This window comes from Megasphaera sueciensis (assembly GCF_050219315.1).
Lineage (GTDB): Bacteria > Bacillota > Negativicutes > Veillonellales > Megasphaeraceae > Megasphaera_A > Megasphaera_A sueciensis.
The window spans coordinates 1-57671 of record NZ_CP116939.1 but is presented as its reverse complement, the minus strand read 5'-3'; the positions used below and the strand labels follow the sequence as shown (position 1 = coordinate 57671).

Annotated in this window: 51 protein-coding genes and 1 tRNA gene (1 of these 52 running past the window's edge); 1 reads left to right on the top strand and 51 read right to left on the bottom strand. The window is 40.3% G+C overall.

Annotated features, from left to right (window positions below):
* The 44 genes from recQ to NXG62_RS00045 form a co-directional block, all read right to left on the bottom strand.
* On the bottom strand, nucleotides 1-1774 hold the 5' portion of the coding sequence (gene recQ, locus NXG62_RS00260) for a DNA helicase RecQ (protein ID WP_427113068.1). It extends 56 nt beyond the left edge of the window; the window shows 1774 of its 1830 coding nt (coding positions 1-1774); it begins with the start codon at nucleotides 1772-1774; its stop codon lies beyond the left edge, outside the window.
* Nucleotides 1775-1842: 68 nt separating this feature from the next.
* Nucleotides 1843-3027, bottom strand: coding sequence for a PLP-dependent aminotransferase family protein (locus NXG62_RS00255; protein ID WP_427113067.1), 1185 nt, complete (start codon nucleotides 3025-3027; stop codon nucleotides 1843-1845).
* Nucleotides 3028-3100: 73 nt separating this feature from the next.
* Nucleotides 3101-4045, bottom strand: a complete 945-nt coding sequence (locus NXG62_RS00250) for a bifunctional riboflavin kinase/FAD synthetase (RefSeq protein ID WP_427113066.1) — start codon at nucleotides 4043-4045, stop codon at nucleotides 3101-3103.
* Nucleotides 4046-4056: 11 nt separating this feature from the next.
* Nucleotides 4057-4941 carry a tRNA pseudouridine(55) synthase TruB gene (gene truB, locus NXG62_RS00245; protein ID WP_427113065.1) on the bottom strand — a complete coding sequence of 295 codons (885 nt, stop codon included), beginning with the start codon at nucleotides 4939-4941 and terminating at the stop codon, nucleotides 4057-4059.
* A complete protein-coding gene (locus tag NXG62_RS00240) occupies nucleotides 4938-5882 on the bottom strand; it encodes a DHH family phosphoesterase (protein WP_427113064.1) in 945 nt (314 codons plus the stop codon). Before NXG62_RS00240 ends, truB begins: the two co-directional genes overlap by 4 nt.
* Nucleotides 5883-5890: 8 nt before the next feature.
* Nucleotides 5891-6238 (bottom strand): 30S ribosome-binding factor RbfA, encoded by a 348-nt coding sequence (rbfA, locus tag NXG62_RS00235; protein WP_427113063.1) that lies wholly within the window; start codon nucleotides 6236-6238, stop codon nucleotides 5891-5893.
* A 17-nt stretch (nucleotides 6239-6255) separates the two neighbouring features.
* Nucleotides 6256-8892: a translation initiation factor IF-2 gene (gene infB / locus NXG62_RS00230; protein ID WP_427113062.1), complete on the bottom strand. Its 2637-nt coding sequence runs from the start codon at nucleotides 8890-8892 to the stop codon at nucleotides 6256-6258.
* A 17-nt stretch (nucleotides 8893-8909) separates the two neighbouring features.
* Nucleotides 8910-9224, bottom strand: a complete 315-nt coding sequence (locus NXG62_RS00225) for a L7Ae/L30e/S12e/Gadd45 family ribosomal protein (RefSeq protein ID WP_427113061.1) — start codon at nucleotides 9222-9224, stop codon at nucleotides 8910-8912.
* On the bottom strand, nucleotides 9221-9481 hold the full coding sequence (rnpM, locus tag NXG62_RS00220; RefSeq protein ID WP_427113060.1) for an RNase P modulator RnpM: 261 nt from the start codon (nucleotides 9479-9481) through the stop codon (nucleotides 9221-9223). Before rnpM ends, NXG62_RS00225 begins: the two co-directional genes overlap by 4 nt.
* A gap of 10 nt (nucleotides 9482-9491) precedes the next feature.
* Nucleotides 9492-10637, bottom strand: coding sequence for a transcription termination factor NusA (gene nusA, locus NXG62_RS00215; RefSeq protein WP_427113059.1), 1146 nt, complete (start codon nucleotides 10635-10637; stop codon nucleotides 9492-9494).
* A 15-nt stretch (nucleotides 10638-10652) separates the two neighbouring features.
* Nucleotides 10653-11114: a ribosome maturation factor RimP gene (gene rimP, locus NXG62_RS00210; protein WP_427113058.1), complete on the bottom strand. Its 462-nt coding sequence runs from the start codon at nucleotides 11112-11114 to the stop codon at nucleotides 10653-10655.
* Between the two features lie 139 nt (nucleotides 11115-11253).
* On the bottom strand, nucleotides 11254-11853 hold the full coding sequence (locus NXG62_RS00205; protein WP_427113057.1) for a hypothetical protein: 600 nt from the start codon (nucleotides 11851-11853) through the stop codon (nucleotides 11254-11256).
* An 88-nt stretch (nucleotides 11854-11941) separates the two neighbouring features.
* Nucleotides 11942-12027 (bottom strand) — tRNA-Leu (locus tag NXG62_RS00200).
* Between the two features lie 8 nt (nucleotides 12028-12035).
* Nucleotides 12036-12614 carry a lytic transglycosylase domain-containing protein gene (locus tag NXG62_RS00195; protein WP_427113056.1) on the bottom strand — a complete coding sequence of 193 codons (579 nt, stop codon included), beginning with the start codon at nucleotides 12612-12614 and terminating at the stop codon, nucleotides 12036-12038.
* Nucleotides 12592-13230, bottom strand: a complete 639-nt coding sequence (gene coaE / locus NXG62_RS00190) for a dephospho-CoA kinase (RefSeq protein ID WP_427113055.1) — start codon at nucleotides 13228-13230, stop codon at nucleotides 12592-12594. The genes NXG62_RS00195 and coaE overlap by 23 nt, the downstream gene beginning before the upstream one ends.
* Nucleotides 13231-13238: 8 nt before the next feature.
* On the bottom strand, nucleotides 13239-14063 hold the full coding sequence (gene mutM / locus NXG62_RS00185) for a DNA-formamidopyrimidine glycosylase (RefSeq protein ID WP_427113054.1): 825 nt from the start codon (nucleotides 14061-14063) through the stop codon (nucleotides 13239-13241).
* A gap of 9 nt (nucleotides 14064-14072) precedes the next feature.
* Nucleotides 14073-16706 carry a DNA polymerase I gene (gene polA / locus NXG62_RS00180; RefSeq protein WP_427113053.1) on the bottom strand — a complete coding sequence of 878 codons (2634 nt, stop codon included), beginning with the start codon at nucleotides 16704-16706 and terminating at the stop codon, nucleotides 14073-14075.
* A gap of 36 nt (nucleotides 16707-16742) precedes the next feature.
* Entirely contained in the window at nucleotides 16743-17165 is a 423-nt protein-coding gene (locus tag NXG62_RS00175) for a hypothetical protein (protein ID WP_427113052.1), read from the bottom strand.
* Between the two features lie 155 nt (nucleotides 17166-17320).
* Nucleotides 17321-18337 carry an inorganic phosphate transporter gene (locus NXG62_RS00170; RefSeq protein WP_427113051.1) on the bottom strand — a complete coding sequence of 339 codons (1017 nt, stop codon included), beginning with the start codon at nucleotides 18335-18337 and terminating at the stop codon, nucleotides 17321-17323.
* Nucleotides 18338-18626: 289 nt separating this feature from the next.
* Nucleotides 18627-18833: a hypothetical protein gene (locus NXG62_RS00165; protein ID WP_427113050.1), complete on the bottom strand. Its 207-nt coding sequence runs from the start codon at nucleotides 18831-18833 to the stop codon at nucleotides 18627-18629.
* Between the two features lie 140 nt (nucleotides 18834-18973).
* A complete protein-coding gene (gene smpB / locus NXG62_RS00160) occupies nucleotides 18974-19441 on the bottom strand; it encodes an SsrA-binding protein SmpB (RefSeq protein WP_091647250.1) in 468 nt (155 codons plus the stop codon).
* Between the two features lie 15 nt (nucleotides 19442-19456).
* Nucleotides 19457-21766: a ribonuclease R gene (rnr, locus tag NXG62_RS00155; protein WP_427113049.1), complete on the bottom strand. Its 2310-nt coding sequence runs from the start codon at nucleotides 21764-21766 to the stop codon at nucleotides 19457-19459.
* Between the two features lie 91 nt (nucleotides 21767-21857).
* The gene (secG, locus tag NXG62_RS00150; protein ID WP_427113048.1) at nucleotides 21858-22094 is read right to left on the bottom strand and encodes a preprotein translocase subunit SecG; all 237 of its coding nucleotides are present in this window, start codon (nucleotides 22092-22094) and stop codon (nucleotides 21858-21860) included.
* A gap of 47 nt (nucleotides 22095-22141) precedes the next feature.
* Nucleotides 22142-22837, bottom strand: coding sequence for an RNA polymerase sporulation sigma factor SigH (gene sigH, locus NXG62_RS00145; protein ID WP_427113047.1), 696 nt, complete (start codon nucleotides 22835-22837; stop codon nucleotides 22142-22144).
* 39 nt (nucleotides 22838-22876) lie between these two features.
* Nucleotides 22877-23395, bottom strand: a complete 519-nt coding sequence (locus tag NXG62_RS00140) for an NYN domain-containing protein (protein WP_427113046.1) — start codon at nucleotides 23393-23395, stop codon at nucleotides 22877-22879.
* Entirely contained in the window at nucleotides 23395-24126 is a 732-nt protein-coding gene (rlmB, locus tag NXG62_RS00135; RefSeq protein ID WP_427114293.1) for a 23S rRNA (guanosine(2251)-2'-O)-methyltransferase RlmB, read from the bottom strand. Before rlmB ends, NXG62_RS00140 begins: the two co-directional genes overlap by 1 nt.
* An 18-nt stretch (nucleotides 24127-24144) precedes the next feature.
* Nucleotides 24145-24630 (bottom strand): Mini-ribonuclease 3, encoded by a 486-nt coding sequence (locus tag NXG62_RS00130; RefSeq protein WP_427114292.1) that lies wholly within the window; start codon nucleotides 24628-24630, stop codon nucleotides 24145-24147.
* Nucleotides 24627-26072 (bottom strand): cysteine--tRNA ligase, encoded by a 1446-nt coding sequence (gene cysS, locus NXG62_RS00125; protein ID WP_427113045.1) that lies wholly within the window; start codon nucleotides 26070-26072, stop codon nucleotides 24627-24629. The genes NXG62_RS00130 and cysS overlap by 4 nt, the downstream gene beginning before the upstream one ends.
* Before the next feature lie 318 nt (nucleotides 26073-26390).
* Nucleotides 26391-27332, bottom strand: a complete 942-nt coding sequence (locus NXG62_RS00120; RefSeq protein WP_427113044.1) for an AEC family transporter — start codon at nucleotides 27330-27332, stop codon at nucleotides 26391-26393.
* 41 nt (nucleotides 27333-27373) lie between these two features.
* On the bottom strand, nucleotides 27374-27625 hold the full coding sequence (locus tag NXG62_RS00115) for a hypothetical protein (RefSeq protein ID WP_427113043.1): 252 nt from the start codon (nucleotides 27623-27625) through the stop codon (nucleotides 27374-27376).
* Nucleotides 27626-27741: 116 nt separating this feature from the next.
* Nucleotides 27742-29226, bottom strand: a complete 1485-nt coding sequence (locus NXG62_RS00110; protein ID WP_427113042.1) for a hypothetical protein — start codon at nucleotides 29224-29226, stop codon at nucleotides 27742-27744.
* A gap of 185 nt (nucleotides 29227-29411) precedes the next feature.
* Nucleotides 29412-30809: a GntP family permease gene (locus NXG62_RS00105; protein ID WP_427113041.1), complete on the bottom strand. Its 1398-nt coding sequence runs from the start codon at nucleotides 30807-30809 to the stop codon at nucleotides 29412-29414.
* Nucleotides 30810-30906: 97 nt separating this feature from the next.
* The gene (locus tag NXG62_RS00100; RefSeq protein WP_427113040.1) at nucleotides 30907-31689 is read right to left on the bottom strand and encodes an enoyl-CoA hydratase-related protein; all 783 of its coding nucleotides are present in this window, start codon (nucleotides 31687-31689) and stop codon (nucleotides 30907-30909) included.
* 20 nt (nucleotides 31690-31709) lie between these two features.
* Nucleotides 31710-32948, bottom strand: coding sequence for a CaiB/BaiF CoA transferase family protein (locus NXG62_RS00095; RefSeq protein WP_427113039.1), 1239 nt, complete (start codon nucleotides 32946-32948; stop codon nucleotides 31710-31712).
* Nucleotides 32949-32983: 35 nt separating this feature from the next.
* Complete coding sequence (locus tag NXG62_RS00090) at nucleotides 32984-34117, bottom strand: acyl-CoA dehydrogenase family protein (protein WP_427113038.1); 1134 nt, start codon at nucleotides 34115-34117, stop codon at nucleotides 32984-32986.
* A 606-nt stretch (nucleotides 34118-34723) separates the two neighbouring features.
* A complete protein-coding gene (gltX, locus tag NXG62_RS00085; RefSeq protein ID WP_427113037.1) occupies nucleotides 34724-36178 on the bottom strand; it encodes a glutamate--tRNA ligase in 1455 nt (484 codons plus the stop codon).
* Between the two features lie 16 nt (nucleotides 36179-36194).
* Nucleotides 36195-37373, bottom strand: a complete 1179-nt coding sequence (gene ispD / locus NXG62_RS00080; RefSeq protein ID WP_427113036.1) for a 2-C-methyl-D-erythritol 4-phosphate cytidylyltransferase — start codon at nucleotides 37371-37373, stop codon at nucleotides 36195-36197.
* Between the two features lie 8 nt (nucleotides 37374-37381).
* Nucleotides 37382-38503, bottom strand: a complete 1122-nt coding sequence (locus NXG62_RS00075) for a PIN/TRAM domain-containing protein (RefSeq protein WP_427114291.1) — start codon at nucleotides 38501-38503, stop codon at nucleotides 37382-37384.
* A gap of 310 nt (nucleotides 38504-38813) precedes the next feature.
* Nucleotides 38814-39014, bottom strand: a complete 201-nt coding sequence (locus NXG62_RS00070) for a hypothetical protein (RefSeq protein ID WP_427113035.1) — start codon at nucleotides 39012-39014, stop codon at nucleotides 38814-38816.
* Nucleotides 39015-39117: 103 nt separating this feature from the next.
* Nucleotides 39118-40500 (bottom strand): DNA repair protein RadA, encoded by a 1383-nt coding sequence (gene radA, locus NXG62_RS00065; RefSeq protein ID WP_427113034.1) that lies wholly within the window; start codon nucleotides 40498-40500, stop codon nucleotides 39118-39120.
* Between the two features lie 12 nt (nucleotides 40501-40512).
* Complete coding sequence (locus NXG62_RS00060; protein ID WP_427113033.1) at nucleotides 40513-42948, bottom strand: ATP-dependent Clp protease ATP-binding subunit; 2436 nt, start codon at nucleotides 42946-42948, stop codon at nucleotides 40513-40515.
* A gap of 33 nt (nucleotides 42949-42981) precedes the next feature.
* A complete protein-coding gene (locus NXG62_RS00055) occupies nucleotides 42982-44046 on the bottom strand; it encodes an ATP--guanido phosphotransferase (protein ID WP_427113032.1) in 1065 nt (354 codons plus the stop codon).
* A 2-nt stretch (nucleotides 44047-44048) separates the two neighbouring features.
* On the bottom strand, nucleotides 44049-44570 hold the full coding sequence (locus tag NXG62_RS00050; RefSeq protein ID WP_427113031.1) for a UvrB/UvrC motif-containing protein: 522 nt from the start codon (nucleotides 44568-44570) through the stop codon (nucleotides 44049-44051).
* 24 nt (nucleotides 44571-44594) lie between these two features.
* Nucleotides 44595-45047, bottom strand: coding sequence for a CtsR family transcriptional regulator (locus tag NXG62_RS00045; protein WP_427113030.1), 453 nt, complete (start codon nucleotides 45045-45047; stop codon nucleotides 44595-44597).
* 163 nt (nucleotides 45048-45210) lie between these two features.
* Here NXG62_RS00045 and NXG62_RS00040 point away from each other — a divergent pair, with 163 nt between their 5' ends.
* Nucleotides 45211-46206: a DUF535 family protein gene (locus NXG62_RS00040; RefSeq protein ID WP_427113029.1), complete on the top strand. Its 996-nt coding sequence runs from the start codon at nucleotides 45211-45213 to the stop codon at nucleotides 46204-46206.
* 264 nt (nucleotides 46207-46470) lie between these two features.
* Here the strand turns inward: NXG62_RS00040 and NXG62_RS00035 are convergent, their stop codons facing one another.
* From NXG62_RS00035 to htpG, 7 genes are all read right to left on the bottom strand, one after another.
* Entirely contained in the window at nucleotides 46471-47505 is a 1035-nt protein-coding gene (locus tag NXG62_RS00035; protein ID WP_427113028.1) for an alpha-hydroxy-acid oxidizing protein, read from the bottom strand.
* A gap of 123 nt (nucleotides 47506-47628) precedes the next feature.
* Entirely contained in the window at nucleotides 47629-47790 is a 162-nt protein-coding gene (locus NXG62_RS00030; RefSeq protein WP_322351535.1) for a rubredoxin, read from the bottom strand.
* 52 nt (nucleotides 47791-47842) lie between these two features.
* Nucleotides 47843-48223 (bottom strand): PadR family transcriptional regulator, encoded by a 381-nt coding sequence (locus tag NXG62_RS00025; protein WP_176762812.1) that lies wholly within the window; start codon nucleotides 48221-48223, stop codon nucleotides 47843-47845.
* Between the two features lie 269 nt (nucleotides 48224-48492).
* Nucleotides 48493-50319: an excinuclease ABC subunit UvrC gene (gene uvrC, locus NXG62_RS00020; RefSeq protein ID WP_427113027.1), complete on the bottom strand. Its 1827-nt coding sequence runs from the start codon at nucleotides 50317-50319 to the stop codon at nucleotides 48493-48495.
* Between the two features lie 2 nt (nucleotides 50320-50321).
* The gene (gene uvrA, locus NXG62_RS00015) at nucleotides 50322-53171 is read right to left on the bottom strand and encodes an excinuclease ABC subunit UvrA (RefSeq protein ID WP_427113026.1); all 2850 of its coding nucleotides are present in this window, start codon (nucleotides 53169-53171) and stop codon (nucleotides 50322-50324) included.
* Nucleotides 53172-53181: 10 nt separating this feature from the next.
* Nucleotides 53182-55353, bottom strand: a complete 2172-nt coding sequence (uvrB, locus tag NXG62_RS00010) for an excinuclease ABC subunit UvrB (protein ID WP_427113025.1) — start codon at nucleotides 55351-55353, stop codon at nucleotides 53182-53184.
* Nucleotides 55354-55595: 242 nt separating this feature from the next.
* Nucleotides 55596-57551 carry a molecular chaperone HtpG gene (gene htpG, locus NXG62_RS00005; RefSeq protein ID WP_427113024.1) on the bottom strand — a complete coding sequence of 652 codons (1956 nt, stop codon included), beginning with the start codon at nucleotides 57549-57551 and terminating at the stop codon, nucleotides 55596-55598.
* Nucleotides 57552-57671 lie beyond the last annotated feature (120 nt).

The following is a 57671-nucleotide window of genomic DNA, read 5'->3' as shown; positions in this document are numbered from 1 at the left end:
TATGCAATTTAAAAGTTCCCACTCCTTTTATGCGTTCCATTTCTTGCAGCGTAGCGGGCAAGGTGCGCGCCATTTCCCATAACGTAGCATCTGTAAAAATAACAAAAGGTGGAATATGTTCCTCTTTTGCAAGATTATATCGCAAATTGCGAAGTTGTTCAAATACAGGCCGCAATTTTTTTTCATCTATCAGTATGCTTTCTTCGCCATGTTCATCCTTCTTTTTAGTTTCTAATGTCTCCGCTGAAGAAGGAACCGCGACTTTCTGCAGTACTTTAGCTGTACCAGCCAACACATTTTGTCCGGCAGCAGTAAGAGAAATAATAGGATATTGTCCTTCAGTCTGTTCTAAATACCGATCTTCAATACATTGTCGCACAAAATCACGTATTTCATTAAGAGAAAATCGGCTTAACATCCCATATGATACGGTATGATCAAATCCATACCGTTTGACTTTTGCATTGGCACTCCCTTTCAAAATATCGCATATCATGGTCATTCCAAATCGTCCTTTAAGTTCATCCACACATATGAATACACTTTTCGCCGGGAGTGTCCTATCTTCCTCTACTACTTTTCTATCGCAATTTCCGCAATGACCACATTTCTCCCATTGAGAATGTTCACCAAAATATTCCAAAATATATCGACGCAGACAAGTATGACATTCGCAGTAATCAATCATGCACCGCAACATATGTTCTTCCTTCAGTTTTTGCTGCATATCATGACAGGACATTTTTATCAAATACCGTTGTACCATAATATCCTGCCGGCTAAACAATAAAATACATTCTCCGGGAGCACCGTCCCGACCGGCTCTTCCAGCTTCTTGATAATAACTTTCTAAATTTTTAGGCATCTGATAGTGAATGACAAAGCGGACGTTGCTCTTATCAATTCCCATTCCAAATGCATTCGTTGCTACCATCACTCGTATTTCATCATAAGTAAATCTTTCCTGCATAGTACGCCGTGTTTCATCGCTCATTCCGGCATGATAACGGCCTACCTTGATGTGATGCTTATGAAGATCTGTATATAAACGATCCACTTCTTTACGTGTTGCCGCATAAATAATGCCGCTATCGCTTTCATGCTTAGTCAAATAGTCTAAAACAAAAAATGTTTTATCAACATCTTTCACAACATTGAAATATAAATTGGGCCGATCAAAGCCACCAATAAATATTTTTTCTTCCTGCAGCCCCAGCAAACTCATCATATCTGTTTTTACTTTCTCCGTCGCCGTTGCCGTGAAAGCTCCGACAACCGGTCGAGGCTGCAATGATTCCAGCCAATCTTTAATATGGCAATAACTCGTACGAAAATCATGTCCCCATTGGGAAACACAGTGAGCCTCATCAATAACAACCAATGATATGTTCATAGCTCTCATAAACGACATAAAAAATTCATTTTCCAATCGTTCTGGAGACACATATACCAATTTTATTTTACCACTGCGAATCAATGAAAATTTTTCTTTCATTTCCGGAAAAGTACATTGGCTGTTAATATAGGCCGCCGGTATTTGTTGATTAACTAAAGAATCTACCTGGTCCTTCATAAGTGAAATAAGCGGAGAAATAACTATCGTTATTCCGTCTAATAGGAGTCCCGGTATTTGAAAACAAATTGATTTTCCTGCTCCTGTCGGCATAATCGCCAAACAATCACGGCCAGAAAGCAGTGCATTGATAATCTCTTCTTGCCCCGGTCGAAAGGTTGTGTAACCAAAATATTTTTTTAATATATTAATAGGCTGCAAGAATGTTCCTCCCTTTCACAAAGAAAGGACATGCCTATAAGCATGTCCTTTTTCCACCATCAACGTAATTATTTCAATTCTGCCTTTAACACTTCTCCTAACCGTCGGATACCTTCGACAATACGATCTTCCGGCATATTGGAATAGTTCAAACGGAAATGGTTCGCATTGCCGCCGTTAGGATAAAAAATACCGCCAGGTACATACGCAACTTGCTTTGCAATTACCTTAGGCATCATTTCTTTAGCATCCATATATGCTGGCAAAGTTACCCACGTGAATAAACCACCTTCAGGATAGGTAAAAGTGATTCCTTTGGGGAAGTATTTTTGCATGGATTCATACATCAAAGTACGGCGTTTTGCATAAAGGGCCTTAATTTCCGTCACATGTGCATCTAAATCAAACATTTTAATAAAATAGGCAGCCTGACGCTGACCAAACGTGGAAGTTCCTAGATCAACAGCTTGCTTAAACTTAACAAATTTATCAATGATTTCCGGGTTTGCAACAGTCCAGCCTAATCGCAGACCTGGCATAAAAATTTTGGAGAATGAACCGAGAAATACAACTTTTCCTTGTGTATCCATTGATTTCAGCGACGGTAATTTTTCTCCGTCATACCGCAGTTCACCATAAGGATCATCTTCTACAACAACTACATCATATTTATTGATGATGTCCATAAAAGCCTTTCTGCGTTCCATCGGCCAAGTAATACCCGTTGGATTTTGAAAATCAGGAATAACATAAATCATTTTTACCTTGGCGTCAGATGCAAGAATTTTTTCCAATTCTTCTGGAATTATCCCTTTGTCATCAGTAGGTACTTCTGTGTATTTCGGACAAACCGGATCAAATGCCATGATAGCCCCCATATAAGAGGGACTTTCCATTAGAACAGTATCATCCTTATTGACCAAAATCTGAGATAAGATAAACAATCCCTGCTGAGAACCTGTCGTTACAACAATATCTTCAGCTTTGCAGTCTACGAAAAAGGCTTGTTTCATTCTTTTAGCGATTTCTTCGCGTAAGGGAACATAACCTTCGGTAGTGCCGTACTGTACGGCCTGACGGCCCTCTTTTTCCAGTATTGCTACATCGACCTTTTTCATTTCTTCAATAGGAAACAATTCCGGGGCAGGAAGCCCGCCAGCAAAAGAAATTACTTCCGGCTGTTCCGTTAATTTTAATAAGGCTGCGATGTCTGACGACTGTAGCGTCTGCGCAAAATCTGAAAATTTTACCATTCTTACCACTCCTTCTAAGCACTACGTGCAGATAAGTAAATCCTTCCCAGTGGAACAATTATAACACACATAATCAGGCTTTGCAATTTCCCATTCTTGAAAAGTAAGATAGCGTCTGTCTTCTATCTGATTCCATTTGATGAATCAAATCTTCTGCATTGATAAATTTTACTTCTTTTCGAAGCCGCTTATAAAAACGAACACGTACTTTCTCTCCATATAATTGCCCCTGCCAATCCAAAATATGCGTTTCGATCCGTCTATATTGATTAGTAAAAGTCGGATTAGCTCCAATATTCGTCATAGCTGGCAGCCAACACTCCCCAGCCTTCATCTCTGTGACATATACTCCATCCGGTGGTATAGCCATTTGTAAAGGGATTAACATATTAGCCGTAGGGAATCCAATAGTAGTTCCTCTCTTATCGCCTTCCACAACCATACCTTCTAATTCATATGCTCTTCCCAGCAGTGCCGCCGCCATTTCCATATGGCCCAGCTGAACAGCTTTCCGTATAACGGTACTGCTGACGGGAGCTGTCCGCCCGGGTGTTTCCAACAGAGGAAGTACGTAAACGGGTATATTCTGCTGCATTAAAGCCGCCTTAAGAGTTGCCGTATTTCCAGCAGCTTTCGCACCATATGTAAAGTTATCTCCTACTACAACGCCACGTGGCTTTAAGTATTTTAACAATCGGTTAGTAAAATCAATATGTGTTTCACTAATCAATGCACGATTCATTGGCAATAGTATCAACGCATCTATACCTAAATCTGAAATATAGCGGATTTTTTGGTCTACCGTCGCCAGGCGTACAGGTTCTCGCTGCGGACAAAGCACAGAAAACGGGTGGGCTGAAAAAGTAACAACAACAGCCGTTCCCCCTATACTCTTCGCCTTCTTTATGGCTTCCTGCATAACTTTTTGATGTCCCAAATGTATCCCGTCAAACGTACCTAACGCAATAACAGCATTGGGACAACCTGCGACTTCTTCAAATGAATGAAACACTTGCATGTACAGTTACCTCACAATACTCCCGTAAACATTTTATGGGGTCGTATAATATGATGCTCTTTATTAAAACAGCCAATGCCCACTAATATCTCCCCAGGACCATATATGCGCAAAGGCACACCCTCTTCAAAATTTCGTCCGGCAAAAGACACTGCCCGCCCTTGCAGAAGAAATTGACATTCTTCCAATGGTAAATTAATCCGTGTCATCTGTTGTATTCCCATATCACTAGGTAATATATACCGTACAGGATCCTTTTCCAAAGTTTCCAATGTTACCGCATCATCAATATCAAACAGTCCCGCTTTAATCCTGACTAAATAGGACATGACGGCACACGTTCCCAGCGATTCACCTATATCACGAACCAAGGAACGCATGTATGTACCTTTAGAACAAGTAACAGATATAAGTCCCCGGCCACGATGATATTGCAACAGACGAATCTCAAAAATAGTGACCCGTCTGTTTGGCAATGTAAACTGCTGATGCTGCCGGGCCAGTTTATACGCTTTAACACCATTAATATTGACCGCAGAATACTGCGACGGCCTTTGTTCCATATCCCCGACAAACCGTTCCTGCAACCAGGTATTTAACATAGCCGCATCCATATCTGGAATTATCCCTTGGGCAACAACAGTTCCTGTAATATCTTCCGTATCTGTTGCTAAGCCAAATAGAAACTCCGCATGATATGTTTTGATCTCGTTGCCACCATATTCGATAAGCCGCGTCGCCTGTCCTAAATACACAGGCAAAACGCCTGCTGCCAACGGATCGAGAGTCCCCGCATGTCCAACTTTTTTCATAGAATAGATACGGCGGATTTGGCCAATAATATCATGGCTGGACATTCCTGTAGGTTTTAATACATTTAAAATTCCATTTTTCATAGAGCCTTCAAGAGTTCCTTCACAAGATGCTTTTTCGCATCCAATAAATTCATATTAATCGTGCAGCCGGCAGCCCGTATATGCCCACCACCGCCAAATACCGCTGCAATGGAATTTACATCCACACTTTTCGAACGTAAACTGACCCGAGACTCTTTATCTTTGATATATTTAATCGTAAAGGCTACTTCTGTTCCCTTAACTGAGCGGGCATAATCAATATATCCACCCGTATGTTCACCTGTAAACTTTAACAATTCTGTATCGAAAGTAATCCCGGAAATACGATTATTCGCAAATAATTCAATATGTTTCAATACTTCAGAAATAGCACGCAATTTAACCAATGAGCGTTCTTCTAAATGTTCTGAAATATGATTAGGCTTTGCCCCGGCATCCAAAAGATCCGCTGCCATCCGGAGTGTATGTCCTGTTGTATTGCTGAATTTAAAGAAACCACAATCTGTAGCAATCGCTAAATATAAAGCATTTGCCATAGAATCCGTAATCAAAACATCCCAGCGCTGAAATAAATCTGTTAATATTTCTCCTGTTGCAGCAAAATCAGCCCGAATATATTCATAATCAGCAAAATGCTCATTGGAAATATGATGATCGATATTCAATACATTTCCCTTGATACATTGCGCAGCAGAACCAATCCTTTCCACTGCGGTAGCATCAAGAATAACGGTCAACCATGAATCATCGGTTACAACAGTTTCCGGTTTAACGATTTGATCCACACCTTGCAAAAAGAGAAACTTATCTTCTATAGTATCATCAATAGCAATAATGACTTTTTTCCCCAAAAGTGCCAGCCATTCACGCAAAGCAACTAATGATCCAATCGCATCTCCATCTGGATTGACATGTGCCGTTAGCATAACATTATCATAGTGCTCCAGAAGAGATTTAATTCCTTCAGATGAGATTTCCATATAGTCCGTCAATCCTTCTTTTCTATATCTTTCAAAATTTTATCGATTTTTATGCCATAATCCAAAGATTGATCTTCTTTAAATTGAATTTCTGGCGAATAACGGATTTTTAACCGCTTTCCTACTTCGGAACGAATATATCCATTCGCACTTTTTAAAGCCGTTAACGTATCTTTTTTCTGCTTTTCATCACCAAACAAACTTACATAAACCGTAGCTTCCCGTAAATCCCCCGTAATTTTGGCATCTGTAACAGTAACGAACCCTATCCGCGGATCCTTTAATTCCTTAAGGAGTATATTAGAGACTTCTTGCTTGATAAACTCTTGGATTTTTCGTACTCGCATTTCTCCCATAATTGCTTTTCCTCACTTTATTCCGTCTCAACTTCAACCATAATATACGCTTCCATTTCATCGCCTTCTTTAACATCGCGATACCCTTCGAGCGTTATACCACATTCATAGCCTTCCTGAACTTCTTTAACATCGTCCTTGAAACGGCGAAGAGAATCTACCTCCCCTTCATGAACCACGATTCCATTGCGAATCAAACGTATTTTTGCACTGCTGGACATTTTACCTTCCGTTACGTAAGAACCAGCAACAATGACCTTCGGTGTGGTAATAACTTTTCTTACTTGAGCACGTCCCAGCACCTTTTCTTCCATTTTCTTTTCGAGCATCCCTTTCATAGCCGCTTCTACATCATTAATGGCATCATAAATAACCCGATAGGTACGCAAATCTACATGCTCATGTTCAGCCATCTTACGCGCCGCCGCATCCGGTCGAACATTAAACCCTATAATGAGAGCATTGGAAGCCGAAGCCAGCATAACATCCGATTCAGTAATAGCTCCTACACCGGCATGGACAATCGTAATCCGTACTTCTTCACTCTTAATGCCTTCTAATGATTGGCTTAGAGCTTCCACCGATCCTTGCACGTCCCCTTTAACAATAAGGGAAAGTTCTTTTAATTCTCCCTGCTGTATCTGATTAAATAAATCATCCAGCGTAACCTTCTGATGCTGATGCAGTTCAGATGTACGTTTCTTTTCCATACGTTTTTCCGCTACAGAGCGTGCCGTTTTTTCATCGACTACGTTTAAGATATCCCCTGCTTCAGGAACATCATTGAGGCCGAGAATCTCAACAGGTATAGATGGTTCCGCCTTCTTCATGCGTTCTCCCCGTTCATTGGTCATGGCGCGGACATTCCCGTAACACGTACCAACGATAACCGTATCCCCCACATGAAGTGTTCCCTTTTGAATGAGGACTGACGCCATAGAACCGCGGCCTTTATCAAGTTTAGCTTCAATAACAACACCTTGTGCTGGTCGATTGGGATTTGCTTTTAAATCCAATACTTCAGCAAGAACAAGAATATTTTCCAGCAGTTCATCCAAACCTATTTTTTTATGTGCAGAAACGGGTACCATGATAGTATCCCCGCCCCACTCTTCTCCAACTAGACCATATTCCGTTAATTGCTGCATAACCTGCGAAGGATTGGCCCCTTCCTTATCAATTTTATTGATAGCTACAATAACAGGGACACCCGCCGACTTAGCATGATTAATAGATTCAATCGTCTGCGGCATAACGCCATCATCCGCTGCAACAACAAGAACAGCAATGTCTGTAACCTGCGCCCCACGAGCACGCATAGCGGTAAACGCTTCATGCCCCGGCGTATCCATAAATACAATTTTTTTGCCATTATAACGAACCTGATATGCGCCGATATGCTGTGTAATGCCCCCGGCTTCATGGCTGGTTACATTGGTTTGGCGGATGGCATCGAGAAGACTGGTCTTACCATGATCGACATGCCCCATAATAGTAACAACAGGAGGACGAAGCTTCAATGACTCGGGCGGATCAATAATTTCCTCGATTTCCGTAGGATCTTCAGGCGGTGCCGCTTTCGTTACGGAAACATTAAATTCATCAGCAATAAGGCTTGCCGTGTCATAATCAATTTCTTGATTGATTGTTGCCATAATGCCGCCTAACAAAAGTTTTTTAATAACCTCACCGACTTCACGATCCAGCTTTTCCGCAAAATCTTTAACAGTAATGCTGTCACCTATTTCAAGAGTGGTGGGATATTTCTTTTTTTTCATTGTTTCTGCGTTCATAGTAAACCCTTCGCGCTGGCCATGCTGTATGCTTCTATGGCCTTTATTCTTATTTTTGTTTTTATTTAAAACGTTGGATAACAATGTATGGGGTCTATTGATGTTTTTGGAGTTTGATGTATTTTTTTTATTGTCATGGCCTGTTGCCTGGGTATGTTTATTGTTTTTATCGTGGTGATTATTGTGTGCATCGTTATTTTGCTGAGGGCGGGCAAAATATTTTGTGCGTTTATTACTTCCCTGCTTAGCGGCCTGACCATTGCCTTGTTGTCTGGAAGGTTGGCTGTTGCCTTCCCGGTGCTGACTGTTTTGACTGTTCGTAGTCTGCCCGTTACGAGTATCGGGGTGCTGCTTTCCTCTATTGTCATTTTTTTGAGTACCCTGACTGTTCTGACGCTGACCACCTGAATTGGTAAATTTTCCATCGCGGTGCTGTTGATTTTGCGAATTAGAGAATTTCTTTTTATTATCCCGGTTGTCATGATCCCGTGTCGATCCGGTAGATATTCTGGACTTTTTCTGTTGTATACCGCTTTTAACGGTTGTTTCTAAATGCGAAGAATGGCTGGAATGCTGCCGTTCGCCTTGATCGTTTCCTTCCCGCCGCGGTACGTTTCCTTTATTAGTAGTCTGTTGAGCCGCATTATTATATGTGTTTTTAGTATGTTTTGGAACTGCCGCCCGTACCGTTTCCCTTTGTTCCTGCTTTTTAGGTGCAAAAGTCCTCTTCAATATGGCTTTTGCATGATCATCAACACCGCTGAAGTTACCAACCTTAATATTATTATCCTGCAGTGTTTTGATGACGGTTTTGGTTTCTACACCTAATTCCCGTGCTACTTCAAATACTCGTTTCGTCATCTAGTTACCCCCTTATGTTACTCCATCGTTTTTAACACTTTATCTATGGCCTCGGCAAATCCCGCATCAGTTAAAAGGACAACTACATGCCTTTCCTTTCCTATTGATCTGCCCAATTGTTCTTTCGTAAATATATCAACAACAGTTATTTTCTTTTGTTCCGACAAATACCGATATTTTTTAACATTATCTGAACCACCGTCCGATGCCAAAAACAAAAGAGGAACTGTATGATGTTTTAAATACTTTTGTGCAGCAAAATCTCCACAAACTAATCTGCGAGATCGATATGCTAACCCTAAAAAACTTAAAATCTGTTCTTTTTGTGTCATAATAATTCCTGTTTCAACGTTTCATAAATTTCATCAGAGACCTTTGTCTTAAGAGAACGTTCCAAGCGATGTTCCTTATACGCTTTTTCCAAACATTCACTTGCTGCGCAGATATATGCACCACGACCAGATTTTTTCCCTGTCTTGTCAATTTCCACATTGCCTTCCGGTGTAAGAACAATACGAATCATTTCTTTTTTATTTTTCGGTTCCTGACAGCCTACACAAATGCGCAAAGGTACCTTTTTTTTCTTCATGGCTCTTCTCCTATGATTTCATATTTTCTTCAGCCAATTCTGCTGGAACCACAGCTTCTCCCATTATATCCAAATCATCAATTACATCTTTAGTTCCTGTTTCATTATTTGCAGATGCTAACTGCCCTGCCTGCGTCTCACTTTTGATATCTATTTTCCAATTAGTCAGTTTTGCTGCCAACCGGGCATTCTGCCCGGCCTTTCCGATAGCCAGGGATAGCTGATAGTCGGGAACAACAACACTGGAAGATTTATCATTTTCATCTACTGTCACAGAAATAACTTGTGCCGGACTCAGTGCATTCGCAATATAAACCGCGGGGTCTTCGTCCCATTTTACAATATCTATTTTTTCATTTTGCAATTCCGTTACAATATTCTGCACGCGCATCCCTTTTTGGCCTACACAAGCACCTACAGAATCAACGTTCTCATCACGGGAATAAACAGCAATTTTCGACCGGCGCCCCGGTTCACGGGCAACCGATTTCAATTCTACGACACCATCATATATTTCAGGTACTTCTAATTCAAACAATCGTTTTAAAAGTCCAGGATGGGTGCGGGATAAAAGAATCTGTGCTCCCTTAGTGGTTTTACGAACTTCTACAACATAGCATTTGATTCGTTGTCCTACCGTATACGTCTCTGTCGGAATTTGTTCAGAAACAGGAAGCACGGCTTCCGCCTTCCCCAAATCAATATAAATGTTTTTCTGTTCGATGCGTTGAATAATACCGGTTATGATATCATCCGTACGATTGGAAAATTCATCATAAACAATACTGCGTTCTGCTTCGCGCAAGCGCTGGATCATGACCTGTTTAGCTGCTTGAGCAGCAATCCGGCCAAAATTTTTCGGTGTTACATCCACATTGACAACATCATCTATATCATATCCATTATCAATATTACGGGCCAATTGCAATGAAATCTGGTTTTCCTTATCTTCCACAGTTTCCACGACCGTCTTAGGTGCCATGATACGATAATCACCGGTATTGCGATTTAATGTAACAACAGCATTGCCGTTAGCTCCGGGTTCCTTTTTATACGCCGTAATTAAGACAGCTTCCAGCGAATCATAAATAACATCCGGAGATACATTTTTTTCTTTAGACAAATATTCAATGGCACTTAGTAACTCTTTATTCACGTTAATAACCTCCAACTAAAAATCAATATGCAGCCGTATTTGAGAAATCTCTTCAGTATTCAATATTTCTTCTATTCCGTCCACACGTACTATAAGTGTTCCATTATCCTGCTTTTTACCAAGTTCCGCAACAAGAAGCTTAGTATTTTTATGCGCCTTAAAAAAATGAATGTCTACCATGCACCCTTCATAACGAATAAAATCCGAATCTTTTTTAAGGATGCGATCCAATCCAGGAGAAGAGACCTCTAACAGATAATTATCAATGATAGGATCTTTTATATCAAGTATTTTGCTGAGTTTTTCACTAACAAACTGGCAGTCTTCCAAATCAATTCCGCCTTCTTTATCTAAAAACACTCGCAGATACCAGTTCTTTTCGCGCACATACTCCACATCAACCAACTCTAATGGTGTGCCTGCAATAATCCGTTCTACTTCTTCCGTTACAATTTTTTCGATTTCTTCCCGCTTCATTTTGTCACCCTGTACTTTCTAAATAGTGTGGGTAAAAGTTGAGAGTGGGTTTACACCCACTCTCAAAAAAATAACTTAATTACTTTTAGTATATCACTATCATACCCATCTGACAACAGTGAAAAGCCTTTAAATCAGCTCAGCTCTCTGCTAGTATACCATCTAAAACAGACGTAAGATGTTGACCAAGAGAAACTTCCAATTTTTTTAAATCATGTCCATCAAAATCATGAACTAGATTAGGAAAATTATGAACTCGCTGTTCCGCAAAAAAATCATCTCGCAGAATATTATACATAACAGATAAACCACTTCGTGTTTCTTTTTGATAATAAGAAACAATCATGTACGAACCATTAATAATCCGTACTGCCTGAGAAGGCTCTATTAACCGCTTAAAGCCTTTATATTCTTTTGGAAGGAGTTCCTCCCAATTAACGGCAGCTATTCCCTTATTTTTAAAAATAACGGTAAAATTAGCCGATCGGTTCACATAATAGCATTGAATCAACTGAGGAAGACGTTTTTCTACCATATGTGTAAATACATCAAAATCTCCCGTAATAAATTCAATAAGAGCAAATTCCAGCATGCAAATATCAGTACGTACCGCATATTCTTCCGAAACCGGATTGAAAGTTGCACGTACGGACCACCCATTGCGGGAATCTTGATAAGAAAAAATAATAAATTCCTTATCGTGTCCATCTTCCGTTATCATTCTAAATTCTTCTGTCAATTTAAAATCTCCCACACGGAGTGGGAGAACGGAAGTTATATTCCATTGTCGTATACGTTCAGTCAATACATTATCCATAGTAAAATAGTGGTGCGGTTGGTGGGACTTGAACCCACACGATCGAAAGATCACTGCCACCTGAAGACAGCGCGTCTGCCATTCCGCCACAACCGCATAATGAACTAAAAATCATATAATTTCTTGTACTGCTCTTCATTTTGCAATACCACTTTAACATATTCTCTAGTTTCTGAAAAGGGTATTTTTTCAATTTCCGAAAAATCTTTTTTCCATCCATACTTGCTTATCCAACTGTCGACATGGCCTCGCCCAGCATTATACGCTGCCAATGCTAATACTTGATTGCCGTCAAATTCCCTCAGCAAATATGCCAAATACCATGTACCCATTTTAACATTAGTCCGTACATCTCTGAGTTTATCGGGGGTAAAATTCTTCATTCCCATCTGTTCTGCAATCCATATGCCGGTTTCTGGCATAATCTGCATCAAACCGTTAGCTCCCCGCTTAGAAGAGGCATCTTCCTTGAACTTGCTTTCTGCCAGAATAACCGCCGCCACTAAAGCAGGTTGTACATGATTTTCATAGGAATAATACCGAACCATATAATCATATTGCAAAGGATATGCTATTTCTCTCATCAACGCATCTTTCCATGTGTAAAAATACCCGCAGGAGAAACAAACTAGCAGTATCGCTACGACAATTGTTCGTTTATTATTCCGTTTCTGCCTCAACATTCCCTCCCCCAAGGTTACCCCTGGATAACAGTAAATTCCATTGTATCCGCACTTGTTCCTCTGTATATTCCAGTGAACCCGTGTTGTCGATGATAACTTGAGCCAATGACTTTTTTTCATCTATAGGAAGTTGAGCATGGATGCGCGCCGATGCTTCATCTGCAGTATAATTATTCCGGTCCATCAAGCGTTGTAACTGTGTTACCGGATCTACATATACCAACCATACCTCATCAACGTACAGATAGTATTTTAACTCAAAAAGAAGCGGCATGTCAAGGAAAACTATCTTTGCTTTTTTATTTTTTTGCAATCTTTTTATTTCTATATCGATTTTTTCATGAATTAACGGATGTAAAATAGACTCCAACCTTTTTTTTTGTTCTACATCATTAAAAACTATACTCCCTATATATGCCCGATTCATCGTACCATCAGACAAAACAGCCTGCGGACCAAAAATCGATGCCACCGCTTGTAATCCGAAAGAATTTGGGGTTACGACAGCTTTAGCCAATTCATCACAATCAATAATATATGCACCATAATTTCTCAATATATTGATAACTGTACTTTTTCCTGAAGCAATACCACCAGATACGCCTATAATATACATTATTCCTCCTACTTCTGGCACTGCGGGCAATAATGGGTTCCCCTTCCGGCTACTTTTATATATACAATTTCCGTTCCACAAACAGGGCACGGACGTCCCTCTCTGCCATAAACACAAAGATTATGCTGATTTTTCCCTTCTTTTCCACTTCCGTTGATAAAGTCGCGAATTGTCGTTCCACCGTACATGATTCCTTCTTCTAAAACACGGACGATAGCATCATGTAATCGTACAGTCGTTTTGTTACCAATACGATTACAACGGCGCAGGGGGATTATCTGAGCTGCAAATAAGGCTTCATCAACATAAATATTGCCCAATCCGGCGACGTTTGTTTGATCTAGTAAAAAACTTTTAATCGTCCGCGTATTATTTTTCAGCTTTTGCCTTAAATACGCCGCAGTAAAATTGGGGCTTGTTCCGTCCGGTCCCAATGTGTCACAGCCTTTGACACCCGTCAAACCAACAGAAGGAATCAACCACAAACAGCCCAATGTCCGTACATCACCATATAGCATCCGTCCTTGTGTCAATTGAAAAATAATGCGGCTGAAACGCGGCAGTACAGAAGAATTTTCCTCTTCATATGTAAGACGCCCAGTCATGCGAAGATGAATCAGCAGAGATTGTGGTCCATCCATATGCAGAAATAGATATTTTCCCCGCCGTTCCACACTTTTTATTTTTTTGTTTTCAAGTGCTGCAGCAAATTGCTGCGGCGTTGCATTTTTAATAAGTCTCGGTAAAAAAATCTCTATTTTCTGTATTGATTTTCCGGGCAGATGATTTTGCAAATATCGTCGCACCGTTTCTACTTCCGGCAGTTCCGGCATTTCATCCTCCTACTTTGCTTCTTCCCAATTTATTCCATAATTGATGTCTACTGTCAATGGTACAGAAAGAACCACGACATGTTCCATTTTATCTTTTAATATTTTCGCTACTTCTTCCCGTTCTTCTTCAGGTACTTCCAACACTAATTCATCATGAACTTGTACTAAAAGACAAGATTTCAATCTACGCTGTTCCAGCTCTTTCTGAACCGAATTCATGGCCATTTTTATAATATCGGCAGCACTTCCCTGAATCGGTGTGTTCATGGCAGTCCGCTCAGCAAAAGACCTCCGGTTAAAATTTTTGCTGTTGATTTCCGGAAGCATGCGTATGCGTCCAAACATGGTCTTAGCCATACCTGTCTTGCGAGCAGTTTCAATCAGACTATCCATATATCCGCGCACGTGATCATACCGATTAAAATATGCTTGTATATACTCTCTAGCCTGACTACGTAAAACATTGATATTACGGGCCAATCCAAAATCACTGATCCCATAAATAATACCAAAATTAACGGCTTTGGCATGAGATCTCTGTTCCGCTGTAACTTGTTCAAGAGGTATACCAAATACCTCTGAAGCTGTGCGTTGATGAATATCTTGTTTTTTAAGAAAACCGTCTATCATTGTAGGATCTTGAGAAAGATGGGCTAACAGCCGCAGTTCTATTTGCGAATAATCAGCCGACATAATATATGTATACCCTTTTCCTGGTATAAAAAGTGAACGGATACGACGTCCCTGTTCTGTACGGATAGGGATATTCTGCAAGTTAGGATCCGAGCTGCTAAGACGTCCCGTTGCCGTTACCATTTGATTGAAAGAAGTATAAATTCGTCCTGTAGCTGGTAAAATAAGTGGTTCCAACCCTTCCAGATATGTAGAAATCAGCTTTTTCAAAGCCCGAAATTGTAAGATTTTAGGAATAACAACATGTTTGTCCTTTAATTCTTCTAACACTTCAGAATCGGTAGAATACCCTGTTTTGGTTTTCTTAACTACAGGCAGACCCATCCTTTCAAATAAAACAACACCAAGTTGTTTTGTGGAATTGATATTAAACACTTCACCTACATCATCATAAATGGCTTCTTCCAAGCGATCCGCAGCCAATGATAATTCCTGTTCCATAGCACCCAGTTTTTGTACATCCACAGTAAACCCATTCATTTCCATGATTGCCAGCGTATGAATCAACGGAATTTCTATTGTATCATACAAGGGAAGAAGGCCAGTATTTTTCAAAGATTCCTGTACCTGCGACCAGACTTGCAGTGCAAATTGTGCAGCACTGGCAGCTTTATGCGCATCATCCGTCATATCTTCATCAAACGACACGCCAAATCGTTCCGACAAATACGATAATCCATAAGTCGTGCGTGTCGGATCAAGCAAATACGCGGCCAGTGTTAAATCTGCCAGAGGGAATTGTTCTACTTTTACATTGGTACTGCTGTAATCAAACAAAGCTCCTTCCTCGGTCATTACATAAGCAGACGTAGCTTTAGTCAGCCTTTTCCCATCAGAAGTGACCACCAGCAAAGCGTTTGGAAGTACCTTCAAATACGCTTCTTCCTTATCGTGGGGAACCATAAGCACCCCTTCCGGCACAGCCACAGCCAAAGCCGTCATGTGTGGTACAGGAAGATCATTTGTATACAAGGCTTCCACGGCAATGATCTGATTTTTAATTTTTTCGGGCGGTAATTCCTGTACCGTCAATAGTTGCAATTTTGGTTTATCCAACGATGTATTTGTATTTACTGCGGCAAACCGGTCAAATGCAGAAAAACGGTTCAGCAAATTTTTAAATCCCAAGCTGCGAAATAAAGCAGCCACTTCCTCCATCCGCGGCTGCGGTGAAAACATATCAATGGTATATTCAATAGGCACATTGCACTGTATTGTTGCAAGTTCCTTAGACAAAAAAGCTTTATCTCTGCCGTCAAGAAGTTTTTCTTTTAATTTTTTCCCGGATATTTCTTCTAAATGGGCATACACACCTTCTAATGTTCCATATGCCGTAATAAGTTTCAATGCAGTCTTTTCGCCAACTCCTGGAACTCCCGGTATATTATCGGCCGAATCGCCCATAAGTGCTTTCATATCAATAACCTGCAGTGCCGTAAAGCCATATTCAGTTTTCATTACTTCCGGCGTCACGGCCAGCATAGTCGTAATTCCTTTTTTTGTCAAATGAACAGTAATATCCTGATCAACTAATTGCAGCGCATCACGGTCTCCTGTGACAACAGCCACTTCTACATTTTTCTTTTCCATATTCTTGGCTATTGTACCGATGATATCATCACCTTCATATCCCTGCAATTCCAGTACGGAGATTCCCAAACAGGACAATACTTCCCTAATAAGGGAAAATTGTGGGCTTAATTCATCGGGCGCCGGTTTGCGCGTAGCTTTATAGCCATCATAGATATCATTTCGAAACGTATGCTTATCTTTGTCAAATGCAACGGCTACATACTGCGGATTTAATTCTTCATATAGCTTTAACAGCATATTTAAAAAACCATATACGGCATTCGTATATCGTCCCTGGCTATCGGTTAATAGCGGCATAGCATAAAATGCCCGATACAACAGGCTGCTACCGTCAATAATGGCTAATTTTTCTTTCATATAAACATCTCCGTCAATCGTCGATTTTTACTACAGTTAATGCATTAAAGATTTGATAATGCTGTAACCAAAATAAATAACGGCACAGCCGATAATAAAGGGGGCCGCGTATACAAGCAAACTCAAAGCAGCAAAAATCACAGCTACAATACATAATAAAATAAAACCAATAGCAAACTTTATACGCAGTGGAAGTCTATTTGTTGAATAGATATGCACATGTGGATTTTGATTTTCTTCTTGTTTTGCTTGAGATCGAAAAAACGTACCGAAAATAGTTTGGTTATCTTCAGCCGAATCATGAACTGAGCCATCTGCATCAATCGTTTTACCACGAAAACTATTTTTCTCTTCTCTCGAAAGAACTTGAACCCGTTCATTTTCTACAGCTGCCCGATGACAGCTTTCACACAAACCGTCATCATATACGGCTTCTCTATCACAGTTTTTACACTTCATGATTATCCTCCTATCATAAAAATCACAAGCGTTATCATTTTATTCACACTATCTTTTATTATAACGTAAATTTCGTTATACAAAAAGAGCAAAAAAAAGAAAAAGCCACACGTATTGGATGTGACTATCTTATGGTAAAATGAAATATTTCGATCCTATAGTAAATTGGACAAAAAGTTTGTAAAAACGTGACTGATAAAATAGTATGCAACAGCACCCATAAGAGCTGTGCAGGGAATAGTTAATACCCATGCAAACACCATTTGCCTGGCAACATTCCAGTGTACCGCTTTTACCCGTTCTGCCGCACCAACGCCCATAATCGAGCCTGATACAACATGGGTAGTCGATACAGGAAGATGCAGCAGTGTAGCTACAAGGATAACAAATGCTGAATTCAAGTCTGCCGCAAACCCATGAATTGGATACATCTTAAAAATTTTACCGCCTACTGTCCGAATAATTTTCCAGCCGCCTACACTGGTACCTGCCGCCATAGCTGCTGCGCACAGTAGTTTGACCACCATAGGAACTTCTAATGTACCGATAAATCCTCCGGATAACAACGCTAACGTAATAATCCCCATAGATTTTTGCGCATCATTGGAACCATGAGAAAATGCCATAAGCGCTGCTGACATTACCTGTAAACGATTAGCAGATAAATTAACTTTGGCAGGCTTAAAGCCTTTACATACATGGAACACTAGATGCATGATAAGATACCCAACGATAATTGCAATTACAGGTGAAAGGATTAACGATAAAATAATTTTAAGTATTCCTATTCCGTTTAACGCCGATATACCAACGGAAAAACAGACTGCCCCAATAAGACCGCCTATTAATGCATGTGATGAACTGGAAGGCATGCCAAACCACCATGTAACAAGATTCCAAATAATAGCTCCTATCAGTCCGGCAATAATAATAACCTCGTTAATCAAATTAGCCGATATAACAATATCTCCGCCAATAGTTTTAGCAACTCCCGTAGAAATCATAGCACCAACAAAATTCAATACAGCAGTACCTAGGATAGCAATTCCCGGACGGATAGCCCGCGTTGATACACAAGTCGCAATGGCATTAGCCGTATCATGAAATCCATTAATAAAATCAAAAAACAAAGCTAAGACAACAACGGCCATCATCAAATACGTATCAATCATAGTTGTATCCACCTCTTTTTACTGCCATCTTGCATTTTTTCATAAAAACCACCATTCCCTCAATACTATTTCAATATTTCTATTCCGGTAATACCAAGAATAGAAATATTCATAACTATTTTATACTTTTTCTTATGAGTAACCAACCTATTTTCCCATCATATATACCGTAAAACGGCACATAAAGATACACCTTCATGCAATAGTATCCTTAACCAAATAATTGCCGAAAACTGTTCTCCATGTGCCGCTGCCAAAAAACCTGTCATAATTTCCCTATAGCATTTCTTTATTCTTCCGTATCGTATTCTTCTTTATTCTTGCATAATACGACAACCTTTTCCCCATTGATTTTTGAAAAATATTTGCGAGCCTGCATGTATTTCACCAATACATCTTTACAAACGTTTTCAACTTCGGTTATACTGTCCGCTTTTTCCACTGCCAGGTAAGATAATCGTTCTATCTCTTTGTCTGTCAATTTAATTTTACTCATAAATGACTCCCTCCTTAGATCTGATAAAATATACAAATGTACTATTACATCATACGAGGTCCCTATCAGGAATTCAATATAAAAGCTTCATATAACCATATAATTTACACGTTTTTTACACACCATGCAAGCTGGCAATATCAGTAATTCCGTTCCTTCAATTTACGTTCGATGTCGCGTTTAGCCTCTTTTTCTGCCAAGGCTTGCCGTTTATCATACAGCTTTTTTCCCGTTGCCAGCCCTACTGTCACCTTAACTTTTCCCTTTTTAAAATAAAGGTTAAGAGGAATAAGAGTATATCCTTTTTCCTTTGTTATGCCCAATAGCTTCATAATCTCATATTTATGAAGAAGAAGTTTACGTGTCCGCAGCGGTTCATGATTAAAGCGGTTTCCTTGCTCGTATGGACTAATATGCATGCCAACAAGCAATACTTCCCCATTTTCAATACGACAAAAACTATCTTTTAAATTTACTTTTCCTTGACGCAGTGATTTTACTTCTGTTCCCGTTAATGCAATCCCTGCTTCATATGTATCATGAATAAAATAATCGTGACGAGCCTTTCGATTATCAGTTATATATTTTTGTCCTATGGTTTTCGCCACAATAGTCACCTGACCTTATCTTTTCTTTTTACCATCTTTCTTATTCTTTATTTTTTTATTCTTTTTTATTTTTTTCTTTTTCACTGTATTCTTGCCTTTACGGCTCTTCTTTGACGCCGGCATCCAATTTCGTTTGCTATCTGCATAACTGCCATTGCGCTTTTGCCGGCTTCTCGTACGATTCATCATCATTTGTTGTAAATCTGCCAAAGATTCAATCGTACCCGGAACAAAATCAATTTCACATTTTTCCACATTGACTTGTGCCAATGTCACCCGGATAGGATCACCTAAATGATATATTTTCCCACTCTGCTGCCCCACCATCGTATAGGTTGCTTCATTAAATTCATATGTATCATCTGTCAGGAATGAAATGTGAATTAAACCCTCAATTCCGTTTTCTAAACTGATAAATAATCCAAAAGGAGTAATTCCACTTACATGGGCATCAAATGGCTCTCCAATAAACGGCACCATATATTCCGCCTTTTTCAAATCATCTGTTTCTCGTTCTGCTTCTACTGCTACTCGTTCTCTTGTGCTAGCCTGGTTCGCCGCTATGGTATGATAAGACAGAGATTGTTCCGCTTCTTTTTGTGTTAATTTCCCTCGTTCCTGGAATTTCCGAATCAATCGATGTACCATTAAATCCGGATATCGGCGTATCGGTGAAGTAAAATGAGTATAGCATTCTGATGCTAAGCCAAAATGTCCGCAATTAGCCGTGGAATAGCAGGCTTGCTGCATAGACCGCAAGGTAATCGTTTGTACCACTAATTCTGCCTCTGTTCCTTTTGCCGCGTCAAGTAATTTTTGAAAATCACGGGGAACGATAGCATCCGTTTGCGGTATAGGCAAATTAAAACTGGCAAGAACCGTCCGTAACGTTTCTATCCGTTCCTGTTCAGGAACGGCATGGATACGATAGACAGAAGGATTTTCACTATTTCTCAAATACACTGCTACTGTTTCATTGGCAATAAGCATGCTTTCTTCTACCATTTGTTCCGCTATAGATCGTTCTCGTTTTTCCAAACGCAGTGGTTTTCCTTCTGTATCTAATATAATTTTATATTCTGGAAAATCAAAATCAATGGCCCCGCGGCGAATCCTCATATCTTTAAGTATTTGCGATAAATCCCGTAAATTTCGGAGCATTGGCATAAACGAACATAAATCATCAGGAACAATACCTTCTGCTAGTGCCTTCCGTACCTCCGTATAATTGCAACGGCGTTTTACTTGAATAACAGCCGGTCCTATATCAGCATGAATAACTTTTCCGTTCTTATCTATTTCCATAACACACGTCATGGCATATCTATCTTTGCCTGCATTAAGGCTGCAAATACCATTAGAAAGAACGGCGGGCAACATAGGAATGACACGATCCACAAGATAGACACTCGTACCACGGGCATAGGCTTCTTCATCAATAGCTGTTCCCGGTTTTACATAGTAACTGACATCGGCAATATATACACCAAGCCTAAAGTTCCCATTAGCCAATCGGACAACATCAATAGCATCATCTAGGTCTTTTGCATCTTCCCCATCTATGGTAATAAGCTGCCGACCTCTATAATCAAATCGCCCTTCTTCCATAGCAACTAACTGATTAATATTTTCCGTTTCTTCCTGAACTTTTTTAGGAAAAACAAAAGGCAGACCATGTTTAGCCATAATAACCTTGACATCTAGATCTTTATCACCCGTATATCCTAATATTTCTGTAATTTCGCCTTCCGCTTTTCTGTTTTTTTCCGGCCATGATGTTATCGTCACAAGAACACGAGCTCCGCTGCGGGCATCTTTGGTTTTGTCAAGAGGTATAAATATGTCTTCTCGGATTCGTTCATCATCAGGAGTTACAAACCCAAAGTTTTTTTGTCTATCATACGTGCCCACGATATTCTTATTAGCCCGTTCTACAATAGTTACAACCTCTCCTTCTTGCTTATGTCTGCCATTGCCGCTTTGAATAACGCGAACAATAACCTTGTCATTGTTCATCGCCGTATAACGATTCTGTTCTGCCACATACACATCATCTTGTAAATCTTCACTAATAACAAAGCCAAACGAACTTGTATATCCTTTATAAATACCCGTAACTTGCGTTTGTCCTTTATTGGGTAAATAACGACCTTCTTCAACTCTCATGAGCACTCCACTCCTTATCATTTGATCAAAGGTCTCAAATAAAACAGAAAGTTCTGAACCAGTCACGTGTAATATTTCCGCACAATCTTCCACTGTTGCGCCTACAGGCGACTTATCTATACATATTTGTATTATATCATGAATACGGTCTAAATTCATATATACCTCATACTCAATAAAAAAACAATCCGCATACAGCTCTAACTGTTTATAAAAAAAGCCTGCGGCAATTGCCGCAGGTTGTTAGCCATCAATACGTATTCATCAATCTGCCCAAAATCAATGTTAAGACAGCAAATAAGATTGATAATATGATGGTCATTTTTGATAAAAAAGCATCCATACCACGAGCTCTGCTTCCGAACAAATCTTCCGCTCCGCCGCCGAATCCTGCTCCCATTCCCTGAGTTTTACTCTTTTGAGCAACGACAACTCCAATCAGAACCAATGACAAGATGACTACTAAAATTTCTAATACGGTAATCACGCTAATCCTCCTCACACACAATCACACTTAACGATATTATTGTACACTCATTTTTCATTTCTATCAATAGGCTGTCCCGTTTTATTTTCATCATTACGAGATTCCAAATATCGTTCCAATTTACGCTTAACCCGCTGCAGCGCATTGTCAATAGATTTAACATGGCGGTGCAAATCCCGGGACATTTCATTATACGACTTACCATCTAAATATGCATTGAGAACCTGCCACTCTAAATCACTGAGGATTTCATTCATTTTCAACTCAATGTCAGCAAATTCTTCTTTGCTGATAACCAGTTCCTCCGGATCCGTTATTTTAATTCCGGCAATCACATCCATTAGCGTGCGATCTGATTCCTCCGCATAAATAGGTTTATTAAGGGATACATACGAGTTAAGAGGAATATGCTTTTGCCGTGTTGCCGTTTTAATAGCTGTAATAATCTGCCGTGTCACACATAATTCGGCAAACGCCCGGAATGAAGATAACTTATCGCCGCGGAAATCACGAGTAGCCTTATATAGCCCGATCATGCCTTCCTGTATGATATCCTCCTTATCCGCTCCTATTAGAAAATAGGTCCGAGCCTTAGCCTTAACAAAATTACGATATTTGTTAACAATATAATCCACAGCTTCTGGATCTTGTTCTTGCTGTGCGCAGCAAACAATTTCTTCATCTGTCATATCACTAAATCTGTTGTTTATATTTTGTTGTTCTGTATCTGTATTTATATGCATTGCCTCATCACTCTCCACCTATCTGATATATGACAGATATTATTTTTTTCGGCGAATTCGCTCTAACTTTTCGAGAACATCGTCTTTTACATGACCGCGCATTTCATTGCGTACTCCGGTTAATACATTATGACTATCATAATGATAATGTTCTTTTTTTACCAGAGCCACATCTTCTTCCAGTTCTCGTGCCGGTATCCTAAAGGCTCCTGCTCCCAATATCTGATTTTGTTCCGGTCCATCAGACGTAGCCACATAAATAGGCCGCCGTTCGCTGCGATGCTCATAAACCATTTTTTCGATACGGCTATCGGCCGTCTCTTCTTTATCCGTAAATAAAACGAGGCAATCAGTCCCAACTGTTTGGCTTTTAACGCTTTCTTCCGTATACATAGCATCAAATACCAGAACCACTTTAAATCCCTTAGCTTTGCCATAATCGGCTGCAATATTGATCAAACGTTCACGGGCATGTTCCAAGGATTTTTCAGCGAGTCCTTTCAGCGATTTCCATGAAAATATGACATTATATCCATCTATAATCAGTAATGGTTGCATTACCTCATCTCCTGTCGCTGCCGTACCACTTCATACATAAGAAGCGCAGCTGCAACAGAAGCATTGAGAGAGTTTATCTGGCCAAACATGGGAATCTGCACGAGAACATCACAAGTTTCTTTGACCAGCCGGGATATTCCTTTACCTTCACTGCCAATAACAAGTACGACCGGTTCGGTCAAAGAGCTGTGAAAATAATCAGTTTTTCCCATCATATCTGCCCCAATAACCCAAAAGCCGCGTTTTTTTAAATATTGTAAGGTTTGTACAATATTACCAATCTGTACAATAGGTATATATTCAATTGCCCCTGCTGACGTTTTTCCCACTGTCTCATTAATTGGTGCACTATGCCGTTTTGGTATAAGTACAGCATTAACACCAGCACACTCAGCCGTACGTATAATAGCACCTAAATTATGGACATCTTCTACTCCGTCTGTAAGTATAAGAAAAGGTAATTTTCCCTTTTCTGACACAGCTGCCAAAACATCCGTCAAATCGGCAAAATTAACGGCAGCGGCAAAAGCAACCACTCCTTGATGACGATTCCCCGGAACTAATTGATTAAGAACCTTAACAGGAACATTTTCCACTACTATTTTTTTGTCTCTGGCCATTTCCTTAATATGTTGTAAAGAGGTCGATTCATTGCCTGCCGCCACATATATTTTTGTTATGGATCGTCCTGCCTTCAACGCCTCTGTTACACTATTGCGGCCAATAATCATGCCTTCGTCATTCACTTTTTACTCCTTTATTCCATGCACAATCCGACAATATTCCTTCGTATATGCATAAATTTGCAACATAATATCGTCTAATCTTTTTTGCTGCCCCGATAACACTAAGTAGCCTACCAGAGCTTCTAAAGCCGTGCTGTCATGATATTCAGCAACCGTGGCACTTTTAGGCACCTGTGAGTATGCATTGCGTGCGCGATGGCAAATAGCTTTTTCTATTTCGTCAAGTGTTTCCTTAAGCTTGCGGTATACATACGCCTGCGCTTTGGCAGAAACAAACTCGGCTGCCAGCAAATGTAATACTTGTACATTCGGGATCCCCGTATCTACTAAACGATGCCGCATATGGAGAGCATAATACGCATCTCCTACGAAAGCCAGAGAAATAGGATCCATCATAGTAATATCTTGTTGAGGAACAGCTAATATAGTTCCTGCTGCAAACGCTATATATGCTTTATGTTTTAGGGCTTGTATTTGTTTAAATTTCACTTCTTCCAACGCGCTCCCTGCGGTGAATCTTCAATCGCAATGCCTAATTTAGTTAATTCTTCGCGAATCATATCGGCAATAGCATATTGCTTCTGATCCCGGCATTCCTGCCGTATTTTCAAAATAACTTCCATAAGATTATCATAATCTTTAGAATTCGCATCGGTCTTTATTTTTTCCCAGCGTTCTTCCAAAATTCCCAAAATATCTGTCATTGTATGGAAAATTCGTTTTACCTCGGCCATAACCGAAGGATCGACAGGAACACCCGCATTAACAACGGCGTCTTTATAAATATTGATTTTCTTAGCCAATTCGAACATAGCTGCACTGGCCAGTGCAGTATTGAAATCATCGCTCATTGCTTCTTCAAAATCTTCTTCCACTTTCTGCGCATCACACAAAAGCTGCTTGGATTCGTCTGAACCAGCACCTCCCGGCTGATCTAAAAGAAACATAACATTATCAATCCCTGTACCTAACCGTTCTAAACTGCGGGTTGTTTCTTCGAGCCGTTCATCACTAAAATCAAGCGGACTGCGATAATGTGTGGAAATAAGGAAAAAGCGCAAAGCATCCGGACTATATAGTGCCAAAATGTCTTTAACAAGAAAAAAGTTATTAAGAGATTTACTCATTTTTTCTTGATTAATAGTAATAAATCCATTATGCAGCCAATATTTAACCATAGGGGCCTTGCCTGTATACGCTTCAGACTGTGCAATTTCATTTTCATGATGCGGAAATATAAGATCACTGCCGCCACCATGGAAATCAAACGTATCTCCCAGATATTTATTGCTCATGGTTGAGCATTCGATATGCCATCCAGGCCGTCCCGGACCCCAAGGGCTCTCCCAAGAAGGTTCTCCCGGCTTTGCCCCCTTCCAAAGTGCAAAATCCATAGGGTTATGTTTGCGATCATCCACTTCAATTCGGGCACCGGCCATCATGTCATCAAGCGAACGTCCACTCAGCTTGCCATATCCCGGAAAACTTTCCACACTGTAGTACACATCATGGTCCAATACATAAGCAAATCCTTTTTTCACTAGAACTTCTACCATATGGATGATATCCGGAATGTGCGTCGAAACACGAGGATACATATCGGCACGGCGAACATGTAAAGCATCCATCACTTCAAAATAAGAAGCAATATAGCGATTAGCAATAGTATCCCAGGAAACATTTTCCCCATTAGAAGCATTGATAATTTTATCATCAACGTCCGTAAAATTTTGAATTAATTCTACTTCGTAGCCAATATGCTGCAAGTAGCGACGAATAACGTCCCATGTAACAAAAGGGCGGGCATTCCCGATATGTGTGTGATTATAGGGTGTTATACCGCAAACATACATTTTTATCTGACCCGGGGTAACGGGAATAAATACTTCTTTTTGTTTTGTGAGGTCATTATAAACTTTAATTTCTCTCATCTACTATTCCTCCTTAGCATGATAACGCAAAAAGACCACCATCCCTGACAGAGACGGTGGCCCGTGGTTCCACTCTGTTTTATTGCAGCTTCGGCTGCAATCTTAATCGCACATAACGGGTGCCACCGAACCGGCTTACTGACTTCACCCGGTCTACTCGCAAAGGCAACTCCGCAACTCCGCAATCTAATCAGGTTTTCAGCCAAGGCCCGACTTCTCTGTAAGTGCTCGTTTGCAGATAATTTTGGTCATCATATTTAATAAAATTATTCTACGTGTATCATATATCATATCGAAATAATTCATTCCTGTCAAGCATTAAAAATTAGTCAAATACGCTACCAGTGGTAACGTCACCAAACAAGACACCGTTGTAATCATAATTGCGCCTAGCGCACACTCTTCATCCGATTGATTCACACGAGCAAACATAGCAACCGCTGCCATACTGGGCATCCCCGTAAGAATTGTTATAAACACGGCAATCTCTTTTGAAATATGAAAGTATGCCAATATATAATACAGTACCACGGGAATGGCAATCATCTTAACAATCACAATAGCATAATACTCGATTTTTGTAATAAACCGCTTCACATCATATAAGCAAAAACTTCCGCCAATATAAATTAATGACAGCGGCGTCGTTGCATCTCCCACGGAGGTAAGCGCTTGATTAATCGGTAAGGGTAATTTCCACTCCATATAAGTACATAGTATCGCCAAAAAGATTGCCAGCATTGCCGGATTCAAAAGACTTTTCATATTTTCCCTTACCGAATTATAGGCAACCTTTTCTTTAGGCAGCGTCAAATAAAATCCGATGCTCCATAACATAATCTGATCAATAATACTAAACAGCGCCATATATAACATGCCACGTTCCGGCAGTACCCCCAAAAGCAGGGGTATGCCAATAAAGCCAACATTACCAAACATAGTCGCCGCCCAGAAAACCCGTCCATAATTGCCTTTGAGAGAAAACAGGCGAGTCAACACCCCGCCTGATACAAAAAGGATCCCGTACATGACCAAGGTCGTTACGATGACTTCGCCACCGCAAGATAACATATCTTCCCGCGTTGCTCCATTTATAACTTTTGTAAAAATCATGATTGGCAAAATAAGCCGCATAATCAGTTTTGATAAATTGCCTAAATACTTTTCATCTAACGCATTGGTTTTTATACCGATAATGCCAACAAAAATTAAAACAGCAAAAATTTCAAGTTGATGCAGCAGAAGATCAACGGAACTCATGCATAACTCCTCTCTACTTATCAATTCTTCTCATCAAATAATTAATAAAATCCTCCCCGTTTCACACTGCGTACAAACACAGCCAGCCAAACAATGGTTACGATCACATTAAATCCAAAAATGGATAAATTCCATTCTTGGAATACTTGATAATATGAATAACAAAGAGCAACAAATCCCATACTGAAAAAAAGGATAGTCATTCTATCCAATCCGACTAAAGACTGTTTCCAAGTCTTTTTCTTACCTTTATTTCGTTTTAAATCATTTCGCTTTTTAGGTTTACGGCTCATTACACGATACCTCTACTTCTTTTATACGATTATAAATAAAAACCATTATAATTTCTATTTTATAAGAATAAACGGAATTTGACAAGAAAACTACATTTTAATTATACTTACTAATCTTATTCTTTAAATAAAAACTCCATTAAAAAATGATATTTTTCATATAATTCTGCTAATTGCTCGACGGAGTATTCCTTGTAATGTTTCGACTGTGTCTGACTATCAAAAAAATTCTGCAAACAGCGTAAAAGGATCACGCTATTCACCAAATATATAGGTAATGTATCTTCATGGATACAATGCACATTTTTCTTCAAAAATCCGGTAGAATAATTTGTATTAAAAGACAAATTCGTAAAATTAGTCCCACTGTATTTTTCTGTTGTCGGAAGCAGCACGCCAAAAACAATAGCCGGATTAGATTTCATCTCATCCAAAATATGTTTCATATGCAATCGCCGTTCTTCCGTTGTCAATTGATAAGAAAAATCGGTTAAATGAATATACCCCGTTTCTAAATAACGAATAATAGAATTTGTAGGAAGCATAAAACGTAAAGATACGCGATTGACAACTGTTTCCCATATCGCATGAACTCGTTGTACCCATTCCTCCGTTGCCGGTTCAAGATTACCCGTTTTCGCAGCTTTTAATAAAGACTGAAAAACTTCATTTGGCAAAAGAAATTCGAATCCATTGGCACAAAAGAAAAAAAACTTATCAGATGCATAAAATGTATCCCTAAACCCAAACCGATCCATCCCCAGCGTATTTTTCGGCTGCAGTACAACGGGCTGCGTCATAATAAAAGACTTGCACTTATTATAAATATCTTTTACCTGATGTGAATCATAAACAGCTATGCTCATATCAATATAACCTTCCGCATTAATATAATACAAAATAACCGCTTTATTTTCTATAGCAATGATATTATCATATAGTTTTGAGGATTTTTCATAAATAGTAAAATCAAAATCTAAAAAATCATTTAAACATTGAAATATGCTTCCCGTCGCATTAATAGAATTGTTCTGCAGTTCATTTACATTTAACGCAACATGAATATTACAAGGAAATTCTTTCATTTTTACATCATAAAATATTTGCCAAAAATGATTTTTAACTAAATTTAAAAAATCGCCGGTAATAACAATATTTGCCGGTTCCGTCAAATCTTCCAGCTTTGATTTTACTATATGCTGTATTAAAGTCTGACATTCTGACATTCCTATGGAAAGGTCTGAATGTTCAACGTTGACTGTATTACTGCAATTTTTCTTCTCTTTCAAAGAAGTGCGGTATGCATTCCCTAAATATTGATAAATCGTAAAGGATAAATCTTCTTCTCCCCATTCATCAGAATGCAAAAATACCCTTGAAAATTCTTTGCGCTGCTTTTGTTTAAGTATGATCGGAGCAAGAAAATCAGCAATTTTCTGATTGATGCAATCTACATTTTTAGCTGCCGGCAGACGCGCTCCAGTCGTCCATTTACTTACATAAGATAAATCATATTCTATTGCTTGAGATAACACATTATATCGGACATGTGCAAAATCTAATATTTTTTTTAAAGACTCTGCATATTTCTTTATTTCCATTATATATCACCTTCTTTTATGTATTGGTCAAACGCCTTGATCACATCAACCCCGTCCTATCATTTCAATGTGTTCATTATATCACTAAATAGCAATTTTATTATAGTCTTGCATCATACAAAAAGGGCAAAACAGAAATGAATCTGCCCCGCCCTTGTATTTAAACAAACTGTCATTTTAAAATATTACACAATTCCTGTAACCATATACAAAAAAACAGCAAAAAATGCCATTGCAAATTTCAATAACGTAATACCGAAGATATCCATATATGATTCTCTATGGGTTAACCCGCAAATGGCTAGCGTAGTAATAATCGCACCATTATGAGGCAGTGTGTCCATTCCTCCGGCAGCCATGGAAGCAACGCGATGCAGTACTTCCGGAGGAATACCTGCTGCGGTAACGGCTTGTAACCAATGGGTACTGAATATTTCAAGAGCAATTCCCAGTCCGCCTGTCGCAGACCCCGTAATAGCTGCCAAAACATTAACCATAATAGCTGCATTTAATAACGGCATGCCTTCCCCTATACTGTATAAAGAATTAGCAATTTCTGTAAACCCCGGCAAAGAAGAAATAACACTGCCATACCCTACTTCAGATGCTGTATTCATAATAGCCAGCAAGGATCCAATGGCACCAGCATTTAATGCCGCTTTCAAACTAACTGACTTTGGCATGAATCGATATCCCAACGAACAAGACATAATAATAGCAATTAATAAACCTATAATTAATGACCAAATAGAAATAACACTTTTTACAGTTTTGGCAGTAAGCGGCAACCCTGCTTTTTGAAAGGGGACCACTAATGTTTCATCCCAAGTGAAAACAAACGAAAGATAGAAGCTGACCGCCAGAACAGCAATAAGCGGTAAAACAGACAGATACCAAGGCGGCGTCGATTGATCCGGATCAATCGCTGCTTCATTCAACGTATGATTTCCATATCCTTCCCCTTTCTTGACTGCAACTTTCCTTCTCCAATTCAAATATACATAGCAAATAACTAACGTTATAACACCGCAAATAGTTCCTAATTTAGGTGCAGCATAAATAGTCGTTCCTAAATAAACCGTAGGAATAATATTTTGCAATTGAGGCGTTCCTGGCGCTGAATCCATGACCATGGTTAAAAGTCCCGCCGTCAATACTGCCGGTATTAATCGTTTAGGTATTTCTGCTTCCTTAAATACGGCAGCTGCAAACGGATAGATAGCAAATACAGCGACATATACACTGACTCCTCCATACGCCAAAATGATGCAAACCGCCATTACCGATAAAATAGCTTTATCTTTTCCAAGTTTGTGAATAACTTCTTCTGCTATGCTTCTTGCCATACCGGTTACTTCCATGACCTTTCCGAAGACAGCTCCCAGTAGGAATATGGGAAAAAATGATTTAACAAATACAACAGACTTTCCCATAAACAATTCGGTATACGCCGGCAATACATGGTAATCAGCCATACTAGCGGCAACTAAAGCACATGCTGGAGCAAATAAAATAACGGAAAAACCGCGATATGCAATCGTTACCAACAAGCATAAACTAACGATGATCATAATAACATCCACAATACACTACCTCCTCATTTCTTTTATTGCGAAAAAGCTGTGAATTAGTTTGTTTCATGTTATGTAATTCACAGCTTTTTGTTCATTTAAAAGTTGTTTATTGTCCTATAAATTTGGGTTCTCTTTTTTCAACAAATGCACCCATTCCTTCTTTTTGATCCGCAGTTGCGAAACAAATCGCAAACACTTCATCTTCATAAGCAATTCCTGTTACAATATCACAATTTAATCCACGATTAATTGCCGTTTTTGAAAGCTGGACTGCAATAGATCCTTTAGATGCAATCAGTCTAGCTGTTTTCATAACTTCTTCCATCAAACACTCTTGCGAAAAAACTTCATTTACCAATCCTATAGCAAGTGCTTTTTGTGCATCAATGATTTTCGCTGTAAAAATCATCTCTTTCCCCTGTCCGCGACCTATTATTCTCGGTAAACGCTGCGTCCCGCCAAACCCAGGAGTAACTCCCAAACCAACTTCGGGCTGACCAAATTTTGCAGTATCTGAAGCATACCGAAAATCGCAAGCACAGGCAAGTTCACACCCACCGCCTAAAGCATATCCGTTAACAGATGCAATAACTGGCTGTGGAAGATTTTCTATACGCGTGAAAGTATCTTGTGCCATTTTTCCGAATAAACGCCCGTCCATAGGCGTCATCTTCGACATAGAAACAATATCTGCACCTGCTACGAAAGACGTATTGCCGCTGCCCGTAATAATAACAACCTGTATATCTTTCGACTTTTCAATAAATCCGATACATGTATTTAATTCTTCCACGGTCTCGGGATTCAACGCATTCAAAGCTTTCGGACGATTGATTATTATAGTAGCAATACCTTCTTCTGTTTTATATATTATGTTATTAAATTTCATATAAACCACCTCATGTAATATTATTTATTTCTTGTTATAATTTTCTTGTCAAGGTACTGTTCAATTGCTTCCTCTGTATAGCCGTATTCTTTTAATATGTCTACACTGTCTTGACCAATTTTCGGTGCCGGACAATTTACCGTCGGTTTAATATCATCTGCTGACAACGGTTCCAATAAACAAAACCGCACAGGTGTCATAGCTTGTTTCGTCTTTGTCCCATCAAAATTCATAACGGGCACGATATACTCGTTCTCCAGTGCTTGCGGATCTGTTAAGGTATCCTTTACATGCCGAATACAATCATATGCAATATCTGCTTTCTTCAAACGTTCTTCCATTTCTTCCCTTGTATGTCCGGCAAAAGCTTGTCCAATGATTTCTACTAATTCCGGTGCATTCTTTTTCGCATCAGCAAATTTATAGAATCTGGGATCGTCAACCAAATCCGGACGCCCTGCAATGTCCTTCATCAAAGTATTATAGTATCTCTCATGTTCCAATATGCTGATATATATCCAATTGCCATCGGCACATTTAAAACTATCCATCACCGGGGACATGGGATTTTTCCTTGTTTTAGGATATTCATCACCATATTGAGTTGCTACGACCAGCGCACTGCTGTTCCAAATTGCTTGGGCAAATAACGATACCATAATCTTACAGCCTTTTCCCGTCTGCGCCTTATTGAATAGCGCTGCTGCAATTCCTCCTGCCAAGGAACAAGAAGTCGTAGCATCTCCAAATCCATAAGGAGCATTAATGGGTGAAGTATCTTTTTCCGCAAAATCCATCATAGCACCGGACCTCGCCCAAAAAGCCACTACATCAAACCCCGGATTGTCTTTGGCCGGTCCAAAATCGCCATATCCATTCAACTGTGCCCAAATAATATGCGGATATTTTTTATTTATGGTTTCATAATCAAGGCCTAACCGTTTTAATGCTCCTGTTCTATAGCTTGATACAAATACATCGGCCGTTTCCAATAATGTATCCAATATGGATTGACCTTCTTTTGTTTTCAAGTTAAGGGACAACCCCCTTTTATTTGCATTATATGTATCATATAAGGGATTACAATCCTCATCAATAGGCGCTTTTAACGAGGTTCCCGAACTTCGGATTGGATCTCCAAACGGCGGTTCTACTTTAATAACGTCAGCCCCCCAGTCAGCCAAAATTTTTGCAGCACCCGGTCCTGCCACAAAATAGGTTAAATCTATTACTTTTACTCCTTTTAACGGATGAAACATAGCAGACACTCCCTTTATAAAATATATTCAATATATTATTTCAATATTTCACGGCTGATAACAACTCGTTGAATCTGATTCGTCCCTTCATAAATTTGTGTGATTTTAGCATCACGCATCATTCTTTCAACAGGATATTCTCTAGAATAGCCATATCCGCCCATAATTTGTATAGCATCTAAAGCTACTTGTACCGCCATATCAGAAGCAAATGTTTTTGCCATTGCCGCTTCTGTTCCAAATTTCACATTTGCATCCTTCAATTCGGCTGCATGATAGGTCAGTTGTCTAGCTGCTTCAATTTGAATTGCCATATCTGCCAACATAAATCCAATAGATTGATTCGCACAAATGGGTTTACCAAACTGTTCTCTCACCTTAGCATAATTTCTAGCCTCTTCATAAGCTCCTGCAGCAATTCCCGTTGCCAATGCCGCAATTCCAATCCGTGCAACATCTAGTGTCATCATAGCAATCTTAAAACCTTCCCCATCTTTGCCTAATTGATTTTCTAAAGGAATTCTGCATTTATCAAAAATAAGCTCTGTTGTCGAAGAAGCGCGGATACCCATTTTAGGTTCATGTTTACCAATGGAAAAACCGGTAGTTCCCTTTTCTATAATAAAAGCTGCCAGTCCTTTAACCCCTTTAGCCCGATCCTTCGTAGCAAATACAACAAACGTATCCGCAACTCCGCCATTGCTAATAAAGCATTTACTGCCATGTATAACATACTCGTTTCCATCCTGTGCTGCCGTCGTTATCACTTTAGCCGCATCAGAACCTGCCCCCGCCTCCGTCAAAGCAAACGCTCCAATGGAGCTTCCCGCAGCTAAAGAAGGAATATATTTTTCTTTTTGTGCGTCTGTTCCAAACATAAGAATAGGCAATATTCCCGCTGAATTATGAACAGCCACAATAGTGGCTGTCGAAGCGCAACCTTTGGCAAGTTCTTCCAGAACCGCAGTACTCGATACCATATCCATATCAGCTCCATCATATTTTTCAGGAACTGACATTCCCATGAAACCTAACTTTCCTAACTGTTTTATATTTTCCCAAGGAAATTCTTCCGTCTCATCATATTGTTTTGCCATAGGAGCAATTATTTTTTTTGTAATATCACCGGCTACCTTCTGAATAGCTTTTTGTTCTTCATTTAAAAACATGTCCTCATCTCCTTATTTTGTATTTAGTATGCATACTTGTATTATTTATGATTTTATTATACCTATTAAAAAATGGAACTATAGACACAAACACTAGACATCTTTACAGTGATTTTTTTCACAATTAATACCAACTAATTCCATATTTCATAGGCTTGACATGACTATATGTCCATTTTGTCCAGATAACAAAAAAATCCTTATCAAGTTATTACATAGTAATAACTTGATAAGGATCTCTATAAAAATTACTTACCCTTCATCTTTTTTATTTGAACAGTCAGTATGATTTCATCAAAGACAGCATTTTTTTGTCCTGCCAGAGCGGTGAGTCTCCGGTCCTCCAGCCACAGCAACAAAAAGTCCCCGTCTTCCGATCATGATAAGCATATTGATGGAAACTTCCCTGTGTCTCTTGTATCATATCCTGCAATTTCTTATCTACACGCCCACTAGGCAGGGAAAATGGCCTCTCTTTTTTATCCGCAAAAAACACATAATGTTTTTATTCTTGTTCCGGTGCTGTCGAAATCCCAGCAGCAGCTAAGCTCAGTCCCCAATTTAGCAAGCAATAATCAAAAGCTACCAATAGTTGCTCCGCACTTTTCATTGCAGTGTCCTTCCCAAGCGTTCCAATACCTTATCCCGGCCCATAAGTGCCACAATAACATTAAGATCAGGGCCATGCATAACACCTGTAACCGCTACCCGAATAGGCATATATACAAATTTTCCTTTTATTTTTAACCCTTTTTGAATTTTTTTAAATAAAGGTTGTACCGTGTCCGGCGTCACTGCGGGAAGTGACAACAATTCCTGCCGGAACATTTCAAGAACTGCCGGAGCTGTCTCTTCTTGCAGAACAGCCGCTGTTTCTTCATTTTCCGGCATGTAGTCTTCTGTAAAAAATACTTTTGCCGGTTCTACAATTTGTGCTCCATATTGGACATGCTCACGAAGCGCCCAAATCATTTGTTTTAACCAAGCGGATTCTTCCATGTCCGGTTTTTCTGCCACATATCCCGCTGCCTGTAAATGAGGCAGGCAAATCGCATAAAGTTGATCTTCATTTAACTGTTTCATATAATGAAAATTAATCCAATTTAGCTTTTCAATATCAAATACAGCTGGATTTTTGGCAACTCGATCCAAGGAAAATTGTTCAATCAACTCTTCTTTGCTGAATATTTCCTGATCACTATCCGGCGTCCACCCCAAAAGCCCCAAAAAATTAAACAAAGCTTCCGGTAGATATCCCATATTTTTATATTGTTCTACAGATGTTGCACCATGACGTTTGCTCATTTTTTTCTTATCCTTGCCAAGGATAAGTGATACATGAGCAAACTGCGGAACTGGAAAACCCAAAGCATGATATAAGACCAATTGCCGTGGTGTATTTGACAAATGTTCTTCTGCACGTATGACATGCGTAATATGCATCAGCGCATCGTCTAAAACAACACAATAGTTATAAACAGGAATCCCATCGGACTTGACAATAACATAATCACCAACAATATTCGAATCAAACTCTACATGTCCGCGAACGAGATCATCCACAGCTAAAATTTCGTTTTTAGGCGTAACGATCCGAACAACATGCGGCCGTCCTTCCCGGAGATACTGTTCAATCGTTTCTTTTGGCAAATCGCGACATTTCCCGCTGTATACCGGTGTTTCACCTTTATCCATCTGTGCCTGGCGTTCTACTTCTAACTCCTCCGGCGTACAAAAACAATAATAAGCCTTTCCTTCGGCAATCAGTTGATCGGTATACTTTTGATATAAATCTAAACGCTCCATTTGACGATACGGTCCATATAAACCGCCTACATCAATTCCTTCATCCCAATTAATGCCTAACCATTGCAGCGATGCTTTAATATTTTCTTCCGATTCACGTGTAGATCGTTTCTGATCCGTATCTTCAATACGCAATACAAATTTGCCATTCGTATGTTTAGCTACAAGATAATTAAACAATGCCGACCGGGCTCCGCCAATATGAAACGGACCGGTAGGACTCGGAGCAAAACGAACCCGTACTTCTTTAGACATTAAAATTCCTCCCATACTATTCATTCTCCGGCACGACAATCATAGCAGATGCCTGCGCTGCCATACCTTCTTCCCTGCCGATGAAACCCAAATGTTCCGTTGTTGTCGCTTTAACTGCCACAACCGATGCAGGTATATGTAATGCCGCGGCAATATTCACGGCCATTTTATCTATATATTTTCTTATTTTAGGCCGCTGTGCTAATAAAATTACATCAATATTCACGATGCGGCAACCTTTATTTTGCAAAATATGCCATACTCTTTCCAATAAAATCAAACTGGAAATATCTTTAAACTCCTGCGAAGAATCAGGAAAATAAGTTCCAATATCTTTAAGTCCTGCCGCTCCCAACAATGCATCCATCACAGCATGCGTGAGTACATCTGCATCAGAATGTCCATCCAATCCTTTTTCAAAAGGAATCGTTACTCCCCCAAGGACCAATTTACGACCTTCTACTAAAGGATGAACATCATACCCACAGCCAACATGAGGAACAGAAGCTCCTCTCATATAAAATTCCAAGACGGGTATATCCTCCTTTGTAGTCACTTTTCGATTCCGTTCATCGCCGGATAAAATAACTATAGGCTCCCCAAGTGCTTCCACAAAAGAAGCATCGTCAGTAGCTGACAGATGATTTTCCCTTGCATATTCATAGGCAGCCAGCAGTGTTGAATGATGGAATATTTGCGGTGTTTGCACAGCAATAAGACGGCTGCGCTCCAAAGTATGCAGCTTAGCCGCCGCTGAAGTTTCGTCGTTTTTTTCTTTGATCGTATCCTTTACAGATATTGCATATACTGCTGCTTTCGCATTTTTCATAGCAGCCAGTCCCTTGTCGAACCAATCCGGCCCTGCCCACGGTCTGGCTCCATCATGAACCATAACTATATCGGTAGAGGCACTGCAAGCCAGCAGTCCATGATACACCGATTCCTGTCGTTCTGCACCGCCATCTGCATAGCGGACAGGAACGGAAGGATGAAAAAGAGACACCATTTTTTGTATAGCTGCGCGATCCTCTATCGATGTAACCAAAATAACTTCATCTACAGATTTTGCTGCAAAAACATGGCCCAGTGTATGCGCCAGCACCGGACGACCACAGAGCGGGTAGAACAGCTTATTCCGTATATAACCAAAACGGAGTCCGGCTCCTGCTGCCACAACAATAACACTTACCTTCACATACTCACCTACTCGTCTGCTATTTTGACGAAAATCATACGTCCTGCCGAAGTCTGCAGTACCGATGTAACGGTAACAGGCATATTCTGACCGATAAATTTTTCACCATCTTCTACCACAATCATAGTCCCGTCGTCAAGATATGCAATACCCTGGTTATTTTCCTTACCTGCTTTAACAATAAGAACATTCATCTGCTCTCCCGGTATACGGGCAGGCTTTAAAGCATTTGCCAAATCATTGATATTTAACACGACTACACCTTGCAGTGCCGCTACTTTATTCAAATTATAATCATTCGTCACAACTTTAGCATGAATTTTACGACCTAATCGAACAAGCTTCGAATCTACTGCAGGAGGCATATCTTCAAAATCATCGTGAATAATTCTTACTTCTACATAATTATCTTCCTGCATTTGCTTTAATATATCTAATCCTCGGCGGCCCTTATTCCGTTTTAACAAATCAGACGAATCAGCAATATGTTGTAATTCCTCCAATACAAAAACAGGAACAAGAAGCGGCCCTTCCAGGAATCCGGTACTACATATTTCTGCAATGCGGCCATCAATAATCGAACTCGTATCCAGTAGTTTGCCAACAAATTCTTCCTCTTTATTCTTTTTTATATGTTCTTTAGGCTGTTTACTAAAACGCAGTAAGCCGATAAGATTAGCTATTTCCGTCTTTTTGCGCATAGCAATGCTCATGCCGGCATAACCAAAAATAATACTAAATACAATGGGACCATATGCCCCGATAATAGGCAAGCGGACAAACGCCAGTCCAATTAAGTTAGCTATAATGAGTCCAAAAAGCAAGCCCAGCGTTCCGACCAATAAATCCTGACTAGAAAAACCACTTAATGAAAATTCAATACGATGGATAGACTTCCAAATAAGATTGATAATAACAGGAGAAATTAAATATCCTACAATAACCCCTAGAATGGCTCCAATCAAAAATCCCAAAACGGTTAAAACTGTCGTTCCCACAATGCCATTTTTTGTAAAACGTTCTGCAATTTCCATGCTAAAAAAAGGAGTTGTCATTATTTGGTCGCTGATCATAACAAAACTCACGGCGAATACAAGTATAATGACACCGCACATAATTTTATCAGCCATATTTCGGTCCGGCTTATTCAAATCATTCTCTTCCATAAATTTTCCAGCCGCTTTTTTTTCTTTTATTTCTTTTATTTCTTTTTTAGCCACAGTTCCACCTCCCTTCACTGTATCATTTAACTATACCATAAAACTCACAATGATGCAGTAGTTTTCAATCAAAATATTTTAAGAAAAAAAACAGGAAAACGGTCCCGCCTCTCAACAGGCATATAAAAAAACCGTTTCCCTATATACTATTTTAACCGCCGTTAATCACAAATTTCATCCATATCATCCGTTCCAAGCAGCCAGGAAAACATATTACGTGTTAATCTGCTGACTGCTGTCGTTGTTTATCGGATTGATCGGGCAGCGTACACGTGCCATTCGTACAATCAAGACGAATGATTCCTTCTCCATTTTCATGCAAAACACCATACCCCCCTACAGCACTCCCGCTTAAAAGAAAGGTAATCATTACGCTTCCGGTAAGTATTTTTTTTATAGAATAGTTTATATCTAATTTCATATACAACACATCCGTTTAAAAAATTTTAAATACAGCAAAATCTTACTTACAGTATACCATATTCAAAACAAAAAAATATAATTTTTCTGCCTTTAAGAAATTTTTAATGTCCGATAAACGCCGCATGAATTGCTTCCTTTAGTGTCATAACACCTGTAATACGGCAATCCGGATAGTCTGCGGCTTTAATATCCTCCATATTTCCTTTTGGAAGTATAAAAGAAGTAAATCCCATTTTAGCCGCTTCTTTAATTCTTCGTGCCGCATGGGGGACACGGCGCACATCACCGGTCAATCCCACTTCCCCCATAATAACGGTACACGGATCAATAGCAATATCTTTAAAGCTGGATATGACTGCCAAAATTATCGGTAAATCTGCTGCTGTTTCCATCATGCGCAAGCCGCCGACAATATTAATGTATACATCTTGGGTTCCAATCGATAAACCTACACGTTTTTCCAAAACGGCCAGTAAAATAATCAAACGATTATAATCCATACCCACAGCAGTCCGACGCGGTACAGGAAAGACCGAACGCGTCGTCAAAGCCTGTACTTCTCCTAAAAGCGGGCGCATCCCATCCATCACGGCTGCTACCGCTGAACCAGCTTGTTTTCCCACTCGTTCAGCAAGAAGCATTTGAGATGGATTGGTAAGCTCGCAAAGTCCTTGCTCTGTCATCGTAAATAGCCCTGATTCATTGGTCGAACCAAAACGATTTTTAATACTTCGTAAAATACGAAAACGATAGTTTCGTTCTCCTTCAAAATAAAGAACCACATCTACCATATGCTCCATCATCCGCGGTCCGGCAATCGTACCATCTTTCGTAACATGTCCAATAACAAACACCGGAATGCAGCTGGTCTTAGCAAAAGACATGAGACGGATTGTACCTTCGCGGATCTGTCCCATACTTCCCGGAGGCCCTTCAATCTCACGACTATACATCGTCTGAATCGAATCTACTACTAACAAGCCAGGTTTCATGCGTTCGGCTTCCGCCAGAATATCCTGTATCGACGTTTCCGCCATTAGCATAAGACCTGCTTCATCTATTCCCAAACGCTGCGCCCGCATTTTAATTTGACCTGTCGATTCTTCACCCGAACCGTACAGAACCATCCCATGTCCATGGCAGACAGCTGCAGCAATCTGCAGCACTAATGTGGATTTGCCGATACCGGGATCCCCACTTAAAAGGATAAGTGCTCCCGGTACAATACCACCGCCCAATACCCTGTCCAGTTCGCCAATCCCGGTTTCTTGGCGAGTCATCGTTTCCATGGCAATATCCCGCAAAGATTCCGGTTTAGCCGGTCCCTCTGCATGCCGCCGCATAATTTCGCTATGGCTGGTTTCCGGAACGATTTGTTCCTCCTGCATCGTATTCCATTCCCCGCATTGCGGACATTTCCCCATCCAGCGGCTGGTCACGCTGCCACAACTAGAGCAAACATACCTCGTTTTGATTTTAGCCATGTATGAGTCTCCCTACTCGGTTGTAAAAACCAGTTCTTTTTTATCATCACTTTTTACGTGGACCGTATTTCCCTGCTGCAATTTACCACCTAAAAGCAATTCAGCGATAGGATCCTCCACCATTTTCTGAATAGCCCGCTTTAATGGACGTGCCCCATAGGAGAAATCCGTACCTTCCTTAACAATGACTTCATCAGCCCCTTTACTCCATGCTAATTGAACGCCCTTTTCCTGCAATCGTGCAGTTAAATCCTGCAGCAAAATCGCAACAATACGATGTAAATCATCCGTTGTCAGGGGTTTGAAAACAAGTATTTCATCAATACGATTCAAAAATTCCGGACGGAAAAACTTCTTCACATCGGCCAAAATTTCTTTTTTTGCCTCCGCAAATGCCATTTCTCTATCTTTTTCTTCATTTGTTGATGTAGTAAATCCCATGACCGGCTCACTCTTTTTTAAATAAGAGGCTCCTAAATTACTAGTCATGATAATAACTGTATTGCGAAAATCTACCGTACGACCCTTAGAATCAGTCAATCTTCCGTCATCTAGTACTTGTAAAAGCAAGTTAAAAAAGTCGCCATGTGCTTTTTCCACTTCATCAAACAAAATCACACTGTACGGTTTTTCACGAACCGCATCGGTAAGCTGACCGCCTTCATCATATCCAACATACCCCGGAGGCGCTCCGACGAGACGGGATACATTGTATTTTTCCATATACTCACTCATATCTATGCGAATCATCGCTTCATCGCTTCCAAAAAGTTGTCTTGCCAGCGTACGGGCCAATTCCGTCTTGCCTACCCCGCTGGGTCCTAAAAACAAGAATGAGCCAATCGGCCGCTTTACATCTTTCAAACCGGCGCGGGCACGACGTACAGCTTTAGCTACTGCTTCGACCGCTTCGTTTTGGCTAATGACACTCTTATGAAGCTCTTCCTCCAAATGAAGCAGTCTATGCGATTCCGTTTCCGTTAATTGTCGTACAGGAATACCCGTCCAATTGGAAACAACATCGGCAATATCTTCTTCTGTGACAACTAGTTTAGCATCATCCTGATGTTTTCTTTCCTTTTGAAGATTGGTAATTTCATCAGAAAGTTTTTTACCTTCATCCCGCAGTGCCGCACATTTTTCAAAATCTTCTCCAGCCAGAGCTGCTTCTTTTTCTTTAACAATATCAGCTAATTTCTTTTCCATCTTTTTAATATCCGGAGACGGTGAATATACCTTCATTCGAACTTTAGAAGCAGCTTCATCCATTACATCGATTGCTTTATCAGGGAGAAAGCGATCAGAAATATACCGATTCGAAAGTTTGACTGCCGCACGAACTGCATCATCCGTAATGCGAGCTTTATGAAATGCTTCATACCGGTCACGCAGACCAAATAAAATGGCAGTAGCATCATCCTCTGTCGGTTCACCTATAAGAACCGGTTGAAATCTGCGGGCTAAAGCAGCATCTTTTTCAATATGCTTTTTATATTCATCCAAAGTCGTAGCACCTATACATTGCAGTTCACCGCGGGCTAAAGCCGGCTTCAAGATATTCGCCGCATCCATCGTTCCTTCTACTGCGCCGGCTCCGATCAGTTGATGTAATTCGTCAATAAACAGAATTAAAGAAGTATCATTTTCAATCGTTTCAATAACTTTTTTTATCCGTTCTTCAAACTCACCGCGGTATTTTGTTCCTGCAACAAGGCTGGCCATATCTAGAGAAAAAATACGCTTATCCTTCAAAATATCGGGAACATTACCATTAATAATACGTTGTGCCAGACCCTCGGCAATTGCCGTTTTACCAACTCCAGGAGCACCAATAAGGACGGGATTATTTTTAGTGCGCCGACTGAGAATCTGAATAACCCGGTTAATTTCTTTTTCCCTACCGACAACGGGATCTATTTTGCCTTGCCGTGCCATATCATTTAAATCGCGCCCATAAGAAAAAATATCTTCATTGCCATAATTTCCATTTTCATCTTCTTCATTTGCATCAGACCGAATATTTCCCATAAACTCAGTCATCTTTTTCACAATAACATCCGGTTCTACATCCATGCTTTCAAAAATCTGCATAGCCATTCCAGTTCCTTCCCGCAAAAGTCCAAGAAGCAGATGTTCCGTACCAATATAATTAACTCCGAGACGATTTGCCTCCGATACAGCAAGTTCCAACGCACGTTTTGTCCGTGGGGTAAGTCCAAGTGCGGTAGGCTCCGTTATTCCAATCCCTACAAGCTGTTCCATCGTACGTGTTACATTTTCCGGAGTCATTCCCAATTGAGCCAGAACCTGACCAGCAATACCATCTTTTTCCAAAATCAGTCCCAATAGTATATGCTCTGTTCCTACATAATCATGGCGAAACTTACGTGCTACTTCCTGCGCATAGCGCAAAACATTTTTAGCTCCGTTAGTAAATCTATTATACATAGAGATCACTTCCCTCCCAATAAATACTGTAAATTATATCGCATAAGCGGCTAAAGTTTCACGCATTACGCTCGCCCGTCTTATACTTAAATCTTCTTCTCCCAGTTTTTCACCGCCGGCCGTATACTGCAAAAACGCCGGTTCCACGGAAGCCAGTAAGGATTCATACACCAAAGGACGTTCATGTACAATTCCCATATCAATGGCCAGCCGCAAATCGCTAGCCAGTCCAATAGCTTCCTGCTGACTCATAAGCCAGGCTTGGGACAGTACACCATAGGTCCTGCGCAATCTATCCTGCATTTCATTTTTATTATGTGTCCATAATAAATTTCTACAATTTTTTTCTTCTTGTACTACCTGTATAATAATTTTTTCCAATTGATCCAGTATGTCTGTTTCCGAAATTCCCAGGGTGACTTGATTTGTAATTTGAAATACATTTCCGATGGTTTCCCCCCGATCCCCATAAATTCCACAAACAACAAATCCTAACTTTGTAATTCCCTGGACAATACGGTTGACACGCTTCATCATAACCAATGCCGGTATATGAAGTGTCACTGCCGCAATAAGACCTGTACCGGCTTGTGCAGGACTGGCCGTTAAATAACCAAAGTCATCGCGAAAAGCAAAATTAAGTGAACTCTCCAATGAATCATCTACTTGAGATGCATCTTCCCAAACTCTTTTCAAATTGAACCCAGCAGCAGATGCATGAATACAAAAATGATCCGTTTCATTTACCATTACCGAAACAGCACCATCCTGCCGTAACAGCAGTCCACGATTTACCGGCTGTGATATGTGAGCTGCGGAAGAAAAATGTTTTTCTACGAGCAATTCCCTTTCTAAAGACGCTAATTCGGCTAATGACACAAATTCATAAACACCGCGGCCCAAAACATTAAGCCGGGGCATGCTCTTTTCTCCTTCCGAAAAAACGGCTGCTAGCTCTATATCAGACGCTCTATCGGGGAAAATATATTTTTTCAAATTACGGGAAAGACGCATGCGGCTGTCCAACACAATATCAGACATGGTACCGGAACCATCCTGCCAAGGTGCAAGAGGTGCAGAAAGTAAATCCTTCAGCATAATCATTCCTCCTTTTGTTCATCAATATGAGAAATTTTGCGTTCCAGCGCATGGATTTCATCGCGCACCGTAACAGCCTCTTCATACTTTTCTTCACGCACTAATTTTTGCAAATGCTGACGCAGTCGTTTAATTTGATTTACCGTCCGAAATACACCGGTTCCGCGATTGGGGACCTTGCCAACATGCTTCGTATGTCCGTGAATGCGCCGCATCAGCGGTGTTATTTCCTCTTTAAATACTTCATAACAATCTGGACAACCGAATTTCCCCAATCGGTTGAATTCGCTATACGTCATGCCGCAACTGGCACATCTCGGTTCTTCTGCAGAATGATCAGAATAATCAGGGTACGCCATTTTACGGAAAAAATCATTATCAATAATATTAAAATCACTGTGCCCTTTTAAATTTTCTTCTTTTTGGGCACACACACTGCATAAATGTATATCTGTACGTCGTCCATTTATAATTTTTGTAACATGAACAACGGCTTCCCTCTTTTTACAGCAATCACACAACATACTATTCATCCTCCTTTACGGAATCTACTGCAGCTCCAGATGTTTTAAAATGCGATGAATGACCGCATATCGCTGCCGTTCATCAACCTCCGCATAAAGTGCTTCAAAGGTATGATGCAGTAAGACGGCTTCTCTATTGGTAATAGTCTGCTGCCGAATCAATCGATATAGTAACGAATCCAAATCTGACAAAGAAATACTGGGAACCGGCAAACGTTCCTTCATAACCGCCGGTGTACGCTCAACTGGCTTAGTAGTTTTGCGTACAATACGCACAAAACCACCTGAACCACGACGTGATTCTACAATAAATCCCCGATCATAGGAAAACCGGGTACTCAAAACATAGCTTATTTGTGAAGGAGCACAATCAAGTTCCTCCGCCAATTCATTGCGTTTCAATATGATAATTTCTTCTTGGTCTTGCAATAATTTATGAAGAATCAGCTGCTCAATTTTATCTGCTAAATTACTCATCGTATCTCACCAACTTTTTATGTTTTAACCTTTTGACTTTTAAACTATCTTTATTATATTCGTCTTTTTGACTTTTTTCAACTATTTATTTTCTTATTGACATATTCATTTTTTTAATACTATAATATTAATTTAACATAGACACTTAAAAGGAGGATTGTTCATGCACAGCTTTTCCCATTTTTGGCGTATGTCAAGACATATATATCACCCCAGAAATTTTTCTGAAAACAAAAGAGCCTTCGCTTTTTTTATCCATAGTGCCGCACATCGAAACATGATGGAGGAATTTTACACTTTTTTTGACAATTACCCTCCCCTCACTGATTTTATTGAAAAAGAAAGAGACTTTCAAGAAGTCATGACTCGTGTTTTTTTATTTAAGAACTCTTCTATGCGTGACCGTTTAACCGCGGTAATTCATCATTTTAATATCGCACAAACTTTATTTTCTGACGAAACACTGCAGGACTTATATTTTGGAAAAGGAATTACTCTCTGGAAATCCGAAGATGAAAACTTCCCCTTAGATCTGCATCTGCAATTTCTCACCGGCCAGCGTAAGGAAGGCTTTCTGACCATGATGCTCCGCTATGAAGAAAAAAAAGTATATCAATTCAATTTCCGTTTTGATTATAATACAGAAGGTCATATCTCCTTATATGTCGGTACACTGCAGGGAACACCGCACGGTCTGAAAATAACAAAAATCCTAACAAAAAAACTTTTTGGGTACCGTCCCAAAAATATGATTTTGTACTTTATGCGTATCTTTATTCAAACATTAGGAATTGAAGATTTTTACGTTATTACCGACGAAGGGTTTTATACAAACAGTCATATTATTCGGGGAAATCGCTCTAAGAAAACCTTTTTTAATGATTTTTGGTTAGATGAAGGCGCCACTGCAGACCCCTACGAAAAGAATTTTTTCCGTATGCCTATCAAAGAAAAACGCCGTACTTATAATGAAATAAAATCGCAAAAACGTAACTTATTCCGCAAGCGCTATTTTCTAATGGATGAAATCATGCCCTCCTATATACAAGTAATTTATTCTATGCTCCGTCCCGGCTTTATGCCTTCTCCTTCGGCAATAGATGCAGCCTTGACAGAAAAAACCGCAGACTATGATCCGATTGGTGCACCCAAAGAATAATATAAAACACGGTCCTTTTCTTTTGGCGTATCTATCAGAAACGAAGAATCTTTCTTGCATTATAAAACCGGGTATAATTTGTACAGTATAATTGATGTTTTAACATACTTCAATTATACTGCGAAGAGGTCTCTTCGGGACCCCTTTTACTATATATTGTAAAAAATGGAACCCAGATTTCTCTGGGTTCCATTTTTTACAGAACTATATTGTTACAGCCCCTTTTACACATTAAATAACCGGTTGTACCTTAACGCAAACCGTTTATCTAGATAATTTCATCAAAATATTTTTTCTCACATTTTTTGCAGAAGCAGTTCCGGTAATCATCATAGCATCACTCAATTCCCGTTTAAACCCATCCAGCATGATTTTAACACCTTCAGCTCCGCCGCCAATAGCTCCCCATGCTGCGGGGCGTCCGATAAGACAAGCATCAGCTCCAAGCGCTAGCATTTTCAAAACATCTTCCCCACTGCGAATGCCGCCATCGACAAAAATGGTAAGTTTTCCCTTAACAGCAGACGCTATTTCCGGCAATACATCGGCTGTACCCGCCATACCATCCAAAATGCGTCCGCCATGATTGCTGACCACGATTCCCTTTGCTCCTGCCTCTACACAGGCAAGTGCTTCTTCCTTAGACATAACGCCCTTTACAATAAACGGAATCGCAACAGAATCGGCTATTTTTTTGATACTGGCAACACTCTTAGGTCCCACAGGCTGACCAAAAATACGCATATTAATTAACGTTGCTGCATCAATATCACTGGCAACAGCCGGTGCTCCGGCTTCTTCCGCCAATTTGGCTTTTTCTATAATTGCTTCATCATCACGTGGTTTAATGGTAGGAATAACCAAGCCCGGATGTGCTTTACAAGCACGAATTCCAGAAGCATACATATACGCTGCACCGCTATCGCCGGTAAAAGCAATCGTTCCAGCATCGATAGCGCCTTGTGTAACTGCATCACAGTACTCTTCTTCTACTTTCTGCGGATCGCCCTCCACCTTAGCATTCAAAACAATTCCACCTACGGGTGCCACCAATACAGGCAGAGAAAGAGTGTGACCAAAAATCTCCGTACGTGTGTCAGGCTCTTCGATTCCCGCCATACTGCGCATGATAAGTCCATACTCCTTTAGTGATTCTACATTACGCATGAAGGAACGACCGGTACGCAAACCACCGAATCCAGGAATCTGCCCGCGACAGGCTAACCCATTGCATTCAGGGCAAACATGACAGCCCTTCATTTTCTTTCGTGCATTTTCCATTACTTCTTTCTTCTCCATCTATACTACCTCCTTAAATGCTCATGACAACAACAGACCCTTATTCCTTGCTGTACACGCAAAAAATCTTCTTCCTTGAAGTATATCACGGAAGAAGATTTTTTACATCATTGATTGTTAAAATTAGTCCATTTTAACAAATTCACTTTTACCGGCACCACAAGTCGGACATACCCAATCTTCCGGTAAATCGGCAAATTTTGTACCTGCAGCAATACCGGCATCGGCATCACCTTTTTCTTCTTCATAAATGTAACCACAGATACTGCATTCGTATTTGTCCATCGTATATTACCTCCTAAAATCAATATTAATAAATCCCAATTAAATGAGATTATTAAGGCAAATCAAAATTAGACTTTACCGCTGTAACCAAATCCTGCAAATACTGCACACGATCCTGAATCCGTTCACGCAGTTCTGGAATCAGACCTACACCACGTGTGGTAATCGTATAAAAACGCTTGCCTCTCGTATCAGGATTATCCCATTTTCCAGAAATATATCCGCCGTCTTCCAACGTTCGCAATACCGGGTAGAGCGCGTTAGGATTCGGTTTGTACAAATCTTTAGTCATTTCCTTCATGCGTTCACGAATATGATTGCCATATGTCGGCGACTCTTCTAAAATAGTTAAAACATACAGAGCCACGAATAAGCGGTTCCATGTCTTAACCGATGTATCCGTAAAACATACTTTTTCTTCCATTTTCACCATAAGCAATCCCCCCTCAAGAATTCTATAGTACATGGAAAAGATCAATATATAACCAAGCTTTATCTATGAAATCCCCCATTTCAAATGATTAGATCCAGTTTGATTAATTATATGAACTTTGATTTATATCATATCATGAACAATCTATTTTGGCAATATTCTTAAATCATAGAACCTGCATTTCCTGATTTTTACGAAATATTCAATCTATTAATATACATATCTTTCATTCTCTTTTATGAATAACTATAATAAAAATATTTTTACTTTCAAGACTTTACAATTTTACGTTTTTCGTCAGTCCCCAATCGAAAAAAATAATATACATTTTCAGCAGCCTCTTTTGTCATTCCCGGCACAGACGCTAATTCTTGAACCGATGCCTGTTTCATATCGTTCAATGTTTTAAACGACTGCCACAAAGCTTTGCGACGTTTCGGTCCAATGCCTTCAATATGGTCCAAAATAGAAACAAGATTGCGCTTTCCCCGTAAGTTCCGATGATAGGTAATGGCAAAACGGTGTGCTTCATCCCGAATAGACTGCAGCAGTTGTAATTCGGGGGTATGATGATCAAGAACAATGGAGTCATTACGACCTTCAACAAATACTTCTTCAATCCGTTTAGCCAAACTAATGACAGTGGCTTCGGCACCCGCTTCGCGAATAACCGGCAAGGCGGCATGAAGTTGTCCTTTTCCCCCATCGATCACAATAAGATCAGGCAGCGGCCATGTCTTTTCTCCATAACGTCGGTGCATGATTTCCGCCATAGAAGCAAAATCATCGGGTTTTCCTTGTACGGTTTTCAGTTTAAAACGCCGATATTCTTTTTTGGCCGGCCGTCCATTTTCAAAGACAACCATGGAAGCAACGGTTTCAGCCCCTTGTGTATGTGAAATGTCAAAACACTCCATACGTTCCGGCAGACAAGGCAAATCGAGCACTCGTGCCAAGGCTTCTACAGCACCGCTGGTTTTATCTCTATCATGCTGCCACTGAAGCCGGCGTTGTTCTACAAGAAGTTTGGCATTTTCTTCCGCCATGTTCAATAATTGTCGTTTTGTTCCTCTTTGCGGCACAAGGATAGACACGGTTTGTCCCTTCTGTTCACTTAACCGCCGTTCAAAATTATTCTTATCTTCAATAGCACCGACTATAATTTCGCCGGGAATAAAGGATTGCCCCACATAATACTGATCCAATACCGCCGCGGTCAATGATTCTCGTCGTTCATCACCACCATTTTCTAAACTGAAAGTTTCTCTTCCCAGAAGCTTTCCACCACGGACAGTATATATCTGCACACATATTTGCCCAGCCTCATTAGCAAAGCCGATTACATCCATATCGCCGCTGTGGATAACAACATTCTGCTGGGATTGAAGGATTTTCAATGCCTCTAGCTGATCTCTGAAAACAGCGGCTTTTTCAAATTCCATTTTTTGTGCTGCCGTTTCCATCTGTGCTTGCAAATCACGCGGCATGCTTGTATCACGACCTTCCAATACATCTACTGCCCGCTGCACTAAAAGGGCATAATCTTTTTTTGTAATATAATGAACGCAAGGCGCTTTGCAATGCCCCAAATGGTATTGCAGGCAAGGCCGGTTCACTTTCATAGACCGGCAGGTTCTGAGACAAAAAACAGTCTGCATCAGTTTAAGCACACGATGTACTGCCCCGGCATCCGCAAAGGGTCCCAAATAACGTGCTCCATCACGGAGAATACGGCGTGTCATGCAGATTCGGGGATATTCTTCCTGCAGCGTAACCTTGATGTACGGATATGTCTTATCATCACGCAGCATGATATTGTACCGGGGATGATGTTCTTTGATCAGCGTATTTTCTAAAATCAAAGCTTCCATTTCCGATGCCACCACAATGGTTTCCAAATCAACAGCATGATTCATCATAGCAGCGACCTTAACCGCTCTATTAGAATCGTTACGAACATAACTTTTAACACGGTTGCGCAAATTAACGGCTTTCCCGACATAAATGATGCGCCCTGACACATCCTTCCATAAATAAACACCGGGAGAGGTCGTAAGTGTATTAATTTTTTCCAGTACAGCTTCACTGACAGCCATGTTTATCTTCCTTTCGCCATTAACTTTCCGGTTCGTTCCAAGACAGGCTTAAGAAATTGTCCCGTATAAGATTCCTTTACTTTGCAAATATCTTCCGGTGTCCCCGTAGCAACGACAGTACCACCGCCGTAACCACCTTCAGGCCCCAGATCAATAATATAATCAGCCACCTTGATAACGTCCAGATTATGTTCGATTACAACAACCGTATCGCCGCCATCAACCAGAAGCTGCAGCACTTCCATCAGTTTATGTATATCTGCCGTGTGAAGACCGGTTGTCGGTTCATCGAGAATATATAAGGTCCGTCCGGTACTGCGTTTAGACAATTCGGTTGCTAGTTTGACCCGCTGCGCTTCCCCACCCGACAAAGTGGTCGCCGGTTGCCCCAGTCGTATATATCCCAGGCCCACATCTTGCAACGTTTGAAGTTTTCTTCCAATCCGAGGAATATTAGCAAAAAAATCCACACTTTCATCAATCGTCATATCAAGAACTTGCGAAATATTTTTTCCTTTATACTTTACCTCCAGCGTCTCTCTGTTATATCGCGCACCATGACACACTTCACAGGGTACATATACATCCGGCAAAAAATTCATTTCAATTCGGATAATACCATCTCCGCGGCAGGCTTCACAACGGCCGCCTTTAACATTGAAACTGAATCGTCCGGATTTGTAACCGCGGATTTTAGCTTCTGCCGTCTGACTGTATAATTGGCGAATAAAATCAAACACGCCTGTATAAGTAGCTGGGTTGGATCGCGGAGTTCTCCCGATAGGAGATTGGTCAATATTAATAATTTTGTCAATATATTCAGTTCCTTTAATTGCTTTGAATGCTCCCGGTCTGTGCGGAGTACCATAAACAGCTTCTGCCATCCCTTTATACAATATTTCGTTTACTAATGTTGATTTTCCCGAACCGGATACTCCGGTAACAACAGTCAAGGTACCTACGGGAAAAGACACGTTTATATTTTTTAAATTATGTTCTGCCGCACCTATAACGTCAATAAAATTACCGTTGCCAGCACGACGTTTTTCCGGCAGCGGAATAAACTTTGTTCCTTTGAGATATTGACCGGTAAGTGACTCTGGACACGCCATAATATCTTCCGCTGTTCCCTGAGCTACAATGCGTCCGCCTTTTTCTCCGGCCTCCGGTCCAATATCAAGAATATAATCCGCCATACGCATGGTATCTTCGTCATGCTCAACAACAATCAGCGTATTTCCTAAATCACGGAGATTTCGCAGTGCATCAAGAAGTTTATCATTATCACGCTGATGAAGTCCGATCGATGGTTCATCTAAAATATACAACACCCCGACAAGACCCGAACCGATTTGAGTTGCCAAACGGATACGCTGTGCTTCTCCGCCGGAAAGAGTACCCGCCGTACGAGAAAGCGTAAGATATTCCAATCCTACAGTCCGAAGAAATTCTAACCGGGCTTTGATTTCCTTTACTATCTGCCGGGCTATCAGCTGCTGCTTGTTATTCAGCTGTACTTCATTAAAAAAACGAATCATATCCGCTACGGTATATTCCGTGAGTTCATGAATATTAAGACCGCCAATTTTAATAGCCAGCGCTTCCGGACGCAAGCGAGCTCCATGACAAGTCGTGCAAGGCTTTACCGTCATAAATTGTTCAAACTGATCTCTCATCATGTCGGAAGATGCTTCACGATGACGCCTTCGTATCATCGGAACCACTCCTTCAAACTGTGTGGTAAATGTTTTTATTTCACCATGCATATTTTCATATTCAAACGTGCATAAATCCTCCGAACCGTATAAAAGGGATTTCTGCAGATCGTTCGGCAGGTCATTGAAGCAATTATCCAATGTATATCCTTTAGGATGAAGAAGGCCCCCCAATTGGCGCAAAAACCAAGAGTTAGGATTACTGCTGAGTGCGGCCACACCGCCATCGGCAAAAGGAATATTTTTATCGGGAATGACTAATTTTTCATCTACCTCCATCGTACTGCCGATACCAGTACAAGCAGGACAAGCTCCAAACGGACTATTGAAGGAAAACAAATGCGGTTCGATTTCCGGCAGGCTGATATGACAGTCTGGGCAGGCAAAGTGTTGACTATAGGTAAGTATTTCATTATTTACAACGCGAAGTATATGAACAATACCAGAACTCAATTTACACGCTGTTTCCAGAGAATCTGTCAGGCGGGAAACAACATCCGCCTTGATAACCAGTCGATCAACAATAACTTCAATCGTATGCTTTTTATTTTTATCTACGGGAATATCATCGGATAAAAGATATACACTGCCATCTACACGGACACGCACATATCCTTCTTTTACCAAAGAAGCCAACACCTTCTGATGCGTCCCCTTGCGTCCCTCAACAACCGGGGCCATAACCATAATTTTTTCGCCTTCACCCAACGTCATAATAGCATCGGTCATCTGTTCGACAGACTGCTGACGGATAGGTTTTCCGCATTGGGGACAAAACGCTTCTCCCGCCCGGGCATACAGCAAACGCAGGTAATCATATATTTCAGTTACCGTCCCCACCGTAGACCTGGGATTCCGGCTCGTGGTCTTCTGATCAATAGAAATAGCCGGCGATAACCCTTCAATATAGTCTACATCCGGTTTATCCATCTGTCCCAAAAATTGCCGGGCATATGCCGACAAAGATTCCACATACCGTCTCTGCCCTTCGGCATAGATAGTATCAAAAGCCAGAGATGATTTTCCCGAACCGGAAAGTCCCGTAAAAACAACAAGTTTATCGCGAGGTATTTTTACACTAATGTTCTTAAGATTATGCTGTCTCGCGCCTTTAATCGTAATATATGCATCACTCATATTTTTTCCTCTATTTTTTTAATTTACTGTTCCTTCTGTTTTTTGCTTTTTCTTCAGAAGTAAGCATTGATTTTCGGCTCCTGTCCGGCCGCCGTATTTTACGTTGATACCGGGCAGATGGCATATCTTCTGTCTGAAATTCCTTCGGAATTGTATCATCATGCTGTAGTCCGGCTAGCTGTCGGCGCAGAATTCCCAACCGATCCCGTAATTCTGCCGCCTTTTCAAATTCCAAATTTTTAGAAGCTTTTTTCATCTGCTGCGTTATTGTAGAAATAACCTTGAATAGTGCCGCTGTCGTCAGCGGTTTTTCATTTCCCTTATAGGCTTTGCTATTCTCAGCTACTTTTGTCAATTCAATCAAATCAACCACATCTTTTTTAATCGACACCGGAGTAACATGATTCTTTTTATTATACTCATCTTGAACTTTGCGTCGCCGCTGCGTCTCATCAATAGCCCTGCTCATAGAACCGGTAATCGTATCTGCATACATGATGACCGTTCCATGGACATTACGAGCAGCTCGTCCCATAGTCTGAATCAATGAGGTATCAGATCGCAGGAACCCTTCCTTATCCGCGTCGAGAATTGCAACTAAAGATACTTCCGGCATGTCAAGACCTTCACGAAGAAGATTAATACCGACAAGTACGTCAAATACTCCCGCCCTGAGGTCCCGGATGATTTCCGTCCGTTCGATAGTAGCAACATCAGAATGAAGATATCTAACAAGTATGCCCATTTCCTTAAGATAATCCGTCAAATCCTCTGCCATTTTCTTTGTCAAAGTAGTTACAAGAACACGTTCATGCACAGCCGTACGCATACGTATTTCACTAAGCAGATCGTCTATCTGCCCCTGTATAGGCCGCACTTCTACCTGCGGATCAAGAAGTCCCGTAGGACGGATGATTTGCTGTGCCAAATTCGTTTGTACTCCCATTTCGTATTCTCCGGGAGTTGCACTGACATAAATAATTTGATTAATGCGCTCTACGAATTCTTCAAACTGCAACGGTCGGTTATCCAAAGCGGACGGCAGGCGAAATCCGTACTCAATAAGAGCCTGCTTGCGAGACCGGTCTCCGGCATACATCGCCCGCAATTGAGGCAGTGTAACATGTGATTCATCTACCATGATAAGAAAATCATCAGGAAAATAGTCAAGCAATGTGTACGGAGCCTGCCCAGCTTCCCGACCGGACAAATGTCGGGAATAATTTTCGATTCCCGAACAATATCCCATTTCCTGCATCATTTCCATATCATAATTGGTTCTTTGTTCCAGTCGCTGTGCTTCTAAAAGTTTATCCTCCGACCGCAGTTCCTTCAATCGAAGCTGCAGTTCCTGATCAATCGTTTCCAAGGCACGTGCCATTTTTTCATGAGTCGTAACATAATGACTAGCCGGATAAATTGCCACATGACTGCGTTCGTTTATAACTTCTCCGGTAAGTAAGTCGACCTCTGTCAACCGATCGATTTCATCGCCGAACATTTCCACCCGAACAACTTTGTCATCAAAGGCTGCCGGAAATATTTCTATTGTATCCCCATGCACCCGAAATGTACCGCGCTGCAGTTCCAAGTCATTTCGCGTATATTGTATATCAACAAGTTTGTGCAAGATATCCGACTGTGATTTTGTCTGTCCCAGCCGAAGAGATAAAACAAGTTCACTATAATCTTCCGGATCACCTAATCCATAAATGCACGATACAGATGCTACAATAATAACATCCCGCCGTTCAAACAAACTCATCGTTGCCGAGTGGCGAAGCTTATCAATTTCATCATTGATAGATGCATCTTTTTCTATGTATGTATCCGTTGTAGCAATATAAGCTTCCGGTTGATAATAATCATAGTAACTGACAAAATACGCCACTTCGTTATCCGGAAAAAAAGCTTTAAACTCACTGCACAACTGCGCTGCCAAAGTCTTATTATGGGCAATCACAAGTGTCGGTTTCTGCACCGCTTCGATGACCTTGGCCATCGTAAAAGTCTTACCTGTTCCAGTAGCACCAAGAAGAACTTGAGCCCATTGCCCGCCTGTAATTCCCTTTACCAAAGATTCAATCGCTTCCGGTTGATCCCCCATGGGCTCATACGGGGCAACAACGCGGAACGGTGTCGTTGTATTATAATCTTTATTACGATGATTCTGAATATCCATACGGCCCCCCGCATCCAGTAAATAATAACTATTATTTGTAGTACGTTTAGTATAGCATAGGTCCGAACATATGTACAGTATGAAAAAAACAGCAAAAATATATGTGAAAAAACCCCTCTGTTATCTCCGGCAAATAAAATACTCTACCAAAAATAACAGAGAGGTCCTCTTTATATAAAAGAAATGCATCCTTTTTCTTTTCTTACATATCGCGTTTTCGTCGCTACATTAATTTTTATAATCTATTTAGCCATTAATTGTGCTACTTTGTTGGCAAAAGCAATAAGATCATCCGGCAAAATACCCTCGATAAGCAAAGCCTGATCATAAAGCATCGTACAATACTCTTTGAAATCTGCAGAATCTTTGCCGCCCGTATGTAAATTCTGCAAGCGGGCAAACAAATCATGATGCGGATTAATTTCCAAAATACGTTTTGCCTTGAGCATTGGATTGTTGGCACCGGCAAAAGCTTGTTCCATCGCAATACTGGGACCCGCTTCATCAGCAACAAGGCAGACTGCTCCGGATTTCAAACGATTTGTAAGTTTGACATCAGAAACCTTATCTCCCAAAGCTTCCTTTATATCTTTAATAAGATCTTCATTGGTCTTAGACAGTGTTTCCGTTTCCTTCTTTGCTTCCTGTGATTCCACATCATCCAAATCAAGATCACCGCGGCTGATCGAGTGGAATTGTTTTCCTGCATACTCACGAATGCCTTCCAATGCAAATTCATCTACCGGATCAAGCATGTACAATACTTCAATACCTTTATCCCGAAGCAATTCCATCTGTGGCATCTGGTCAATAGTTTCCTTGTCCTTACCAGAAGCATAATATATTTTTTTCTGGTTTTCAGGCATACGATCACAATATTCTTTGATCGTACAAAGTTTTCCATCTTTAGACGAGGTGAATAAAAGTAAATCTTTCAATTGATCCACTTTATTTTCTCCGGAAACTAGGCTGTTGTAAATGCCAATTTTTAAAGACTTTCCATACTCAGCCCAGAATTTTTCGTATTTTTCACGATCTTTTTGCAATGTCCGTTCCAATGTCTTAAGAATATTTTTTTCCAAATTTCTGCCGATAAGTTTCAATTCCCGGCTTTGCTGCAGCAACTCACGTGAAATATTTAATGATAGATCCGGAGAATCAACAAGCCCTTTGACAAAACGCAGATAATCCGGCAGAAGATCCTTGCATTTATCCATAATAAATACGTGCCGTGAATAAAGCTGGATTCCCGGTTCATAATCACTATAATAAAGATTAAACGGTGCATGAGCCGGAATATATAGCAATGCAGTATACTCTACCGTACCTTCAACCTTTGTATGGAAAATTTCCATAGGATCTTCCCATTCAAAAAATTGATGTTTGAAGAAATCCGTATACTCTTCCTTCTTGATATCAGATTTGTTGCGAGTCCACAAAGGCTGCATGGAATTCAGCGTCCGTTCCTCATTGCGCTTAGTTTTTTCAGCCCCTTCGATAGGTTTTCCATCTGCATCTTTAGGCGTTTCTTCAATAACGAAATTCATTTTTACAGGGTACCGGATATAGTCAGAATACTTTTTAACAAGCTCCTGCAATTTATAGCGATCCGTATAATTTTCTTCCGATTTTTCACCATAAAATCCTTGTGATAATGTCAGTATAATCGTCGTTCCGTGTTTTTCTTTTTCACAAGCTTCAATGCTGTATTTTCCATCGCCAGCCGATTCCCAGCGCACAGCTTCTGTTTCTCCTGCTTTCCGAGTAATGATGGTTACGTTATCAGCTACCATAAAAGCAGAATAAAATCCGACGCCAAATTGGCCGATCATTTCTTTATCTGTAATTTCCGTATCCGATTCACGTGCTTCCTTCAACTTAGCCAAAAAAGCTTTTGTCCCGGATTTAGCGATAGTTCCAATATCCTCAATAACTTCCTTACGATTCATACCAATTCCATTATCAGAAATTGTCAAGGTATGATTCTGTTCATCCGGCACTAAATGAATTTCAAAATTTGCATCCCCTTCTAATAACTCATTATTTGTCAAAGACTCAAAATGCAGTTTATCAATGGCATCTGATGCATTGGAAATAAGTTCACGAAGAAATATTTCGTGGTTCGTATAAATAGAATGGACCATAAGATCCAATAATTGCTGTGTTTCTGCTTGAAATTCAAACGTTTCTTTCGCCATGTAAATCTACTCCTTTATATTATATTTAGCACTCCATTTGCCTGAGTGCTAATCTCACATATCTATCATACAACAAAAAGTCAAAAAGTCAATAGAAATAGTATTGCAGAACAAAAGCAG

Coding starts and splice junctions, on each gene's coding strand:
- uvrC (WP_427113027.1), bottom strand. CDS start 50,319: ATGGCTGTCAGTGAAGCTGTACTGGAAAAAATTAATACACTTACGACC.
- coaE (WP_427113055.1), bottom strand. CDS start 13,230: ATGTATATTATAGGCGTATCTGGTGGTATTGCTTCAGGAAAAAGTACA.
- rbfA (WP_427113063.1), bottom strand. CDS start 6,238: ATGGGAGAAATGCGAGTACGAAAAATCCAAGAGTTTATCAAGCAAGAA.
- NXG62_RS00240 (WP_427113064.1), bottom strand. CDS start 5,882: ATGGAAATCTCATCTGAAGGAATTAAATCTCTTCTGGAGCACTATGAT.
- radA (WP_427113034.1), bottom strand. CDS start 40,500: ATGGCTAAAATCAAAACGAGGTATGTTTGCTCTAGTTGTGGCAGCGTG.
- NXG62_RS00075 (WP_427114291.1), bottom strand. CDS start 38,503: ATGGCTGATAAAATTATGTGCGGTGTCATTATACTTGTATTCGCCGTG.
- NXG62_RS00025 (WP_176762812.1), bottom strand. CDS start 48,223: ATGGTGAAAATGGAAGAAAAAGTATGTTTTACGGATACATCGGTTAAG.
- NXG62_RS00175 (WP_427113052.1), bottom strand. CDS start 17,165: ATGAAGTGTAAAAACTGTGATAGAGAAGCCGTATATGATGACGGTTTG.
- NXG62_RS00195 (WP_427113056.1), bottom strand. CDS start 12,614: ATGTTGAGGCAGAAACGGAATAATAAACGAACAATTGTCGTAGCGATA.
- rlmB (WP_427114293.1), bottom strand. CDS start 24,126: ATGATTATTGGCCGCAATAGTGTAACAGAGGCGTTGAAGGCAGGACGA.
- NXG62_RS00030 (WP_322351535.1), bottom strand. CDS start 47,790: ATGGACAAATACGAATGCAGTATCTGTGGTTACATTTATGAAGAAGAA.
- NXG62_RS00040 (WP_427113029.1), top strand. CDS start 45,211: ATGCACAGCTTTTCCCATTTTTGGCGTATGTCAAGACATATATATCAC.
- NXG62_RS00100 (WP_427113040.1), bottom strand. CDS start 31,689: ATGAAATTTAATAACATAATATATAAAACAGAAGAAGGTATTGCTACT.
- polA (WP_427113053.1), bottom strand. CDS start 16,706: ATGAAAGAAAAATTAGCCATTATTGACGGTAGCAGCCTGTTGTATCGG.
- NXG62_RS00035 (WP_427113028.1), bottom strand. CDS start 47,505: ATGGAGAAGAAAGAAGTAATGGAAAATGCACGAAAGAAAATGAAGGGC.
- NXG62_RS00050 (WP_427113031.1), bottom strand. CDS start 44,570: ATGTTGTGTGATTGCTGTAAAAAGAGGGAAGCCGTTGTTCATGTTACA.
- cysS (WP_427113045.1), bottom strand. CDS start 26,072: ATGAGAGAAATTAAAGTTTATAATGACCTCACAAAACAAAAAGAAGTA.
- uvrB (WP_427113025.1), bottom strand. CDS start 55,353: ATGGATATTCAGAATCATCGTAATAAAGATTATAATACAACGACACCG.
- infB (WP_427113062.1), bottom strand. CDS start 8,892: ATGACGAAACGAGTATTTGAAGTAGCACGGGAATTAGGTGTAGAAACC.
- NXG62_RS00140 (WP_427113046.1), bottom strand. CDS start 23,395: ATGCAACCATTACTGATTATAGATGGATATAATGTCATATTTTCATGG.
- truB (WP_427113065.1), bottom strand. CDS start 4,941: ATGAAAAATGGAATTTTAAATGTATTAAAACCTACAGGAATGTCCAGC.
- rnpM (WP_427113060.1), bottom strand. CDS start 9,481: ATGAAGAAAAAAAAGGTACCTTTGCGCATTTGTGTAGGCTGTCAGGAA.
- sigH (WP_427113047.1), bottom strand. CDS start 22,837: ATGCATATAAATACAGATACAGAACAACAAAATATAAACAACAGATTT.
- NXG62_RS00055 (WP_427113032.1), bottom strand. CDS start 44,046: ATGCTGAAGGATTTACTTTCTGCACCTCTTGCACCTTGGCAGGATGGT.
- gltX (WP_427113037.1), bottom strand. CDS start 36,178: ATGTCTAAAGAAGTACGGGTTCGTTTTGCTCCGAGTCCTACCGGTCCG.
- htpG (WP_427113024.1), bottom strand. CDS start 57,551: ATGGCGAAAGAAACGTTTGAATTTCAAGCAGAAACACAGCAATTATTG.
- NXG62_RS00250 (WP_427113066.1), bottom strand. CDS start 4,045: ATGCAAGTGTTTCATTCATTTGAAGAAGTCGCAGGTTGTCCCAATGCT.
- NXG62_RS00110 (WP_427113042.1), bottom strand. CDS start 29,226: ATGGAAATAAAGAAATATGCAGAGTCTTTAAAAAAAATATTAGATTTT.
- mutM (WP_427113054.1), bottom strand. CDS start 14,063: ATGCCGGAACTGCCGGAAGTAGAAACGGTGCGACGATATTTGCAAAAT.
- NXG62_RS00070 (WP_427113035.1), bottom strand. CDS start 39,014: ATGAAATTAGATATAAACTATTCTATAAAAAAAATACTTACCGGAAGC.
- NXG62_RS00120 (WP_427113044.1), bottom strand. CDS start 27,332: ATGAGTTCCGTTGATCTTCTGCTGCATCAACTTGAAATTTTTGCTGTT.
- rimP (WP_427113058.1), bottom strand. CDS start 11,114: ATGAAGCGGGAAGAAATCGAAAAAATTGTAACGGAAGAAGTAGAACGG.
- NXG62_RS00095 (WP_427113039.1), bottom strand. CDS start 32,948: ATGTTTCATCCGTTAAAAGGAGTAAAAGTAATAGATTTAACCTATTTT.
- NXG62_RS00115 (WP_427113043.1), bottom strand. CDS start 27,625: ATGAGCCGTAAACCTAAAAAGCGAAATGATTTAAAACGAAATAAAGGT.
- NXG62_RS00225 (WP_427113061.1), bottom strand. CDS start 9,224: ATGACACAAAAAGAACAGATTTTAAGTTTTTTAGGGTTAGCATATCGA.
- uvrA (WP_427113026.1), bottom strand. CDS start 53,171: ATGAGTGATGCATATATTACGATTAAAGGCGCGAGACAGCATAATCTT.
- NXG62_RS00060 (WP_427113033.1), bottom strand. CDS start 42,948: ATGTATAATAGATTTACTAACGGAGCTAAAAATGTTTTGCGCTATGCG.
- rnr (WP_427113049.1), bottom strand. CDS start 21,766: ATGAATTTAGACCGTATTCATGATATAATACAAATATGTATAGATAAG.
- NXG62_RS00090 (WP_427113038.1), bottom strand. CDS start 34,117: ATGTTTTTAAATGAAGAACAAAAAGCTATTCAGAAGGTAGCCGGTGAT.
- NXG62_RS00170 (WP_427113051.1), bottom strand. CDS start 18,337: ATGATTGATACGTATTTGATGATGGCCGTTGTTGTCTTAGCTTTGTTT.
- NXG62_RS00255 (WP_427113067.1), bottom strand. CDS start 3,027: ATGGTAAAATTTTCAGATTTTGCGCAGACGCTACAGTCGTCAGACATC.
- NXG62_RS00045 (WP_427113030.1), bottom strand. CDS start 45,047: ATGAGTAATTTAGCAGATAAAATTGAGCAGCTGATTCTTCATAAATTA.
- NXG62_RS00165 (WP_427113050.1), bottom strand. CDS start 18,833: ATGAGTAAAATTAAATTGACAGACAAAGAGATAGAACGATTATCTTAC.